This window comes from Caviibacterium pharyngocola (assembly GCF_002795405.1).
In the GTDB taxonomy this organism is placed as follows: domain Bacteria; phylum Pseudomonadota; class Gammaproteobacteria; order Enterobacterales; family Pasteurellaceae; genus Caviibacterium; species Caviibacterium pharyngocola.
Map to the genome: position 1 here is coordinate 1 of NZ_PHGZ01000008.1, position 57671 is coordinate 57671.

Here is a 57671-nt window from a genome sequence, read left to right on the forward strand (position 1 = left end):
GCCTTGCAAGTCTTTTTTGCAAAAAAATTTAAAATTCTATTTTTTTGTCGGTTCTTTATTCAATTTGCGACTTTTATGTTAAGATTTTGCTAATTATTTATAAAAAGAAAGGAAAAATACGATGCAAAAAACTCATTTTATTGGTCTCGGCGTGGCGGGCAATTTCGCCGGACATTTAGAACAAGCTGGTGAAGCGGCTGATTTTGTGAAAATAAAAACGACGGAAGCCATTCAACCGAAAGCTATTTTCCCTTTTTATGTACCGAGCGAAAGCTTGGCACAAGCGGACAAATTTCTCGCTACCTTTCCGCTTTCGCACGATTGCATTCGTTTTCCCAAGGATGCGGACAACTTACAAATCGAACCGGAAGTCGCCTTGATTTGCGACGTCGAATATTCTGACGGAAAAGTGACCGCACTTCGCCCGACCCATTTTGCTGCTTATAACGACTGCTCTATCCGTCGTCCGAACGCGCACAAAATCTGTGAAAAGAAAAATTGGGGCGCCCATTCGAAAGGGATTTCGGCAACTCAAATCGCGCTGGATCATTTTGAGCCGAGCGGAAATCTGGATCAATTCCGTATCGCCTGTTTTCATAAACGCAACGGCAAATTGGCGGAATATGGCATTGACAGCCCGACGCTCGGGTACAGCTATTTCCATCAAAAATTAATCGACTGGATTATTGATCGAATGAACCATCAACCGGATCAAGATCCGATGAATAATATCGCCGAATTACTAAAACAGGCGAACTATCCGAAAAAAGCAATCATCAGTATTGGCGCCACGCGTTACACTGAATTCGGGGAAACGCATTTTCTGCAACCGAATGACACCAGTATTATTGCGGTTTATAACGGAAATCTTTATTCGCACGAACAAATCAGCGCAATGGCGGAGGCGGAAGAATTCGCCCAAGATATTTCCGCATTAATACAAAAAGTTATCTAATCATCTAGACAAAGTGCGGTTAAAAAATTTTTGTTTTTACACCGCACTTCATTCTTAGCTTTTCTTTCTTAAAGAAACTTCTCCGCCGTTAAATCGACAAAGCCCGTTTTCCGTTTGCAGTAATAAATAGCCTTCTTCATCAATGCCTTGCGCAATACCGCTAACCGTTTCTTTTTCGCTAATGATATTCACTTCTTCACCGAAAAAATAATCCGACTCACGCCAACGTTGACAAAACGCAGCGATACCTTGCTCTTCAAAAATCGCTAAATACGCATAGATTTTTTTGACCAACCGAACGGTTAGCTCATTACGATCAAAATTTGGTAACACTTCCGCCAATTCCGCCCAAGGTTGATCTATTTGGTGATTTTGCTTCGGCAGTGCCAGATTCATCCCAACGCCCACCACCAAATTGGTTAATCCGTTCTTATGATTAATAATTTCCACTAAAATTCCGGCTAATTTTCGCCCGAACAATAAAATATCGTTCGGCCATTTCAAGCCCACGACATTCACACCGACATCTTTGAGAAAATCCGCTATCGCAATGCCGATAACCGAACTTAATCCGTTTAAGGATTTTTGCGGTTCCAGCGTCCAATAAAAGCTTAAAATGACTTGTCCGGCGAAGGGCGACTGCCACTGGCGTCCGCGACGCCCGCGCCCGGCGGATTGATATTCGGCAAAACAAAGCGCGCCTTTTTCCAAATGCACAATATTTTCGATAATATATTGATTTGTCGAAGAAATAACCGGCTTAACTTCCACAGAATAAGGCGACAATTTTTCCGACAAATACACATAATTCAATAAGTCGGACTGAGGCTGCAAACAAACCTCGTGCGAATTTTGTTTAATAAAAATTCCTTGCGCACACAACGTGGCGATTTGCCGCTCGATTTCCGCTCGTTCAAGCGGTAAAAGTGCGGTGAGTTTTTCGTAAGAATGTGTTTTACCGTCAGCTAAAATCGTTAATAAATCCGACATTCGCATTTCCTATATTAATTCTAAAAAACTTACCGCACTTTTTATCATAATTCTTTAAAAAGGGAAAATAATTATAAAAACACATTCCCAAATCGCGAGAAAATCTGTATAATCCCGACGCAATATTTTTTACATCCTTTTTAAATTTCAACCTTTCTAAGAGAGAATATTGCAATGCTACGAGTAATCAAAGAAGCGCTAACATTCGACGATGTTTTGCTTGTTCCGGCACATTCCACCGTGCTTCCTAACACAGCCGATCTTTCCACCCAACTAACCCAAACTATCCGCTTAAATATTCCGATGCTTTCCGCTGCAATGGATACCGTTACCGAAACCAAATTGGCGATTTCCCTTGCGCAAGAAGGCGGTATCGGCTTTATTCACAAAAATATGTCCATCGAACGCCAAGCGGATCGCGTGCGTAAAGTAAAAAAATTCGAAAGCGGTATCGTATCGGATCCGGTCACTGTCAGTCCGGATCTCAGTATCGGCGAATTGACCGAAATCGTGCAAAAGAACGGTTTTGCCAGTTTCCCTGTTGTTGATCAAAACGGCACTTTAGTCGGTATTATTACCGGTCGCGATATGCGTTTTGTGAAAGATATGAACAAAACCGTAGCAGATTTAATGACGCCGAAAGATCGCTTAGTGACCGTTAAAGAAGGCGCAGACAGCCAACAAATTTTCAGCTTAATGCATACTCATCGTGTAGAAAAAGTATTAGTGGTCGATGATTCGTTCAAATTAAAAGGAATGATCACCTTAAAAGATTTCCAAAAAACCGAACAAAAACCAAACGCCTGTAAAGACGAATTCGGTCGTTTACGCGTGGGCGCCGCCGTTGGTGCCGGTCCAGGTAACGAAGAACGTATCGACGCTTTAGTAAAAGCCGGCGTGGACGTATTGCTTATCGACTCATCGCACGGTCATTCCGAAGGCGTATTACAACGTGTGCGCGAAACGCGAGCAAAATACCCGAATTTACCGATTATCGCCGGTAACGTCGCAACCGCCGACGGCGCGATTGCCTTAGCAGACGCAGGCGCAAGTGCGGTGAAAATCGGTATCGGACCGGGTTCCATTTGTACGACCCGTATCGTAACCGGCGTTGGCGTGCCGCAAATCACTGCTATTGCTGATGCGGCGGAAGCCTTAAAAGAACGCGGTATTCCGGTAATCGCCGACGGCGGTATCCGTTATTCGGGCGATATTGCCAAAGCCATTGCCGCCGGTGCAAGTTGCGTAATGGTCGGTTCAATGTTTGCCGGAACGGAAGAAGCACCGGGCGAAATCGAGCTTTACCAAGGTCGCGCATTTAAATCTTATCGCGGAATGGGATCTTTAGGCGCAATGGCAAAAGGCTCGTCCGACCGTTATTTCCAATCCGATAACGCCGCAGATAAATTAGTGCCGGAAGGGATCGAAGGACGCATCCCATACAAAGGTTTCCTAAAAGAAATCATCCATCAACAAATGGGCGGTTTACGTTCTTGTATGGGCTTAACCGGCTGCGCCACTATCGAAGAACTGCGCACCAAAGCGCAATTCGTGCGTATCAGCGGCGCCGGCATTAAAGAAAGCCACGTTCACGATGTGACCATTACCAAAGAAGCGCCGAATTATCGTATGGGTTAAAAAAGTGCGGTGGGATTTTGTAATTTTTTTACTAATCTCATCGTTTCAATTTAGAAACCAAGTTGGCTAGATATTGTGGTCAACTCAAACGGTTACATTTTGTAACTATTTTAATCAATGAAACCGTGACAGATTGTCACGGTTTACACTAATACATTAGTAAATGTCCGAAAAAATCGGACGGTTGATTATCAATCAGAGAAACTCAATGAACAACATCCACAACCACAAAATTTTAATTTTAGACTTCGGTTCGCAATATACTCAACTTATCGCACGTCGTGTGCGGGAAATCGGGGTCTATTGCGAGCTTTGGGCTTGGGACGTGACGGAAGAACAAATCCGTGAATTTAGCCCGACGGGGATTATTCTTTCGGGCGGGCCTGAAAGTACCACCGAAGAAAACAGTCCTCGAGCGCCGGAATATGTGTTTAACGCAGGCGTGCCGGTGTTAGGCATTTGTTACGGTATGCAAACAATGGCTATGCAACTTGGCGGATTAACAGAAACTTCCGATCATCGTGAATTCGGTTATGCGCAAGTTTCTCGCCAAAATCAGACCGCACTTTTCGCTGATCTTGAACAAGAATTGGACGTATGGATGAGCCACGGAGATAAAGTAACTCGCTTACCGACCGATTTCCAAGTGACCGGTACGACATCGACTTGCCCGATTGCCGCAATGTCGGACGAAAACCGTCGTTTTTACGGCGTGCAATTCCATCCGGAAGTAACCCACACCAAACAAGGCTTGGAGTTATTGAAAAATTTCGTGGTCGGCATTTGCGGTTGCGAAACCAACTGGACGCCGGAAAACATCATTGAAGACGCCGTTGCGCGCATTAAAGCGCAAGTCGGCGACGACGAAGTGATTTTAGGCTTGTCCGGCGGCGTAGATTCTTCCGTCACCGCACTACTCCTTCACCGCGCAATCGGCAAAAATTTGCACTGTGTATTTGTAGATAACGGCTTGCTTCGCTTAAACGAAGGCGATCAAGTAATGGAAATGTTCGGCGATAAATTCGGCTTAAATATTATCCGCGTCAACGCCGAAGATCGTTTCTTAGACGCCCTTAAAGGTATTGATGAGCCGGAAGCCAAACGTAAAACTATCGGTAAAGTCTTTGTTGACGTTTTCGACGAAGAATCGCATAAACAAGCCAGCGTGAAATGGCTCGCACAAGGCACGATTTATCCCGACGTTATTGAATCCGCCGCCAGCAAAACAGGCAAAGCGCACGTCATCAAATCGCACCATAACGTCGGCGGCTTGCCGGATTATATGAAACTCGGCTTAGTCGAGCCGTTGCGCGAACTTTTCAAAGACGAAGTGCGTAAAATCGGCTTGGCGCTCGGCTTACCTGCCGAAATGCTCAACCGCCACCCGTTTCCGGGTCCCGGCTTAGGCGTGCGCGTGTTAGGCGAAATCAAAAAAGAATATTGTGATTTATTGCGTAAAGCCGATGCGATCTTTATCGAAGAACTTTATAACAGCGGTTGGTACTACAAAGTCAGCCAAGCCTTCACCGTGTTCTTACCGGTGAAATCCGTCGGCGTAATGGGCGACGGACGCAAATACGACTGGGTCGTGTCACTAAGAGCGGTGGAAACTATCGATTTTATGACCGCACATTGGGCGCATTTGCCTTACGATCTACTCGGTAAAATCTCTAATCGAATCATCAATGAAGTGGACGGAATTTCCCGTGTAGTGTATGACGTCAGCGGAAAACCGCCGGCAACAATCGAGTGGGAATAACCCCCTAAACAAAATAGCCGCAGACCTAAGTCGCGGCTATTTTTTAACTGAAGTTAATCATTCTTTGCGGTCGAATGACATTATTCGGATCGATTAAAGCGACGCCGAGAAATAGGTTTTCATCAGAAAACAACCGCACTTGTCCGTAAAGATTTTGTGGATTATCGAATTTCACTCGTTGACCGAAACCGGCGGCTTTGCTTTGTTCGGCGGTGAGCATTAATTTTGGCAAGCGTGAAACCGCGCTGTCCGACGGAAGCAGTAAAGCATCCATTTCATCGAAAGATTGTGCTTGAGCAATTTGTTGTAACTGTTCCAACGTAAGCATTTTATCGGCGGGATAATCCGCCACTGCAAGCCGACGCAGCATTGTAACGTGCGCGCCGCAACCCAATGTTTCGCCCAGATCATCAACCAAGGTGCGAATATAAGTACCTTTCGAACAATGCACTTCCAAATGAAGATAAGGCGCTTGATAATCGATAAATTTTAATTCGAAAATAGTAATCGGGCGCGCTTCCCGCTCAATAGTAATTCCGGCGCGGGCATATTCGTAAAGCGGTTTTCCTTGGTGTTTCAACGCCGAAAACATTGTCGGTACTTGCAAAATTTCGCCGCGAAAGCCTTCAAGTGCGGTCAAAATTTGCGAGGTTTCCACTTCAACCGGTCGGGTTTGCACCACATTTCCGTCGGAATCAGAGGTATCGGTGCGCTCGCCTAATTTTGCCGTGACCAAATAACGCTTATCGGAATCAAGCAAAAATTGCGAAAATTTCGTCGCCTCGCCTAAGCAGATCGGCAACATTCCCGTAGCAAGCGGATCCAACGCGCCCGTATGCCCCGCTTTGTTGGCATTAAACAAGCGTTTCACTTTTTGCATAATATCGTTGGAACTCATCCCTTGAGATTTATCCAACAAAAATATGCCGTGTACATCACGTCCTTTTTTACGCGGTTTACTCATTTTCTTCAGCGACTATTCTTCAACGTGACGTTTTTCATCTTCCTTAACCACATTTGTGACAAGGTTCGACATCCGCATTCCTTCCACCAAAGATTGGTCATAAATAAAGCGTAATTCCGGCACAATACGCAAACGCATCGCTTTGCCGAGCAAGGTGCGAATATAGGGACTCGCTTTTTCCAAGCCTTTCATTCCTTGTTTAATCGCGTCTTCATCGTGATCAAACAAAAACGTCACAAATATTTTTGCATAAGCCAAATCGCTTGATACTTCCACATCGGAAACCGTCACCATTCCGATCCGCGGATCTTTCACTTCACGTTGTAAAATAATTGCGACTTCTTTTTGTAATTCCTGCGCTACGCGATCCGCACGTTTAAATTCTCTACTCATATTTTCTCCATATATAAGGCGAGCCTCGCCTAAAAAGTAGGGCGATTATACCGTAAAATCCGTTGAATTTCCTAATTTTCCGTTGAATGCCCGATACATACCGAAAGAAATACGTAGAAAAACCACCGCACTTTTATATGATATGCCAAGCAATCTCAAACACCTTCTCCTCTGTCATTGTTTGATTCACCTTCGCTTTCAACTCCCTCAACAACGCCATTTCTTGATCGGCAATCTCATCTTGCACATCGTCCAATTCATTGCGTGCTTTACGCAAGGCTTTGCGAAGCTTGGCAATTTCTTCTTGTAATTCAATTTGTTGTTTAATATTATCGGCTAATGCAGCTTCCTTTTCTTTCTCACGAAGTTCATCTTTAATTTCCTTAATGTTATCTTCCGCAGCCTGCATTTGATCTTTTGCCCACGCATTTATCTGACGGCTTTTTTCCATTAGCAATGCACTGTTTTCTTGCTGAATTTGTGATTTCGCTTTTTCCAATTCGGATTGATTTAATTGCTTAAATGCAAGCGGTGCCTTTGGTGTAGAATTTTGCACATTTGCCGAAAGTAAAAAGAGTTTTTGTGCAAATTCGGCATCAAGGGCATTTCCTTGCTCATCACATACCGTAAACACCAAACGTTCTTGGTTTTCAGCATTGGATTGCACATTGATTTTATCCAACCGCAACCAGCCCGATTTGCCTTGATAATGTTCAAGCAAACTGATCTTTTCAGAATAATTCGTATAATCAAATTCCAGCCTGCAATCCGGTGTGAAAGCCTGTAAGCCTTGCTCAATACACCATTCGCCTAACTGATGATTTAAGCGATATTCATAGCCTTGAATTTGCGGATTTCGTTCTTTTCGTGGCAATAAGTATCGTCCTAGCGGTATGCCGACTTGTGGGCAATCTTGCAGTAAAAAATACCAATCCGTCTGGTTAAATTGTGCTTTATTATCTAAAGCAAAACGGCTTAACGACCAAAACCAATATTCCATTTCGTTTAAGCGATTTTGTGTCATCACTTTTAAACGTTCCAACACCGACTGATCAAAACTATCCACTAAGGCATTTTTCGTTTCTTGCAATCGGTCGCTAATTTGGTCAGCGAATTTAGCTTGCAATTCATCAAAAGCTTGCTGAATTTCCTCTTCCGTTCGGCAAGTGGCGTAGATTTTCGCAATCCAATTTTCAATATCAACACCGCTTTCAATTTCGCCCAACACTTCATCGGAAGCACCCAATACGCCTTGGAACAGTTTGAATTTTTCCGTCAATAATTCCAACTCACGTTGATCCGCTTTGTTTCGTTTATTCAAGAAATTAATCACCACCACATCAAATTTCTGCCCGTAACGATGACAACGCCCAATCCGCTGCTCTACTCGCTGTGGATTCCACGGCAGATCGTAGTTAATCAGTAAGGAACAGAATTGTAAGTTTACCCCTTCACTTGCCGCTTCGGTGGCAATCATAATTTGTGCGTTATCACGGAAATGTTCGATCAATGCCGTGCGTTTATCCACATCAACGGATCCCGTGACTTTCGGCGAGCCGGCATTTTTCGCCAACCAACTTTGATAAATCTCAACCGCTTGCGGATCGTTATTGCTTCCGCTGAACATTACCACATTATTTTGATAGCCGTTTTCTTGCAAAAACTGGAACAAATACTGCTGGGTTCGCACCGACTCGGTAAAAATAATCACTTTTTGCGGAGCATTTAACGCCGCCATATTTTCAAAACCGGTCTGTAACGCCGTGAGCAAAGCAATCACTTTGCTATCCACTGTCAAACTTTCCGCCAAGGCAATAAAACTCTCAATTTCTGCAATTTCTTTTGCCAATGCTGTTTTATTCAGCTCTTCAGCAACGCTTTCTTCGCCTTCTTCTTGTTCTAACTCATCAATTTCAATATCTTCATCGGTCAGATCTTCGCCATCGAACAGCTCAAATTCAGGCAACTCTTGAGCTTGTTGAAGGGCAAGCAAACGGCTATGGATAGCTCGTAACGTCCCTAACACCGCAAGGGAGCTGGAAGCCAACAATTTTCGCAAAATAAGTGCGGTCAAATGTTTGTGTGTTTTCGGCAAGGCGTAACTGCTCTCTTTACGCAAAAATTCAGAAATTTGTTGATATAACAAATGCTCGCTATCGGTCGGGGTAAATTCTTGGGTGAAAGTTTTGCGTTCCGTATAGCGGATATATTCCAACACATTTTTACGCAAGGTGCGTTTTACAAAGGTCGCCATTCGGCTTTTCAACTCAGGCAAATTGCCACGGCGGACAAATTCCCGTTGGAAGAATTTGCGATCACCAAAAATATGCTCGTCCAACAGGGTCGATAAGCCATAAAGCTCCATCAAGGAATTTTGTAATGGTGTTGCTGTGAGCAATAATTTTCGCTTGCCGCCAAAGGCTTTTCGCATCGCCTGCCCCATTTTATTGTCGGCTTTATAGGCATTACGCATTTTGTGTGCTTCATCAATCACCACAAAATCCCAATCAAACTGCTTGAAGGTATTCATCTCTTTGGTGGCATATTGGTGCGACACAATCAGCACTTTTCGTCTGATTTGATTTTTGCAAAAATTCAGCAATTTCGCACCGCTTACGCCTTTCATTGCTTGATTTACCACGGTTTTATCCACCACCAAAGTCGGTAAATCAAACTTTTCATACAACTCATTCGCCCATTGTTTACGCAAAATCGCAGGGCAAACAATCAGCAACTTCCGCTTCCGCTCCGCCCACATTTGGCAAAGCACCAAACCTGCTTCAATGGTTTTACCCAAACCTACTTCATCGGCAAGCAAAACACCTTCTTGTAACGGATTTTTCAAGGCAAACAACGCCGCGTCAATTTGGTGCGGATTGAGATCTACCTTAGCATCAAATAATGATTGCGAAAGTCGATTATCGTCCGTGCGGCGACAAATCAATTCATTGGCAAAATAACGTGCGTGATAAGGGGTGATGTTCATTTTTTATTCCATTCTTTCAAATAATTGTTCCAAATAATCTTCCTTATCCATAAACAAAATATGTTTCTCTGCCAGTTCTTCTGTGGTTTGATCGATATTCGTCCAATCGTCATATTTGGTGATGGATAAAATAAAGCTATTTAAAATCAAATTTGGGTCGTTGATTTTTTCTTGTAAGGTTTTTACTTCTTGATATAAACCGAATTTCGCATCGGTTTTATCCATATTGCGAATCCCTTTCGGGTCGATAAAATTCAGCCATTGTTTACCGCTTTGATGATCTACTACCCACAATAAGAAATCCGGATAAAAATTACCTGCTAAGGCAAACCCTAATCCCTTTTCTTTGCGGTCTGCGTTACGCATTAAATAAAGGGAGCGTCCACCTAAACAAGCGGTAAGTTTTCCGCTTTTTTCTGCATTTTCTAAATCTGCAATAAATCGGCGTTCGCTTTCCGCTTTAAGTGGCAATGGCGCAAGTTTAATCGGGAAATCTTCCGTGCTTTTTTCTAAATGCAAAAGCGGCGTAAATAAGTGCGGTTTAAAGCAGATCATTGTTAAACCATTAAACGGTAATTGCTTATGCTGCTCAAAGGCTTCTTCGATTTTATGCTCACGCACAAGCTCAGATAATTCTTTAAGTTTTTTCTCCGCACTTTCTCGGTTATACACTTGCGGATCTTCTCTTAATTCAAATTGATATTTATCCAACAGCGAACCGTTTTCTTCCGTGACATAAACGGTTTCAAAAAATTGATTTTCATAAGCGGCTTTTAAACGGTTATAAAACTGTTCTGTGTAGATTTTTAATAGCTCAATTAAAATTCCTTGCTGCTTTTCAATATCCGCAAAAGATTGCACGGCAACAAAAGATTGTGGTGCAGACAGGCAATACCAATCTTTATTCTTCGTGACAAATTGTTTCAATCCGTTAAGGCTCACCTGCAGATTCGACCAAGTTCTCGTCATTTTGTATTGCTGGATTTCTAAATAGATCTTATCCCAATCAAAAAAGGCGATGGCTTGCGGATTGAGTTTAACTTCTAGGCGTTCATCGTTGATCGATTTGCGGATACCTGTAGTGCTTAAGGCTTCCAATTTCGGATAAAGATCCATTACGGCTAAAATCGGTTTGATTTTGCCCTGATATTTTGCAGGAACCTGATAAAGTTCGGCTCGCTCTTGGCGTTTAAAGCCCATTTTTTGATTGTCTTTATAGCCTTCTTTTAAGCGTAAGGTTTTAAGCTGCACGGTTTTCGGCAAGGTTTTTGCCACGGCAAATTCCACTTGCAAGGTTTCTTCCGTATTCACGCCTTCTTCTTGCAAATATTCACGGAATTTCTGCATATAATCGGCTTTAATCCCGAATACGTTTAAGGTTTCCAACTTGTCCAGTCCTAAGCCTTTCGGCGGTTTAGCGGTGCGTTTCAGGGAAAAATCTTCACCTTTTAACCGCACGCCACGCCCAAACAGCTGAATAATCTGCGAACCTTCGCCTCTGCCCATATTGAGCAAGCCCATTGTAGAAACTCGCCAGCTCGACCAACCTTCAGTAAATTTACGCGAACCGATCAGCAAATTGATACGGCTATCTTTTTTGTTAATCGTGCTAAATAATCCTGTTGAAAATTCATCTTGAGCAAAACGTAGATCGGGATAATTGCTCTCTTCTTTCATCAAGGTTTGGCTATCGCCGATATTAATCACGCCAAAGGCTGGTGAATTGCCCACGCTTAACGCCACTTCACCGCTGGCTTTTTTGATATTGCTTAATTGCAAGGTTTGTGAACTTTCGGCATTAAAAATTTTTTGCAAAATATCCAAATAAAGCCCGTCAATATTGCCTTTCCACTCATTTAAATAATGAAAACGATGTTTAAAAATCGCATTGCCTTTGTTATCTAAAAGTGTTGTGCTGTCTTCGATAAATTCTTCCAACCAAGTATTCACCACCGTGCGATTTTTTGGGTTTAAGAAAAAGGCAAATAGCTGAATAACTTGCAGAATATCGCTATCTTCCGTGTTCACCGTATTGCCGACAAAAATCCATAACGGCTTTTCTAAGTTGTAAGCGGTCAGTTTCGGCTGATTTTTTGCAAACAGATATTGCTGCTGATAAAACGAGAGCAAACACGCAGTAAAATATTTGCACAGATTTTCCCTGTTTTCATAATCTTCCGCTTTCATATTGAGAATTAAGCTCTCTTTGCCGTAGCCGTCTTGATAGAAAAATTTATAGGAATAATCAAACAGCACACATTTGGCATAGCTTTCAAATACCGACATTTGACGAGCTTGACGTAATTCTTCATAACTTAACGGCAAGGCTTTTATCTGTTTAGCGGTTAATTTTTCAGGCAAAAGTTTGGCTTTTTTCTTACGAATTTCCTGCTCCATATCCGCAACAGTTTTACGATCTTTCACCGCTTGCCCAAAGGTTGCAGAATATTCAAAGGCAAAGCCGTCCGTGCCAATCATTTTTTGACGGCGTTCAAACCATTCCTTACCCGATGAACCACGATGCCCTTCGTCCACCAATACCAATTTATTCATTGAGCTAAAACTTTCCACCGCAACTGTGCTCTCGCCATCTTTTTCGGCAAGTTTGCTGATTTCGATAATTTGAATATCGTTAAATAATCCACTGGTTTGAATACCTTTGTTTTTATCAAAAATTACTGCAGAGAAATTAGATTGATGAAACTCGCCTAAATGTTGTTTGGATAACCCTTCATTTGGGGTAATCACAAATACGGTAAGATCTTTTTTATTTTTGGCGTAATGTTGATATTGCAAAATATTGACGTGCATTAACAAGGTTTTACCGCTGCCCGTTGCGTTCCAAAAAGCGATTTTATTTAATTCATCTTTTTGATATGGCTGAAATTCGGGTGCATCTTTATCTAAACTTAAATGTAAACTGAGTTGTTCATTCAGTTCATTTAAGAGTTTTTCAGGTTGGTTAAAATAATAATCCAAATAAATTTCGCTAAATAATAATGAAAGATATTGGAAATATTTTAAATGTAAAATATGCCCTTCGGTTTTATTGCGTTGTTCGGTAATTTGTTGCCAATGTTGCACGATATTTAAATCGTAACGGCGTAAATCGGCAACGGATATTTTATCGCTGTCAAACAGTTGCCATTGTAATGCGTGGAAATATTGAGTTTGTCCGTCTTGGTTAACGCCTTCTTTATCGCCAAGGCGGTGCTTAAATTGGGCAAGATCTTGTTGGTTAAATAAAGATAATGCCCATTGGTTTAGGATTAGGTCTTGATGGAAGGTGCGTGGCATTTTTATATTCTCTTTTTAAAATTGTAGGATGGGCTTTAGCCCATCAAAAATAAACCTGATATAAAATGATGGGCTAAAGCCCATCCTACACTGTCGGTTATTCAAACATTCGTTCTAAAAATTCGTTTTCAATCGACCGCACTTTTAAGGTTTTCACCACGTCATCATTATCGGCAAATACCGTTGGAATATTGTGATCGCCGTTGATATAAATCAGGTCAAATTCGCTGTCACCGGCTTTAATGGAACGGCTGTCTAAATAACGGTTTAATTCGTCATAACCGATTTTTTCCATATCTCGCCATAAAATAAAGGCTTTTTCGCCGTTAGGTAATTTACCGATAACGCTTACGATGCCTTTTTCTCGTTTGTCATCAACCTCTTCTACACACAAGCCGATCAAATAGTTAAAGGTTTCCACTAAATCAATGCGTTGAGCTTGATATGCCCCTGCCGAACTGGTTGCGATATTGAGCTGATAATCAAACGGTTTTTGGAAATCTTGGGTGTTAAGCAAGCTGCCTTGGCTTTCCACATCGAGCATATAGTGCAATAAGTAGTCGTTTTGTACGCTTTCCGATAAACCGAGTTCGGCTAGATCTTGAACGGGTTTTCTTAGTTCAAGGTTGTTGAGCGTATCTTCATAACTTTCCAGTTTTAGCACCTTGACGATTTGGGAAACGCCGTTATAGCCGTTGTCGCCTTTTTCCGGTTTGCCGTCTTTCCATTTTTCGCTGTAAACCACTTTTTGCACCCGTGGTTTTAATACGCTGTCAAAATATTCGCCTTGTTCAACTAGGATATATTTGCGTTTGCCGTTATCTTCGCGGTTTAGGTTAATTACCGCGTGGGCGGTTGTGCCTGAGCCGGCGAAGTAGTCTAAAATAATAGGTGAATTGATTTTTTTAGTCGGTAATCCAACCAAATATTTAATCATTTCTACTGGCTTAGGTCTTCCAAACAATTCCGCATTAAACATATGACGTAATTTTTCTGTTGATTGGGATACTGTTCCAAATTCTGGCAATAAACTTTTAGGTGTAATTTTGCTTCTTAATTTAATACTTTTTAATTTACCTGTAGCTGTGAAAAAGAAGTCAATAACTTCCTGACCTTTTGTATCAAAAACAGGACGTTTTCCATAAAAAAATTGATGCATCTGATTTTTTTGTGTCCAACCTGCTTTAAGTGTAACGGGATATTTCAATTTTCCGTTCTCACAAATAAATCGTCCACTTACCAATTCTAATGTTTCTGTATCTCCCCAAATTCCTGTTAATTCTTGTCCTTCATTTCCATCAAATCTAACTCCCGTAGGAAATGTAAATTCACTTGCAGGATTAGCCGCAGATATTTTCTTCATTGCACCTGCTATAATTTCGCCAGTTCCACCATCAAAATTATCAAATAAATTAGATGGAATATTTGAATAAACTTGTACATATTCATGATATACAGAAAATAAACCACTTTGTTGGCTATGCTGAGTATTCCAGATTAGATCAACTACATGAGATTTTTCATGTGAGAAAATATTTTCAGCTAAAAAACTTAAATTTTTTGTTTCATTTTCGTCAATGCTAATAAAACATAGGCTTTCTTCTTTATGTAATTTTCTAGCTATGTTAATTCTATTTTCCATAAAGCTAATCCAACTTGAATGTTTATAACTATCTTTATATGGAAAACCATCACCATCTGTATTATACGGCGGATCAATATAAATACATTTCACCTGTTCTTTATATCTTTCCTGCAATAAATTTAACGCTTGGAAGTTATCGGAATGAATAAGTAAGCCGTCGGTTTGTTCGTCTAAATTATCAATTTCTCTCAATACTTTTGCTTGAAATTCGGTATCAAAAAGCGAGGTATCCACCACTAAGTGCGGTTGATTTTTGCAAAGTTTTTCGGCGATCTCACCGCTTGCATCTACATTAAATAACGCTTTCCATTGCTCCAGCTGTTTTGGATTTTGTAGGGCTTGTTCAATTAATTCTTCCGATAAATGATCAAGCGTAATTAAATAATGACTGCCTGCCACAAATTTCTTTTTAAGCCATAATTTCTTTTGGAAATCTTCTAATTGTGCAAGAAAAGCGATAATTTCCTGCCCGATGGTTTTTAGGGTTTTGATTAAATTTAGGTTTTGTTCAATGGTTGAAAATGCGGTTTCTTGCTGAATATCATCTAAATTCATCACTTCATTTTTAATATAAAAATCCAGCTCTTGATTTAGGAATTTGCCTAGATTTTTATGAATAAAATAATCCGCGGTATTTTTTGTGGTGTAATCTTGCAGATATTTTTTGACTAATGTGCGAGATTTATCATTATCTGTTGGCATTAAATCGAAAAGCTGTAAGAAATCTTGATTTTGAAATGCAAATTTTTGCAAAGATGCGACCGCTTGATCGGTGTATGTAGGTTGTTTTTCACCTTTTTTGACTGCTTTATATTCAAAGCGGATAATCAATTCATCGCTTAATTCTTCAATAGGCAAAATATCCCTTTGAATTTCATCGCCGTTTTCATCAACTTCGATTTTAATTTGCGGTTCGGCAAGGACAAATAATCGAATTTTGTCGTTATCTTTGCGGTTATCTTTGGCGATATCCGCTTCAATTAAACGGAATTGTACTTTTTTGCCATTCGGCAAATGGAAGGCATAATTACTGAAATTTTCGCCCGATTTGGTGTAATACTGATCTTTATTCGCCCAATACAACATCACTTCTTCGCCGGAATAAGGAATGGCGTAAGTGTCGTTTTTATAGCGGCGTTGGCTGATAAAATCGCCGTTATCATAATAGCGGGAAAAGAAGGTGTATAAATGGTTATAAACGGCGGTTTCTTGGTTGAAATCGCTCATTGCCGTGCGGATTTTGTTAGGTAGCGTTTTTCTAAGAATTGTTGAATTTCAGCAGATCGGGAATTGAGTATGCGGTAGATCCCAAAATCGAGATCGGGTTGATTTATTTGAAAAATTTCCTTGAGTTTAGCGATAAGTTGTGCAAGTGCTGTGCTGTGCTGTGCTGTGCCATAGTTTTGCCCTTTAAAAACGAATGTCAAGTGTTTTTTTGACATTTTTTAATATGTTGAGATAAAACGGGAAAATTATAGCCTAAATCCTTTACGGACGCACGCAGCACGTCCGTTGTAATAGAAAAAACGGATTTTATATAAAATTATACATCGAATGTATAATTATACACGCGATGTATAATTGTGTATAAAAAGAGAAACTAAAGCATTGAAATCGGTAAAGCAACCAGATCTTCCGCTAGCCATAAACGTTGCGGATATTGATTGATGATTACACCTGTGCCGATTTGAATCTCTGCTTCCGGCAAATTATCTTTCAATATTCCGAACGTTTTTGCCATTTTTTTATCGGGGCTTGCAGAGGTTTTAATTTCCACAGGATATAAAGTGCGGTCATATTCTATTAATAAATCTATCTCTTTTTGGTTGGTATCACGATAAAAATAAATCGGCGGTTCAATACCGTTATTATAAAAAGATTTGATAATTTCGCTTACCACAAAAGTTTCAAAAAATTGACCGCTCTTTGCACCTTGCGAAATAGTTTCCGGCGTCAACCATTTAGTCAACCACGCCATTAAACCGGTATCCAACATATAAACTTTCGGCGTTTTAATCGCGCGTTTGAGGTGATTATTATAATAAGGTCGCAACAAATAGATAATGCCGGAAGTTTCCAGAATTGTCGTCCAACGCTTAACCGTATCCACCGACACGCCCACTTCTTGCGCTACATTGCTGTAATTCAATAATTCGCCGCTACGCGCTGCAATCGCTACCATAAAACGGGTGAAATCGCTGATATTACTCACATTAGTTAAAGCGCGTACATCTCGTTCAATATAAGTGGAAACATAAGAAGCATAATAAATATCCCAATTTGTTTCTTGTTCATACAAGCGCGGCATATAGCCTTGATGAATGATTTTCCAAATATTTTCAATGGGTTTTACCGCTTTTTCACGACGAACGATATATTCTGTGGTCGGTACAAAAGGCGAATGGAAATCCGATTGCTGAATTTCTCTTAAGGAAAAGCCCTGCAATTTTAAAATCGCAATCCGCCCCGCTAGGGTTTCGCTGACATTTTGCATTAACTGAAATGCTTGTGAACCGGAAAGTAAATAAAGTCCGTTTTGTTTCTGTTTATCAATAGCAAGTTTTAGACTCGAAAACAATTCGGGTGCATATTGCACCTCGTCCAAAATCAACTTACCGCTGTGGTTAAGCATAAACAGCGTCGGATCATTCTGTGCCTGAGCAAGCAATACGGGATCATCAAAGCTAATATATTGATAATCTTCATTAATATGTTGCAATAAGGTGGATTTACCCACTTGTCTCGGACCTGTGATCAACACGGCAGGAAATTGTTTAATCAATGTTTTTAACAACAATGACATTTGGCGTTTATAAAAACTCATATTGATATTTTCAGTTTAATTTAAGATAGTATCGTAAATTAAACTAAAAATTATAAGATAAGTAAAGAGAAATCTAGTTTAATTTAAGATGGCATCGTAAATTAAACTAAATTTAAAATAAAAGAAAAAGTTAATTCAACATAAGATAATATATTGAACTAACTTTATTTCTTCTCCGATACCTTATCTGTTTTTACTGGATTGAGATAAAACAGAACCAGCTAATGACTTGGTTATATCAGAATAATGTTCAGAATTTAAAGCTTTTGATGCTTTTGTTTCCAATTCACTACTAGTAATTTTATCAGTATTAGTTTGAGCTAACACAGAACCTGCTAATTTTTTTTGAATTTGAGATGAATTAGGATCTCTTAAAACACTTGAAGCTAAAGAACTTAGCTGCGATGAACTCTGTTTAGACATTTAGCTATATCTCCATTTCTCTGTTTACCAATATGAGCAATGATCAAAAATTTGTCATTGCTCTATTAAGATATGAGCTCATCCATCTTTTTCAAGACTCTGTATAAAAATTAAAAGCTGAGCATTATACCCAGCTTTTTAACTTTTAGAACGAATTAAATCGAACGCTTAACCTCGACCACTTCGAATACCTCGATTTGGTCGCCGACTTTCACGTCGTTGTAGTTTTTCACGCCGATACCACATTCCATACCGTTACGCACTTCGGATACGTCGTCTTTGAAGCGGCGGAGAGATTCGAGTTCGCCTTCAAAGATAACCACATTATCACGTAGAACGCGGATTGGGTTGTTACGTTTCACGATACCTTCGGTTACCATACAACCTGCGATTGCACCGAATTTCGGATGGCGGAACACATCGCGCACTTCAGCCAAGCCGATGATTTCTTGCTTGAATTCAGGTTGTAACATACCGCTCATTGCTGCTTTGATTTCGTTTAATAATTCGTAAATAATTGAATAATAACGTAAATCAATGTTTTCCGATTCGATGATACGACGAGCGGAGGCATCGGCACGGACGTTGAAGCCAACGATAATCGCGTTGGATGCCGCAGCAAGCGTTGCGTCGGTTTCAGTAATACCGCCTACGCCGGAGCCGACGACATTCACTTTCACTTCGTCCGTTGACAATTCTTGTAACGCTTGAACAATCGCTTCGACGGAACCTTGTACGTCCGCTTTGACGATAACGTTAAGTTCAGCCACATCGCCTTCCGCCATATTGCTAAACATATTTTCCAGTTTCGCTTTTTGTTGGCGCGCCAATTTCACATCACGGAATTTGCCTTGACGATATAATGCCACTTCGCGCGCTTTTTTCTCGTCACGCACAACCGTCGCTTCGTCACCGGCAGCCGGTACGCCGGACAAGCCTAATACTTCCACCGGAATCGACGGGCCGGCGGCTTCGATATCTTTACCGTCTTCATCACGCATTGCGCGAACACGACCGTATTCAAAACCGCATAGTACGATATCGCCGCGACGTAAAGTACCGGATTGAACCAAAATAGTCGCAACCGGGCCGCGTCCTTTATCAAGATAAGATTCGATCACCACACCGCTTGCCATACCGTCTTTCACGGCGGTCAATTCAAGCACTTCGGATTGCAATAAGATCGCATCTAATAATTCGTCAACACCGGTACCTTTCTTCGCAGAAACATAAACGAATTGCGTGTCACCGCCGAATTTTTCCGCGATCACTTCGTGTTGTAACAATTCTTGCTCTACGCGATCCGGATTGGCTTCCGGTTTATCGATTTTATTCACCGCCACCACAATAGGTACGCCCGCCGCTTTCGCGTGCTGGATCGCCTCGATGGTTTGCGGCATTACTCCGTCATCCGCCGCAACGACAAGTACAACGATATCCGTTGCTTTCGCACCGCGCGCACGCATAGAAGTAAACGCCGCGTGTCCCGGGGTATCTAAGAAGGTGATCATTTTGCCGTCTTCGGTTTCAACGTGGTATGCACCGATATGTTGCGTAATACCGCCCGCTTCGCCTGCGGCGACTTTCGCTTTACGAATATAGTCAAGCAATGAAGTTTTACCGTGGTCAACGTGACCCATAATAGTCACCACCGGCGCACGATTCACTTTTTCCGCATTGACGTCACGATCTTCCAATACGGATTCTTCCAATTCGTTTTCTTTACGCAAGATCACTTTATGACCCATTTCTTCCGCAACCAACTGCGCGGTTTCTTGGTCGATCACTTGGTTAATCGTCACCATTTCGCCCATTTTCATCATTGTTTTGATGATTTCGGTAGCTTTCACCGCCATTTTATTGGCAAGTTCCGCGACGGTAATGGTTTCGCCGATCACCACATCGCGGTTAACCGGTGCGGCAGGTTTGGTAAAGCCTTGTTGAATGGCGCTGCCTTTCTTCGCTTGTTTACCTTTGCCACCTTTACCGTCTTTTTGGTTACGGCGATTCGATTCGCGCTCGTTTTTGGAACTTTCATCCTCACGTCCGCCTTTTTTCGCTTTCGCCACTTTATTTTTACCACGACCGCGATTTTCATTGCGACGTTCTTCTTCGTCTTCCGCTTCAAGAGCATAGCTAGAAGTCAAATGATAATCCGCATAATCGTCCGAACCGTCGTTATTGCCGTGTTCGTTTGCCATTTCCGCATAACGTTTGGCTTCTTCCGCCGCTTTACGCGCTTTTTCTTCGGCTTTTTGGCGGGCTAATTCATCCGCTTTGCGACGTAATTCCGCTTCTTCGGCGCGACGTTTTTCTTTTTCGCTGTCCGTGGCTTTTGCTTCCGCTTTAAGTGCGGTGTTTTTTTCGTTTGTTTTGCTTTCTGCCACTTTTGCCGCTGCTTGCGCTTTGGCTTTTTCTTCCGCCGCAAGACGCGCTTTTTCTTCCGCTTCGCGTTTGGCTTGTTCTTCCGCCGCTTTTTTCTCCGCTTCTTCCTTCGCTTTTAATTTCGCTTGTTCTTCCGCTTTGATCGCCGCTTCAGTCGGCACAGTACGTTTTTTACGCACTTCGACTTGCACTTCTTTGCTCCGACCACCGGTCGTCGTGCCGCTCACGGTCGTTTTAGTACGACGTTGTAAGCTCAGTTTTTTCGGAGCATTCGATTGTTTTACTTCATCCGTCATAATGTTATTACTCCTTATTCTTCACTGAACCAGCAAATATTACGCGCAGCCATAATTAATTCCGCCGCTTGTTCAGCGCTTAATTCTTCAATATCCGCCAAATCGTCCACGCCTTGTTCGGCCAGTTCTTCTAGTCCGGTAATGCCTTTTTCCGCTAATTTTAAGGCGATATGGCGATTCATTCCGTCAAGATTTAACAGACGATCCTCGATTTGCGCTTGTTTTAACGCTTCTTCCTCCGCAAGTGCGGTCGCGGTTAACACATTTTTCGCGCGGGTTTGAAGTTCTTCCACCAAATCTTCGTCTTCCAAACCGTCGATCGCGGTCAATTCGCTCACCGGCACATAAGCTAATTCTTCAAGGGTGGAGAAACCTTCTTCTACCAAGATATGCGCAAATTCTTCATCAATCTCAAGGGCGTTCATAAAGAGTTTCACCACTTTATTGTCTTCCGCTTGATGTTTTTCGTTTAGCTCGTCCGTGGTCATTACGTTCAACGTCCAACCGGTTAATTGCGTAGCCAAACGCACGTTTTGTCCGTTACGACCGATGGCTTGCGCCAAATTCGCAGATTCAACCGCAATATCCATCGAATGACTATCTTCGTCCACCACAATCGAACTTACGTCGGCAGGTGCCATTGCATTAATAACAAATTGCGCCGGATTATCATCCCATAACACGATATCAACGCGTTCGCCGCCCAATTCGTTGGTGATCGCCTGAACGCGCGCACCGCGCATACCGACGCAAGCACCCACCGGATCGATACGTTTATCGTTGCTTTTCACCGCAATTTTTGCACGCGACCCCGGATCACGCGCCGCGCCTTTAATTTCAATTAATTCTTCGCCGATTTCCGGTACTTCGATACGGAATAATTCGATGATCATTTCCGGTTTCGCACGAGTAACGAATAATTGCGCGCCTTTGCTTTCCGGATTCACCTTATAAAGCACACCGCGCACGCGATCGCCCGGACGGAAATTTTCGCGCGGTAACATATCTTCGCGCATAATCACCGCTTCCGCTTGCTGACCTAAATCCAAAATAATGCTTTCGCGGTTCACTTTTTTCACGGTACCGGTGACGATTTCACCTTCTTGCGAACGGAATTGTTCGACGATTTTATTGCGTTCCGCTTCACGAATTTTCGTGCTAATCACTTGGCGCGCGGTTTGCATTGTAATGCGGTCAAAGGCGACGGATTCGATTTGATCTTCCACATAATCGCCGATTTGCGCGTTCGGATCTTCGAATTGCGCCGCTTCCAAGGTAATTTCTTTGGTCGGGTTGTTAACGTGTTCTACGACCAACCAACGACGGAAGGTGTCGAATTCGCCGGTTTTGGTGTTAATCACTACGCGCACGTCGATTTCTTGTTCGTATTTCTTTTTTGTCGAAAGCGCAATGGCACTTTCCAAGGCTTCGAAAATTTTCTCGCGCGGTAATAATTTTTCATTTGATACGGCTTCCGCCGCCAATAAAATTTCTTTGCTCATTATGGTTTCTTCTCCCTTTCTAAATCTAGAATTTCGCAATAACATTCGCTTTTTGAATGTTACCGAACACAAAAATTTGTTCCTGACCGTCAACCGTTAAAGTCAACATATCATTGTCGATTTTTTCCAATTTACCTTGCCATTTACGACGATCCGACACCGGAATACGCAAATGCAATGCAATATCTTCGCCGATAAAACGTTGATATTGCGCCAAAGTGAACAGCGGGCGATCCAAACCCGGTGAAGACACTTCAAGATTGTATTTATCCGCAATCGGATCTTCCACATCCAGCACTGCGCTGACTTGGCGACTGACATCGGCGCAATCATCAACCGTCACGCCGCCTTCTTTGTCAATATATAAGCGAACGGTTAAAAATCGACCGCTGCGCTGACATTCGATACCCCAAAGTTCGCAGCCTAAATCTTCTACCGAACTTTGTAATAAATCTTGTAATTTTTCCTCTAAAGTTGCCAAAACAACCTCCTAAAACTCAAAATTAAGACATAAAAAAAGGGCAATCAGCCCAGTTCTACATCTAAATTGCTCGTACAAAAAAACCCCAAAATTGGGGTTCCTTTACTGAACTTGTTGTAAAGTGGTTGCGGGGGCCGGATTTGAACCGACGGCCTTCGGGTTATGAGCCCGACGAGCTACCAAGCTGCTCCACCCCGCGTCCGAAATATGGTGACATTATAGGGCTTTTAGGTATTAATATCAAGTTTTTATTATAAAAAATCACGCACGACAGCTTATCATTGGTTATTTTGCACAAAAAATCTTAATATTTCCACCGCACTTTCGCGGCGTTCATCGCCGAATCCGCGTTAGAATCGAATGCCACTGCCGACACCGACGCCCAATCCGACACCGTTACTTCCGCCGCCGACACCGAATCCGCCGCCTACCGTACAAGCCGTCAACGCCAGCGCAAAAAATAAAATCATTAATTTCTTCATTGTAATTTCCTCAGGGTTAATCAAAAGGGACGTTTTCAAACATCCGATAAACTGCGACCAAATCGCGTTTCGCCACAGATTTAAATAATAACAAGAAACGATATAACCAATGATAGCGTCGCAAGGTCGCCAGCGTTTTTTGCCACACGTCTTTTTCACAATAAGTGCGGTATTTTTCGATGCAGTTTTTCATTTCATCGTCGGATAACTCTCCGGTTCGCCCTAAACTGTGAATAAAAATCAAACTGTCGCGCACCTTCCGCGAGAGCAAATCCGCCTTGGATTCGCGGGATTCGAAATCGATAAACAGCACTTTTCCGTTATCCCAAAGCATATCGCGCAGCGCCGGTCGCCCGTGAATCAAACCTTGTTGATGCAAATTCGCCAAAGCTTTCGCCGCGTCCTCCACGAATTGCATTTTTTGCGTGGCATCCAAAGTTTCATCGCTCAAGCGAGAACCGATAGACACGCCGCCGTCTTTTAATACGAAAAAATCTTCACCGAACAACATTAATTGCGGCACCGGCGCATTTTTTCGATTTAACTCGCTTAGCGTGCGCAACTCCCGCGCGAACGCCGCTTTCGGCTGCGGTTTTAATATCCGCCAAACACCGGTTAATTTTTCCGGCTGCTTAAGCCAAAATATTTCGCCCGCATAGTCGAAACGAGTTATTCGCTCGCCGCGATAACGCTCAAGCATATGCTGCACATAATCAGTAAAAGATAATTGGTCGGACGCCGACATTATTCGTCTCTCTTTATTTGTTTTTGCTAAAAAGTGCGGTGAAAATCCGCAAAATAATTTGTTTATCCGCAATAAATCGACTACATTGGATTTAAATGCAAAATAATTTGTCTATATTAGCATAAAAATATTTTTCTCGGAAAAAAGAACCCAAGGAGCCGAAATGTTCAACAAATTATTCTCTTATTGCCTGATTTTATTAGGCATATTTTTTGCCGCCAATGCCTCGGCGTTTTCCGTGACGGAAAACGAAATCAACGCTTATTTGGCAAAGAAAAATCAAATTAACGATAAATTCGGTTTACCCGGTTTATTTTATATTGACTATAATTTACACGATCTTTCCACAAAAGTCGGACAAATTGACGAAAAACGAGTGGAAATCAGCGGTACGATCGACGGCAGTTTCAGCCTCAAAAATAAACCTATCGTCGCCACGTTGAATTTAACCTTCGACACCGTTCCCTATTATGATCCGCAAGAAGGTTCGGTTTATTTAAAAGACGTCAGAATTTTGCGTTGGTCGGGCTCGCCGGATAGCGCAATGCAACAACTGCAAGGCATAATGCCCTTTTTAAGCCAGAACATTGCAAGTCTAATTAACCATATCCCGATCTACACGTTGGATGACAGCAAAGCGCGCGATGCGATCATCAAAAAATTCGCCAAAGGCATTCGCGTGGAACAAGGGAAATTGGTGTTGGAATCGGATTTTTTATAAAAAAACGCCCTGAGATTTTCAGGGCGTTGTCGTTTTAGCGGGATAAAAATAACGCCGCCGCGCCGCGCACACCACCGGAATCGCCGTAACGCGCTTTTTTGATTAACGGAATTTTCGCACTGCGCATTAAATGTGCCGGTAAGGCTTTCGGCAAGGCTTCGTATAAATAATCGAAATTCGATAAGCCGCCGCCTAACACGATCACATTCGGATCAAGTGCGGTGATAATATTGCCGATTGAGATCGCGCAAAGTTCGATAAATAATTCGACGAATTCCACCGCACTTTGCTCGCCGGCGTAGAATTTTTCGATAATTTCTTTGGCGGATAACGCCTCGCCTTTTAAATCGCGATAGAGCATTTCAAAGCCGCGACCGGATAAATAGGTATCCAAACAGGCACGGTTGCCGCAGCCGCAATCATAAATCGGCGCTTTATCCCAGCCCAATAATTTCAAGGCGTGATAATTTAATTGCAAATGACCGAGCTCGCCCGCCATTCCCGTTTGTCCGGAATGTACTTTGCCGTCGATGACGATACCGCCGCCGAAACCGGTGCCGAGGATCAAGCCCAATACGCAAGGATATTGTTGATTTTCTTCGTCCCAAGCTTCGGAAAGCGCGAAGCAATTCGCGTCGTTTTCCGCCCGCACTTCGCGATCCAAACGTTCGGATAAATCTTTCAAAATCGGTTTGTTATCGGCAACGCGAATATTGGTGATTTCCGCAATGCCCGTTTCTTTGTTAACGAATCCTGGCAAACCTAACCCGACCGTGCCTTTACAACCGAATTTTTCATCGGCTTTTTTCACCAAATTTACGATGGCATTCAACCATTCTTCATAGTTATCTTGCGGGGTCGGCACGCGTTCGGAATACTGTCTTTCCAACTTTTCATTAAAAACGGCAAGTTCGATTTTCGTGCCGCCGATGTCAAATCCGTAATACATTTTTTCTCTCCAATTTGATTTAAACTAAACATTCATTTCGTTCGCGTCTCACGAGGTAAAACGCGATAAATTGCAACGACAAACGCCATTACGTATAAAAAAACTCGCCAAATTTTAACCGCACTTCGCCCTATTTTTCTATGCGAAAGATCAGTTTTTTCTGCAAAAAAGCAAATAATCCGAGATGTAACAGCCAAGCGATTAAAATGGAAACACCTAAATCTATCGGATAATGCATACCTAAACGTAATCTGCTGATTAAAATTAATAACGCCCAAATCGCGATAACAGGAACGAATTTCTTGATTTTCGGCGCTTGTTTGCCGAAAAGCTCGGAAAATCCCACCGCCAACATTAGCCACGAGGCGGCAAAAATACTGTGACCGGAAGGAAAAGAATAACCGGTTTCTTTCGCGCGATGTTCGATCAACCAAGAAGGAACGGATTGTGGTTCGAGCGACAAATCCGAATAATATCGACGCACCCAATAGGCGCGCGATTTGCGATCTGCATTATAAAAAAATTGTCGATCAACTTCCGAATGTTGTTCCATTGCAACCACAAACGGACGCGGTTCGGCAAACAGTGTTTTTAATCCGCTTTTTATACCTTGGGTCAAACCGATGGAACACAGCATTAACGCGATGATCCATAGCGCCGTTTTTCTATCCTTTATCGCGCGGAAATACAAGAAGATAAAAAATGCGCAAGTCAACAAGGCATAAGGCAAGCTGCCGGTTTCCGTTACCAGATATAAAAAATAATCAACGGCGCCGTTCGTTTCGTTTTCTTGCCATTGCCAATGGCTTAACCACGCAAAAATCGGGACAAAGCAAAGCAATAAGGTATATAATGACAGGCGTTTTAACATTTTAATAACTTAAAAAGATTTGAAGGGCTTATTTTAGCATTATTCAATAAAAAGAGAATAAGGATTCGTTTATGTCAAAAATTCAGCTTGTGACTGAAGCTAATCTGCCGACCGAATTCGGTATTTTTCGGATTGTCGGCTTTGAATTTCCCGATACGAAAAAAGAACATATTGCGCTGGTAATGGGCGATATTGCCGATCAAGCGGAGCCGGTGCTTGCGCGTATTCACTCGGAATGTTTAACCGGCGACGCATTGCACAGTTTAAAATGCGATTGCGGTTTTCAACTGGCAACGGCGTTGCGACAAATCAGCGAAGCCGGACGCGGCGTGTTGATTTATCATCGCGAAGAAGGTCGCGGCATCGGTTTGATCAATAAAATCCGCGCCTATTCTTTACAAGATAAAGGTTTGGACACCATTGAGGCGAATCTCGCCCTCGGTTTTGCCGCGGACGAACGAAATTTTTCCGTATGCGCCGATATGTTCGAGTTGTTAGGCGTGAAACAAGTGCGTTTGCTCACCAATAATCCGGCAAAAATCGATACGATGAAAAAAGCGGGCATTAATGTAGTGGAACGCGTGCCGTTGAATGTCGGCGAAAACCGCTACAATACCGAATATTTGGATACCAAAGCCAAAAAAATGGGACATTTTATCGTGCATAATAATCAAAAACATTTGTTAGACTGTCCGCATTGCCAAGAAGAAATTCCGCGTAAATAAAGAAAAGGTCACGGCGCGTAATCACACGCGCCGCAAATGCTCTTACCAGCAAAATTTCCGCATAAAACGCCTGATTTTTTTGTAAAAAAAGCATACAATGCTCGGCAGATTTGCACCCTGCCGAAAATCTTGTTAAAGTGCGGTGTAATTTTGTGCCGAATCACTGAATGTAGGAAAGACAAATGAGCCAAGAATATTTAGATTTTGAATTGCCGATCGCGGAATTGGAAGCAAAAATCGAATCATTACGTTCCGTCGCCGATCAAGACGATAAAATTAACCTTGACGACGAAATTGCGCGTTTACAAAAGAAAAGCGCCGAATTAACGCAAAAAACCTTTGCCAATTTAGATGCGTGGCAGGTTTCGCGTATGGCGCGTCATCCGAATCGTCCGTACACCTTGGATTATATCGAACATATTTTCACCGAATTTGAAGAGCTCGCCGGCGATCGCGCTTTTGCCGACGATAAAGCCATTATCGGCGGATTGGCGCGCTTAGACGGCAGACCGGTTATGGTTATCGGTCATCAAAAAGGTCGCAGCGTAAAAGAAAAAGTACAACGCAACTTCGGAATGCCGGCACCAGAAGGTTATCGCAAAGCTTTGCGTTTAATGCAAATGGCGGAACGTTTTAATCTGCCGATTATTACCTTTATCGACACACCGGGTGCTTATCCGGGCGTCGGCGCGGAAGAACGCGGTCAATCGGAAGCCATTGCGCGCAATTTACGCGAAATGTCCACCTTAAAAGTGCCGGTGATTTGCACCGTTATCGGCGAAGGCGGCTCCGGCGGTGCTTTGGCAATCGGCGTGGGCGATAAAGTCAATATGTTGCAATATAGCACTTATTCGGTAATTTCACCGGAAGGTTGCGCCTCTATTTTATGGAAAAGCGCCGACAAAGCTTCCACCGCAGCGGAAGTAATGGGCTTAACCGCCAATCGTCTAAAAGAATTAAAATTAATCGATAATATCGTGAAAGAACCGCTCGGCGGCGCGCATCGCAACTATGAAGAAACGGCGAATAATCTCAAACAACGTCTTTTAAGCGATTTAGCCGATCTTGACGTGTTAGATAAAGACACCTTATTGGATCGTCGTTATCATCGTTTAATGAGTTACGGATATTGCTAAAAAATTAAATCGAGCGGTTTTTTAACCGCTCTTTTGTTAGATTTTATTAATTTATCGGGAAGTTATAATGAAACACATCCTTTCAATTCAATCTCACGTCGTTTACGGCTATGCGGGCAATAAATCCGCGACTTTTCCAATGCAATTACTCGGTGTTGACGTTTGGGCGTTGAATACCGTGCAATTTTCCAACCATACCCAATACGGCAAATGGACGGGAATGGTAATTCCGAAAGAACAAATCGGCGAAATTCTGCGCGGTATCGATGAAATCGGCGAATTAAGCAAATGTAACGCCGTGGTTTCCGGCTACATCGGTTCCGCCGAGCAAGTGGAAGAAATCGTCAACGCCGTGCATAAAGTAAAACAACGCAATCCGAACGCGCTATATTTATGCGATCCGGTAATGGGCCATCCGGATAAAGGCTGTATCGTGGCGGACGGTGTAAAAGAAGGCTTAATCAACATCGCAATGGCGCACGCCGATATTATGACGCCAAATTTGGTCGAATTGCGCGAACTGAGCGGATTAACCGTGGAAAACTTCGAGCAAGCCATTGAGGCGGTAAAAGTGATCCGCAGCAAAGGCCCGAAAAAAGTATTGGTGAAACATTTGAGCAAAGTCGGACAAGATCCGAGCAAATTCGAAATGTTATTGGCAACGGAAGAAGGCATTTGGCACATTAGCCGCCCACTGCACGATTTTGCCAAAGAACCTGTGGGCGTCGGCGATTTAACCGCCGGATTATTTATCGCGAATTTGCTAAACGGCAAATCCGATTTAGAAGCGTTCGAACACACGGCTAACGCGGTTAACGACGTAATGGAAACCACACACCGTGCGGGCTCCTATGAATTGCAACTTATCGCCGCGCGCGATTTGATTGTTACGCCGAAAAGCCAATACCGCGCGAATAAAATCGCTTAACCCGAACGCAGGGCGGCAACCGTCGCCCTTAATAAAAATGTCGATTTATCCGCAATTTTTACAGCAAATCAGCCGGTATTATCCGCATCAACAACGTTTTCTTATCGGCTTTAGCGGCGGATTGGATTCTACCGCCTTGCTTGCTCTTTTTGCTAAACTCGCCGAAAATCAACCGCACTTACAGCTGCGCGCTATTCATATTCATCACGGATTCAGCCCGAATGCGGATGACTGGGCGGAACATTGTCACCAAATGTGCCGACAATTCAACATTCCGCTTATTGTCGAACGTGTTACGCCGACGAGCGAAAACGGCATTGAAGCTGGCGCCAGAGAAGCGCGCTATCAAGCGATTCAACGCTATTTGACGGAAAATGAAGTATTGGCAACCGCGCATCATCAGCAAGATCAAACGGAAACCTTCTTTTTAGCGTTAAAACGCGGTAGCGGATTGCAAGGATTAAGCGCAATGCAAGTGAACAGTTGCGCATTTGGCGTGCCGATTTTTCGCCCGCTGCTCCCCTTTTCACGTGCCGAATTGGAAGATTATGTTCGCACGGAAAATCTCAGTTGGATTGAAGACGAAAGCAATGCGGATAATCGCTATGAACGCAATTTTTTGCGCAACACCGCTCTGCCGATTTTGCGCCGCCGTTGGCAGCATTTTGACGACGCGGTACAACGCACCGCGCAACATTGTTTCGAACAACAACAGCTGATTAACGAATTATTGGCGCAAGATTATCAAAAAATCTATCGTCAATCCGACCGCACTTTATCACTGATCGACTTTGCGGAATATTCGCCGGCGAAACAAAAAGCGCTGTTAAGACAATGGCTGGCGGAATTCGGTTTGCAAATGCCCTCGTTAATTCAAACGGAACAAATCATTCGGGACGTGATTTTCGCCCGTTCGGATCGCAATCCGCATTTTCGCTTTGCCGAGCAACAAATTCGTCGCTATCAACAACGTTTATACCTCACGCCCGATTTTGCCGATTTAAGCCGAGTGATTTTGCCCGTTGTACCGAACCAACGGCTTTCGCTGCCTGATGATTTGGGCGAATTTGTGCTGGAACAGAGGGCGAACGGATATATGGCAAAATGGCAAAATCATATTCAACCGCTGCCGCCGACAACTTTGCCGATTCAAATTCGTTTTGCTTACGGCGGCAAAGTGCGCAATCCGCAAGGAATTCGACAAGACATCAAAAAACTGTGGCAAAAACATAATGTACCGGTGTGGTTACGTCAGCGTATTCCGTTAATTTTTTACGGCGAGCATTTTCAAAGTGCGGTCGGTTTTTTTGAAAATTTTGAGCGTGTCGAATAGGCATAAAAAAACTCGGCATTTTCGCGCCGAGTTTTTTAGTGTTTGTTGAACTTTAACCGAAATTTATTTGCCGATCACTTCGATTCCGCCCATATAAGGACGCAAAACTTCCGGCACGGTAATGGAACCGTCTGCGTTTTGGTAGTTTTCCAACACTGCGACTAAGGTGCGTCCGACTGCTAAACCGGAACCGTTTAAGGTGTGCACCAAACGGGTTTTCTTATCGCCTTTAGCGCGGCAACGCGCTTGCATACGACGCGCTTGGAAGTCCCACATATTCGAGCAAGAAGAAATTTCACGATAGGTATTTTGCGCCGGCACCCAAACTTCCAAATCGTAGGTTTTTGCCGAACCGAAACCCATATCACCGCTGCAAAGCAACACTTTACGATACGGCAAATTCAATAATTGCAATACTTTTTCCGCGTGACCGGTTAATTCTTCCAAAGCTTCCATTGATTTTTCCGGCTCGACGATTTGCACCATTTCCACTTTGTCGAATTGGTGCATACGAATCAATCCGCGCGTATCACGACCGTAAGATCCCGCTTCGGAACGGAAACAAGGCGTATGTGCGGTCATTTTTATCGGTAAATCCGCCTCGTCGATAATTTCGTCGCGCACCAAATTGGTCACCGGCACTTCCGCCGTCGGGATTAGCGCATAAGGTTGTTCGCCTTCCAACGGTTTAGTATGGAACAAATCTTCGCCGAATTTCGGTAATTGTCCCGTACCGTATAATGTGGAATGATTAACCAAATACGGCACATAGGTTTCGGTATAACCGTGTTGTTCGGTGTGCAAATCCAACATAAATTGCGCCAATGCACGGTGCATTTTAGCGATTTGACCTTTCATTACCGCAAAACGCGCGCCGCTTAATTTAACGCCGGAGGCAAAATCCAAGCCGTCAAGCTGTTCGCCCAAAGTGACGTGATCTTGAATTTCAAAATCAAAGGTACGCGGCGTGCCCCAGCGGGAAATTTCTTTATTTTCCGTGTCGTCTTTGCCCAGCGGCACTTCATCCGCCGGAATGTTCGGAATGGTTAAGGCGATTTCGTTTAATTCCGCCAACACATCGTCAAGTTTCGCTTTCGCCATACTTAACTCAATGCCCATATGATCCACTTCTTCCAACAACGGCGCAATATCTTCGCCGCGTGCTTTCGCCGCGCCGATTGCTTTGGAACGCGCATTACGCTCCGCTTGTAAAGTTTCCGTCTTTACTTGCAAAGATTTACGTTGTTCTTCCAAGTCGGCGATTTTTTCGACGTTTAATTCGAAACCGCGTCTGATTTTTAATTTTTCCGCGACTTCCGCAAGATTATTACGCAATAAATTTGGATCGATCATATTGTTACCTTAATCTAATTTGATTTTGTACAGTTCTATAATGCGGATTATTTTAGCTCGGTTTGCAAAAATAAACCAGTTATCCGCGTGATTTATAACGAATATTGTTACTTTGTTTATCCGATTCGCGTAAGCGCGCCAATTTTTCGCTGATTTGAATTTCCATTCCTCTGGCAACCGGAAAATAATATTGCGTATCCTGCAAAGGCTCCGGAAAATAATTTTCGCCGGCGGCATAGGCATTCGGCTCGTCGTGGGCATAGCGATATTCCGCACCGTAGCCCAAGCCTTTCATTAATTCGGTCGGCGCGTTGCGTAAATGTTCCGGTACATCATAATCCGGCGTTTCCGTCGCGAGTTTTTTCGCTGCTTTAAACGCGGTATAAACCGCATTGCTTTTCGGCGCTACGGCAAGATACACAATGGCTTGAGCAATGGCTCTTTCGCCTTCCGCCGCGCCGACGCGGGTAAAACAATCCCACGCGGCAATCGCCACTTGCATTGCGCGCGGATCCGCGTTGCCCACATCTTCCGAGGCAATGGCAAGCAAACGGCGCGCCACATATAAGGGATCGCCGCCGGCAGTAATAATGCGCGCATACCAATATAATGCCGCGTCGGGCGCCGAGCCTCGTACGGATTTATGCAAGGCGGAAATCAAATCATAAAAACGATCGCCGCGTTTATCAAAGCGCGCTTGCCGTTCGCCCAATATTTCGCGCAACAAAGTGCGGTCTAATAATTTTCCGTTTTCGCCTTCTTCCGCCATATCCGCGCTTAATTCGAGACAATTCAACGCCAAGCGGGCGTCGCCGTTAACATATTCGGCTAAATCCTGCAGAAAATTCGGCGCTAAAATCAACCGCTCTTTACCTAAGCCGCGCGTTTCATCTTCCACCGCTTGGCGTAAGACTTTTTCGATTTCCTTCGTGGTGAGGGATTTTAAAATATACACGCGCGCACGCGACAGCAAGGCGCTGTTTAATTCGAAAGAAGGATTTTCCGTGGTGGCGCCGATGAAAATAATCGTGCCGTCTTCAATATGCGGTAAAAACGCGTCTTGCTGACTTTTATTAAAACGATGAACTTCATCCACGAACAAAATCGTGCGCCGATCCGCCAGTTTGTTTTGTTTTGCTCGGTCGATCGCTTCGCGGATTTCTTTAATGCCGCCGGTGACCGCCGAAATACGCTCCACTTCGGCGTTAATTCGCGCAGCGATAATTTCCGCCAAAGTAGTTTTGCCCGTGCCGGGCGGGCCCCAGAAAATCATCGAATGAATATGCCCCGCTTCGATAGCTTTACGCAGCGGTTTACCTTCGCCGAGCAAGTGGGATTGACCGCAATACTGCGCCAATGATGTCGGGCGCATTCGCGCGGCAAGCGGGCGAAAATCGTTTTCCGCAAAATCAAAACTAAGATTAGACATTTCAACCTCCCGTGAATCATCGGTTGAATCAAATAATGAGATGCCGACTATTTTAGCCGAAAATAAAAAAATCGGCACGGGTAAATGCCGTGCCGAAATGTAAGTTTATAGAGATTTATTTTTTCTTACGCTGATCGTCTAATTCCGCATTTTTCGGTACGCTGAATTTAAACAAATCGTCCGCGAGAGGTTGATTGGTAATATTGCGCAACACATACAAGTTCGCTTGTCCGTCTTTTTCAATGGTGCTGAAATTTTTCAACACGCCGTCCGCTTCGATACGAATATCAAATTGTTTGATATTACTTTTGGCAGATTTCGGTTTTAAGGTAAATGTATCGGCTTTTTGTTCCACCGTATATTGTTTCCAGTGGCTCGAATCATTACTGGTTAACAGCACGAACGGCGTGTTGTTCACCGCTTCGCTCACCCAATTCGCCGTGACTTGTTCGACGAAAGGATCGTAAAACCACAAGGTTTTGCCGTCGGAAATAATTTGTGTTTCTTGCGGCGATTTATTGTCCATTCGGAACAAATTCGGGCGTTTGATCTGAATTTTACCGCTGCCTTGCTGAATTTCTTTGCCTTTCGGATCGCTGACTTTTTGCGTGTAATCCGCGCTTAATACATCCACTTTGTTCAAGCGGTTTTGCAATTCGCTCGCCGCGTCCGCCCAAGCGAAACCGCTAACGGAAGCCAATAAAAGTGCGGTGAGTTTTAAGGTTGTTTTTTTCATCAAATATCTACCTTATGGTTGAAACCCCGCCATTTATGGCGGATAATTTAATTGGAAGAGGCATAACCTCTTCCAATTCAGGGCAACACATAGGGCCTCGATCTTGTGAGGCTCTGTGTGTTGAAACATTCGGATTTTCCTTTAATACAGAAAATTAATCATACCTTTATGACAATAAAAAGGCGGGTTCGTTCACCCGCCGATTAATTTTTCGCTTAGCGCCGGATTAATAGTCGGGGCGACGGGCTAAAATTTCCCGTTTGCCGTTTTGTTGTGCGGAAACGATGCCCTGTTCTTCCATTTGATCCATTATGCGCGCCGCACGGTTAAAACCTACACGGAAACGGCGTTGAATGGAGGAAACGGAGGTCGTGCCCGTGCTGAGAACAAATTCCATTACCTGATCGAATAAATCGTCCAGCTCGCCGTCATCCGCGCCGCGTTCGCCGTCGGCGGATTCTTCCTCTTCCGCGCCGTCCAAAATGCCGTCGATATAATTCGGTTTGCCGCGCGCGCGCCAATCGTCCGCGATACGCGCTACTTCATCGTCGCTCATAAAGGCGCCGTGCACCCGAATAAGATCCGAGGAGCCTTGTCCGGAATACAACATATCACCGCGTCCGAGCAAGGCTTCCGCACCGCCTTGATCCAAAATAGTGCGCGAGTCGATTTTGCTCGCCACGGTAAAGGCGATTCGGCTCGGAATATTGGCTTTAATCAAACCGGTGATCACATCCACCGACGGGCGCTGCGTCGCCAAAATCAAATGGATACCGATAGCTCGCGCTTTTTGCGCCAAGCGCGCGATTAATTCTTCGATTTGTTTGCCGGCGACCATCATCAAATCGGCAAATTCATCCACGATCACCACAATATAACTGAGTTTTTCCAACGCCGGCGGTAAGGCATCCATTGTGTCGCCCGGTCGCCAAATCGGATTCGGAATCGGCATTCCCATTGCGTTATATTCGTCGATTTTTTCGTTATAACCTTCGATATTACGCACGCGCAACGCGGACAAAAGTTGATAACGGCGTTCCATTTCGTCCACGCACCAACGCAACGCGTTCGCCGCTTTTTTCATATCGGTGACCACTTCCGTCAATAAATGCGGAATATCGTTATAAATGGATAACTCCACGACTTTCGGGTCGATCATAATGAACTTCACTTCTTCCGGTTTGACGCGGAATAATAAGCTGAGAATCATTGTATTCACGCCCACGGATTTACCCGAACCGGTCGAGCCCGCCACCAATAAATGCGGCATTTTCGCCAGATCCACCACCACAGGTTTGCCGCTAATGTCCTTACCGAGCGCCATTGATAACAAGGATTTCGATTGACGAAATTCGTCGCTGTCCAACACATCGCGCAGCGGCACGGTTTGGCGGTGCGTATTCGGCGTTTCAATACCGATATAAGGCTTACCCGGAATCACTTCCGCCACCCGAATGGAACGGAACATTAACGCCCGCGCCAAATCCGTATCGATTCCGGTGACTTTCGAGGCTTTAACACCCGGTTGTAATTCCAACTCGTAACGCGTAACCACCGGCCCGACCAACACGTCTTTCACCGTGGCTTTTACGTTAAAATTGCGCAGTTGTTGTTCAATACGTTGCGAAGTTTCGATAATTTCTTCTTGCGTAATATCTTGCGCCTGCGTCGGGCGATGTTCCAACAAATCCAAGCTCGGCAACGGCGTGGTCGGTTTGGCTTTGCTGACGGCTTTTTGTTGCAATGCGGGGTGAATCAACGAATTGCCGTAAGGTTTGTAATCCGGCGCGGCAGTAATTGTCGGTGAAATTTCCACCGCACTTTCTTCTTTATTTAGAATCACATTCAACGCGTCTTCCGCGTCCATTGCTTTTGCGCGCTGTTCCATTTCGGCGAAACGCTGTTTTTGCTGTTCTTCGAATTGGCGGGCAAGCTCCGTCATTTCCGCGTCGTCCGCTTCTTTCGTTAAACTTTCCGTTTCATTCAAACGAACCGTAATAGACGCCGAGGCATCAAAATCAGGCGCAACACTTTGCACCGGCGGAATGGAAACCGTCGGGATCGGCATTTCGTCACGTTCAAAGGTGTAATCGGATTCTCGGCTAAAATCCACCGCACTTTGTTGCGCTTGCTGTTGCACTTGAGTGTGCGGCAGCGGCGCTGTCGGCGCAAAGTTTTGATTGTGCGCCGTAACATCCATTACCGCGATACTTACATTCGGTAAATCGTCGATTTGATCCACGCCGTATCCGCTAAATGCATCCGCAGTAATATTTTCGTGCAACGGTTCTGAATGAATCGGCGTTTGTTGCAATACGGACTGCGTCACTTGTTCCGTCGGTTTTTCGTTATTCAATCCGCTGATTTGAATAAAGCGATTAACGTCCACCAAATCCACTTCTTCCGCAGAATCGTTTTTTTCTTCCGTTTGGAACACGGCGGATTGCGGAATTTTAATTTCTTCCGGTGGCTCGACGAATTCGTTTTCTTCGGCAAGCGGTTGTTCTTCCGTTTCCGTTGCCGGTTCTTCGTTTTTCATCGTTAGCCAATAATAAAATTTCACCAACAAACGAATCAACGACGCGCCAGAACACACGATAAAGCCGACCACGCTTAAAATAAAGCCGCTTAATAAAATGCCGAATTTACCGATTAGCGGAAAAAACGAAACCACCAAACTACCGCCTAATACACCGCCCGCCAGATAATACAGGCTGTTTGATAATAACAATGCTGCTAAAGCGGTTAATCCGCATAATAGCAAGGAGAAACCGAACAAGCGCAAAAATAAGCGCGTCCACGTTAGGCTGTCGCGACGTTTGGTGCGGATAAAATAAATCGGCGCGATAAATAACACGAAAGGCATAATGTTGCCGATGTGTCCGAATAAAGCGAAAAACAGATCGATAAACCACGCGCCGAGTTTGCCGGCTTTATTAATGGTTTCAGGCTGCGAGGAAGACACCGACCAAGAACTGTCCAACGGACTGTAACCCGACCAAGCGATAATTAAATAAAGACCGAAAAGTGCGGTCAATCCTAACAACATTTCGACGAGATATTGTTTCGGGGTAAAATGCGCGGTAATTCGTTTAATCATTGTTTATTTTAATTGTAAAAAATTGGTTTGTTTGACTTCTTCCATTACGACGTAAGTACGCGTGTCGTTTACGCCCGGCAAGCGCAACAAGGTTGTACCCAGCAGTTTACGATACGCCGCCATATCCGCCACGCGGGTTTTGAGCAAATAGTCAAAATCGCCGGAAACCAGATGACATTCTTGAATTTCGTCTAATTGTTGCACGGCGGCGTTAAATTCCTCGAACACGTCCGGACGCCCGCGCACCAAGGTGATTTCGACGATTACCAATAACGGCGAATCCAATAATTCCGGATTTAATAATGCTCGATAACCCATTATCACGCCTTGTTTTTCCAAGCGTTTCACCCGCTCCAAACAGGGTGTCGGTGACAAACCGACCTTTTTAGACAAATCGATATTGGAAATTTTGCCGTTACGTTGCAATTCGTTCAGAATTTTGATGTCAATCGCATCAAGCGCTTTAGGGAGTTTCTTTTCCATAGTCTTTCCGATAATTAAATAGAGGTAATTTATGCTAAAAAATACAAATCTTTCCTGATTTTACACTATTTCATTAGATTTTTATGCGTTTTTTTTGTAAAAATAAAGAACCAAATCGGCAACATTTCGCCGCCGTTTAACTTTAGATAATGTGAACTTTATGACAAATCCGTTTAATGCGCGCTGGACCTCGCGCGGTAATACGCTCTGTTTGGGGCATTGGGAAATTTTTTATCAAGATCAACACTTGATTTTGCCCGAAAATAAGCGCGAGAAAGATATGGGCACGAAAGGTATTTATAATTTTATCGATCCTGATGACGAGCTTTATTTGGAAGGTTTGGACAAAGAGGATTGGATTGTCGCCAATATCGACTGGCTAAGCGATGTATTTATTGCAGCGGACGTGCCGTTAGAAGAAGCCTATTTTCGTCACTTTTATCAAGCGGTCAATCGGGAAGATTGGCGCTGCGGCAGCTGCGGAGGCTGTATTTAAACGCCTCCGCCCTCGGTTTATAAATTATCCAACACATCCAATGCATCGGATAATTTTTTCACGGTGAAAACTTGCATATTTTGCACCGCACTTTTCGGTTTATTCGCGAAGGGGACGATCGCACGTTTGAAGCCGTGTTTCGCCGCTTCACTGATACGTTCTTGTCCGCTCGGCACAGGGCGAATTTCGCCCGCCAATCCCACTTCGCCGAATACAACCAGATCTTGCGGCAGCGGGCGATTGCGGAAACTGGAAATCAACGCCAATAATAACGCGAGATCCGCGCCGGTTTCCGTCACCTTTACACCGCCGACCACATTAACGAAAATATCCTGATCCGACATTTGTAATCCGCCGTGACGATGTAGCACCGCCAATAATAACGCCAAGCGATTTTGTTCCAAGCCCACTGCCACGCGGCGCGGGTTCGCCAACATCGAATGATCCGCCAGCGCTTGAATTTCTACCAACAACGGACGTGTCCCTTCCCATAACACCATCACCGAACTGCCCGCCGTTTGTTCTTCGCCGCGACTTAAAAAAATCGCCGACGGATTTTTTACTTCGCGCAAGCCTTGTTCGGTCATCGCAAAAACGCCCAATTCGTTCACCGCGCCGAAGCGATTTTTATGGCTGCGCAAAGTGCGATAGCGGGAATCCTTTTCGCCTTCCAGCAGTAAAGAACAGTCGATAACGTGTTCCAACACTTTCGGGCCGGCGAGCGTGCCGTCTTTGGTGACGTGCCCGACCATCACAATCGCCACTTGGCGAGTTTTCGCGTAACGGGTTAAAAACGACGCGCATTCGCGCACTTGCGCCACGCTGCCTGGTGAGGATTGAATGTCGGCTAAATGCATTACTTGAATGGAGTCGATCACAATCACTTGCGGTTTGAGTTGATCCGCCAGCTGACAAATTTGTTCTACCGAAGTTTCCGACAGCACATTCAAGCGATCCGGCGGCAAACCCAATCGACTGGCGCGCATTGCCACTTGTTGCAAGGATTCTTCACCGGTGACATAAAGTGCGGTCATTTTTTGCGACAAACCGCACATTACTTGTAATAATAAGGTACTTTTCCCCGCGCCCGGATGTCCGCCGATCAAAATGGCGCTGCCCGGCACGATTCCGCCGCCCAAAACGCGATCCAACTCGTTAAATCCGCTGCTAAAACGCGGCAGTTCTTGCAAACTGATGTCCGCCAGCGTTTGAATTTTCGCCCGCGTTTCGCCGGCATAACCGCTGAAACGGTCGTTTTTGCTCGCCGAGGCGCTGACTAATCGCACTTCGCTAATGGTATTCCACGCTTTACAGGCGGAACACTGCCCTTGCCAGCGCGAAAATTCCGCGCCGCAATCATTACATACATAAGCCGTTTTCGGTGCTTTTGCCATTTTTTAATCGTTCTCGTTTAACGTTAATAAAATCAAATCCAACATTCTGTGCACATATTGCGCCGAATGTAATAATTCCAATAATTTCGCCATCGCTTTGGCGTTATCTTTGGTTTCGCTATGGAAACGAATAATCTCTTTCATTGCCGCCAATAAACGCGAATGGCTATCTAACAAGCGCAACATCAGATCATCTTCGCGGTGTAATCGTCCGCTTTCAATCTGTTCGTTCACCGCACTTTCAAGCAATTTGCCGTTTTCACTATAAAAATGATACAAATTAAAAAATGCACCGACCCGCTCCACCGTGCGCAAGAAATTTTGCGCAAAGAAATCCGCGCCCAAATTGACGGTTTCTTCGATTAAATCCTGTTCGAACTGAAAAAGTGCGGTCAATTTTTGCAACGGTTTCGGCATATTTTGCGAACTTTGTAAAAAATCTTTCCAACGTTCCAGCCAATCTTGAGCGGAAGGCATTTTTCCGGCAACCAATCGATAGCCGCGCTGTGCTTTGCTTGCCGAACTAAGGCGAACGCCGTTTTCTAGGGTTAAAGAAGCGACAAAACGCAATAAATCCGTAATTTTGCCTTGTTTTAATTCGAATTCCACTTCACAGATCGGCTCGCGTTTTTCGCCGGCGACGATTTCGCCTTGATCCAACGCCACTTCAATAACCGTACCGCCCTGTTCCACCAACCATAGGCGACGCTGAAAATCCGTTGAAAAAATAGCTTGTAGCGACAACTGCAACCAGCTTTTATCCAAATCGTAGCGCGTGACTAATTCGGTTAAATCCGCTTTGTTTTCCGCTAACGGGACATTATATTCCGGGCGAATATGCAAGCCGCCGGCGACTTTTCCGTCGGTTTTTAACGTTAAGGTGAAATCATCGTTTTCGCGACGAATGCGCAAGCCCATTTTATGCGCGGCGAAAAAGCCGTCGGTGCTGTCATAATAGCTGTTTCCTAAGAAAATCGTTTGTTGCGATATTACGTTCAGTCCGCTGAGCGCTTGGCTTAAAAATTCGGCAAAATCAGGCGACACCGCCAATTTGAGTTCCACTTCATTACTCATCATTAATTCCTTTAATATCAAAACATTAGCTATTTTAAAACAAGCGGATTACAACCCGTTTATCCGCATTATCCGATAAATCGCAATTTTTTTCGATTAAAATCGTGAATTTTTCACCGACATAGAGTAATATGCGCGCAGAATTGTTATCAACCCCATTAAGGAGTTTTCTATGGCAGTAAATAATATCCTCGGATTATTTGCTCACTCACCGTTAAAACCATTGCAGCAACATTCCAATAAAGTGACGGAATGCTGCAGCTTTTTAGTGCAATTTTTTGAATATACTTTTACAAACGATTGGGAAAATGCGGAAAAAGTGCGTCAACAAATTTCGGAAGCGGAACGTCAAGCGGATTCATTAAAACGCGAAATTCGTTTGAAACTGCCGCGCGGTTTGTTTATGCCGATTGATCGCACGGATTTATTGGAATTGGTTACGCAGCAAGACAAACTTGCCAACTACGCCAAAGACATTGCCGGACGAATGATCGGACGTCAATTTTCCTTCCCGCAAGAAATGCAAGAAGAATTTATGAAATATGTCTGCCGCAGTTTGGACGCCACCGTGCAGGCGCATCGCGTGATCGACGAAATGGACGGTTTATTGGAAACCGGTTTTAAAGGTCGTGAATTGAATTTCGTCAATAATATGATTCAGGCGTTAGACGATATTGAAGACGATACGGATCAAATGCAAATTAAATTACGTTTAATGTTACGTTCCGTAGAAGGACGTTATAACCCTATCGACGTAATGTTCTTATATAAAATCCTTGAATGGATCGGTGTGTTGGCGGATCAAGCCCAACGCGTAGGTTCGCGCATTGAATTAATGTTGGCTCGTTCTTAATCACAACTCGATAACATAGGGGAAACACTATGGAACTTATTCAACACTACGGCACGATACTCGTTATTATTACCGCCGCATTCGGCTTTTTTATGGCATTCGGCGTGGGTGCCAACGATGTTTCTAACGCGATGGGTACTTCCGTCGGTTCGGGAACGATTACCGCCAAACAAGCGATTATTATTGCGATGATCTTTGAATCCGCCGGGGCATATCTTGCCGGCGGCGAAGTGACCGAAACCATTAAAAGCGGTGTGATTAATACCATTGAATACGCTGCAACGCCCGAAGTGCTCGCGTTAGGGATGATGGCTGCGCTATTTTCTTCCGGCTTATGGCTCTTGCTCGCCTCAAAAATGGGTTGGCCGGTATCCACCACGCATACGATTATCGGTGCGATCATCGGTTTCGCCTGCGTCACCGTCGGACCGCATTCCGTCGATTGGGGCTCAATCCGCAATATCGTCGGCAGCTGGTTTATTACGCCGGTTATCGCCGGTATTCTGGCTTATGTGATTTTCTTCAGCACGCAAAAATTAATCTTCGATACGGAAAAACCTTTACGTAACGCACAAAAATACGGGCCTTATTATATGGGTGTGACTATCTTTATTTTATGTGTCGTTACCCTTACCAAAGGATTGAAGCACGTCGGTTTACACTTAAGCGGAACGGAAACCACCGTGATTTCTGTGGGAATCAGTGCCATTTCGATCGTTACCAGCTATTTCTATTTCCGCAGTAAAAAATTCCGCCAAACCGTGCGTTCCGGCACATTCGGCGCAGTGGAAAAAGTGTTCAGCATTTTGATGTTGCTCACCGCTTGCGCAATGGCGTTCGCGCACGGCTCGAACGATGTTGCCAATGCGATCGGCCCGGTTTCCGCCGTAGTATCGATTGTGGATAATCAAGGGCAAATCGTGGCGAATAGTCCGCTGGCTTGGTGGATTCTGCCGTTAGGCGCGTTGGGCATTGCATTAGGTTTGATTATTATGGGTTACAAAGTAATGGCGACAATCGGTACCGGTATTACGGATTTAACGCCGAGCCGTGGTTTTGCCGCGCAATTTGCCACTGCGACCACTGTAGTTTTAGCGTCCGGTACGGGTTTACCGATTTCCACCACACAAACTTTAGTCGGCGCAATTTTAGGTATCGGCTTTGCGCGCGGTATCGCGGCGTTAAACTTAACGGTTATCCGCAATATCGTCGCCTCTTGGGTGGTTACCTTACCGGCGGGCGCATTATTTTCCATTATCATTTATTATATTTTACACGCGATTTTCATTTAGTCGAAAATTCAGCGTCAAAGGGAGCGGCATTCTGTGCTTTGTCTCTCTCGCAAAGTGCGGTACAATTTACCGCACTTTTTTTATTGTTCACCCATTGGAATCGGTTCGTATGCAAAAAATTACTAAAATTTTTATATTTTCTCTACTTTTCGGCACATTTTTTCAAACAGCACAAGCGGAAACCAAATATGTGACGGAAAATTTATCTACCTTTTTGCGTAAAGGTGCGGGAGAACAATTCAAAATCGCCGGTTCGATTCAATCGGGTGAAGCTGTTACCGTGTTGGATCGCAAAGATAAATATACCTTAGTGCGCGACAGTAAAAATCGCGAAGCGTGGATTTTAACCAGCGAACTGACTTCAACGCCGAGCAGTAAAGAAGAAAATCCGAAACTCAAAGCACAAATTCAAGAATTAACCTTAAAACTCAATCGCTTAGACAGTGATTGGCAACAACGCACGGCGGAAATTCAACGCCGTGGCAAACAAGCGGAAGAACAAAGCAGCAAATTGTTAGAGCAAAATTCGCAACTGAATCGTGAATTGGAAATCACCAAAAATAAAAATCGCGACTTAGAAGCAATGTTAGATGCCGGTAAACGCGAAATCGCCATTCAATGGTTTATCTACGGCGGCGCGGTGTTGGGCGTGGGATTATTATTCGGTTTATTGATTCCGTTTATCATCCCGAAACGCCGTCGCAATAACGGCTGGTCTTAATTTTTTTAGGGCAACGGGAATGCAAATTTATCTGGTCGGCGGTGCGGTGCGCGACAAACTGCTCGGTTTGGCGGTAAAAGATCGCGATTGGTTGGTGGTCGGCGCCACGCCGCAAGAATTGCTTGCGCAAGGCTATCAACAAGTGGGCAAAGATTTTCCGGTTTTTCTACATCCCGACAGTAAAGAAGAATACGCCCTCGCCCGCACCGAACGCAAAAACGGCGCCGGTTATACCGGATTTATTTGCGATTTTTCCCCGCATATTAGCTTAGAAGAAGATCTATTACGCCGTGATTTAACAATTAACGCTATCGCACAAGACGCTCAAGGCGAATTACACGATCCTTATCACGGCATTTCCGATCTCAATCAACGCATTTTGCGTCACGTTTCTCCCGCTTTCGCCGAAGATCCCTTGCGCGTATTACGCGTCGCACGTTTTGCTGCGCGTTATCACCATTTAGGTTTTCGCATCGCCGAAGAAACCTTTGCGTTGATGAAACAAATCACCCGAAGCGGCGAACTACGCCACCTCACGCCGGAACGCGTATGGCAAGAAACGGAAAAAGCGTTAAACGAACGCCATCCCGAAATCTATTTTGAAACCTTGCGGCAAATCGGTGCATTAGCCGTATTATTCCCCGAAATCGACGCTCTTTACGGCGTGCCGAATCCGGTGACATATCATCCGGAAGTGGATAGTTTCGTACATTCGATGTTAGTTTTGCAACAAGCGGTGCGTTTAACCGAGGCGGAAGATTGCCACAAAAGTGCGGTGCGTTTTGCCGCAGTTTGTCACGATTTAGGCAAAGCCTTAACGCCGAAAGATATTCTGCCGCACCATTACGGTCACGAAAAAGCAGGTGTCGAACCGGTTCGCCGCTTAAGTCGTCGCCTGACCGTGCCGAGTTATATCAAAGAACTTGCCGAATTGACTTGCGAATATCACAGCCATATTCACAAAGCTTTTGCTTTGCGCCCTGATACGATCGTCGAATTATTCAATAAATTGGATATTTGGCGCAAACCGCAGCGCACGCGCGAATTAATGTTAGTTTGTCTCGCCGATACGCGCGGACGCACCGGTTTCGAACAAGCCGCCTATCCGCAGCCGGATTTTCTTTGGGCGCTTTATCAAGCGGCGTTAGCCGTCAATGTGAAAGATATTATTGCCGAAGGATTTGAAAAACAGGCGATTCGCACCGAATTAAATCGTCGGCGAATCAATGTGATAAAAGCAAAACGCGCGGAAATTCTACCGCACTTTACGGAAAATACGACAAACTGACGAGGCTTTACTAAGCCGGGTGAAAAACGTAAAATAAGCACACTTTTTTTGATACTCTTTTTTTATGAAAAACTTAACATTTCTTTTCGTATCGCTCGCGGCGTTATTGCTCGCCGGCTGTCAAAGCTTAGACATTAGCGACGAACGTCCGAATAACGTTCAATACATCGAGAAAACCGATGCCGCGTGGCAAACGCATTTACAAAAAATCAAAGCGATCAAAGCTTATTCCGCCTCCGGACAGTTGGGCTATATTAGCGCCAAAGAACGTTTTTCCAGCCGTTTCGATTGGCAATATAACAATCCGCGCGCCTATACGTTATTTCTTTCCTCAACGATTAGCAGCTCTACATTAAAATTTCAAATGCACGCAAACGGAATGACAATTTCCGATAACAAAGGCAATCAACGTTCCGAAGCCGATGCCAAAATGTTGCTACGCGAAATCGTCGGAATGGACATTCCGCTTGAACAATTCGCGACTTGGTTGAAAGGCGAACCGAACGAGCGTGCAGATTACAAAGTCGGCGCCAATCATTTGCTCGCCGGTTTCGGTTATCCCATTGACGGAACGCTTTGGACGGCGGATTATTTAAATTATCATACGGATCAAAGCGTTGCCTTGCCGAAAGACATTTTATTAAAAAATGCCGAACAAACTTTAAAAATTCGTGTGGATAGCTGGAAATATTAATGAAACCTTATCGATTTTCCACCGCACTTTTGCCGAAAAAACAAGGCGATATGTTGTTTTTTCCTTGTCCGGCGAAACTGAATTTGTTCCTTTATATCAATGCCAAGCGTGCCGACGGCTATCACGAGCTGCAAACCTTATTTCAATTTTTAGATTTCGGTGATTGGCTGGGAATCGCGTTGCGCGACGATCAAAAAATTACGCTAAAACCTGATATTCCCGATTTAAAAACCGAAGATAACTTAATTTATCGCGCCGCCCGCCTGCTACAAGAAAAAACCGGTACGACGCTCGGTGCAGATCTAGTTTTGGATAAAATTTTGCCGATGGGCGGCGGTGTCGGTGGTGGTTCTTCCGACGCGGCAACCACGCTGGTAGCGTTAAATCATTTATGGCAAACCGGTTTATCTTTAAACGAACTTGCCGAATTAGGCTTAACATTGGGCGCTGATGTGCCGATTTTCGTTCACGGCAAAGCGGCGTTTGCCGAAGGCGTCGGCGAAAAACTCACTTTTTGTTCGCCGCCGGAAAAATGGTACGCGGTCATCAAACCGAACGTTTCTATTTCCACCGCCGTCGTTTTTAAAGATCCCAATTTACCGCGCGATACGCCGAAGCGTCCGTTGGCGCAGTTATTGAATGAGAAATATACCAATGATTGCGAAAAAGTTGTCCGAAATCATTATTCAGAGGTTGAAGAAACACTTCTGCGATTGTTAAAATATGCACCGGCAAGATTAACGGGAACTGGAGCTTGCGTGTTTGCGGAATGTAACGACGAACAATCCGCGCAAGCCGTACTTCGCGCTAAACCTGAAAAATTCTTTGGTTTTGTGGCAAAAGGACTGAATTATTCTCCGCTACATCAAATGTTAGAGAAATTGCCCTAATGAAACCAATCGATAGTTTTAATACAAACTTTCTTACCATCTAAAATCCTGAGGTTAAATTTACAATGCCCGACATTAAACTTTTCGCTGGTAATGCAACGCCAGAGCTAGCAAAACGAATTTCCGAACGTTTATATATTTCATTAGGCGATGCGACCGTCGGTCGTTTCAGCGACGGTGAGATTCAAGTTCAGATCAACGAAAACGTCCGCGGAAGCGATGTCTTTATCATCCAATCGACTTGCGCCCCGACAAATGACAACCTAATGGAATTAATTGTGATGGTTGACGCGTTACGTCGCGCTTCCGCGGGTCGTATTACCGCCGTGATTCCTTATTTCGGCTATGCTCGCCAAGATCGCCGCGTGCGTTCCGCGCGTGTGCCGATTACTGCGAAAGTGGTGGCGGATTTCCTATCCAGCGTCGGTGTGGATCGCGTGTTAACTTGCGATTTGCACGCAGAACAAATTCAAGGTTTCTTCGATGTGCCGGTGGATAACGTCTTCGGTTCGCCGGTATTGATTCACGATATTTTGAAGAAAACCGATTTAGATAAACCGATGGTGGTTTCACCGGATATCGGCGGTGTGGTGCGTGCCCGTGCGGTTGCGAAATTATTGAACGATACCGATATGGCAATTATCGATAAACGTCGTCCGAAAGCCAATGTGGCGCAAGTAATGCACATTATCGGTGATGTCGCGGGTCGCGATTGTATTTTGGTTGACGATATGATCGACACCGGCGGTACGTTATGCAAAGCGGCGGAAGCCTTGAAAGAACGCGGCGCGAAACGCGTTTTCGCTTATGCGACGCACGCGGTGTTCTCCGGTGCGGCGGCGAAAAATATCGCCAGCGATGCGTTAGACGAAATCGTTGTTACCGACACGATCCCGCTTACGCCGGAAATCAAAGCCTTAGGCAAAGTACGCGTATTGACCCTTTCCGGTATGCTTGCGGAAGCGATTCGTCGCATCAGTAACGAAGAATCCATTTCTGCAATGTTCAACTAATCATATCTTGATAAAAAGCGACCTTCGGGTCGCTTTAGTTTATATCCCCCTCATCCGCCCTACGGGCACCTTCTCCCACAAGGAGAGAAGGAAAAATGATACAACCTGATATATAGTTTACATCGTAACCCAAAGGCATCGTTTACACTCATTTGTAAACTCTCACCAAAAAAAACACCGCACTTTGTAAAAAGAAACGAATCAATCGGATCAAAAAAAGAATATTGTGACATCAAAGGCATATTTTAATTGTGCCTATTTACAGCATAAAACCATTTATGTTATAGATTAACTTATCTCATTTTTATATTTTTAATATATTTTTTCAATTTTTTTAAAACACAACAATCCATAATGAAAAAACAAGGAGTGATGACTTATGGCGAAGTATTTTCTCACGCCGTCAAATAATTACGATACGAAAATAGGGACATTGATTGATAAATTCGTTAATAAAGTCAAAAGTTTCCCTCCGGGAACTTGCCCTTTAGTCGTGCAATATACATCGTTGCGTTCTTCCGTCGGGCAAACCTGCGGAAAATGCGTCCCCTGCCGCGACGGGCTGCCGCAGCTCGCCATTTTAATTAGAAAAGTGCTGGACGGTGAAGCGGATCAATCCGTAATGGATCAAATCCGCGAATTAGCCTTGATGATTCGCGACGGCTCCGACTGCGCGATTGGCTATCAACCGGCATTCGAAGTGTTGGAAAGTATCGAGGAATTTAAAAGCGAATACGACAGCCATATTCGGCATAAGTCTTGTTTAGACAACGTCGGACAAAAAATTCCGTGCATTAATATGTGTCCGGCGCACGTGGATATTCCCGGTTATATCGCCCATATCGGTGACGGCAATTACGCCGACGCTATCCAATTAATTCGTAAAGATAATCCATTGCCGACCGCGTGCGGGCTGATTTGCGAACATCCTTGCGAGGAACGCTGTCGCCGTCGTTTAATTGATGACGCCATTAATATCCGTGCATTGAAAAAATACGCCGTCGATCAAGTGGCGGCGGATACGGTCGCCGTGCCGAAACCTTTACCGGATACGGGGAAAAAAGTGGCGGTGATCGGCGGCGGGCCAGCCGGATTAAGTTGCGCCTACTTCTTAGCCCAAATGGGACACCGCGTCACCCTTTACGAACGTCAACAAGCCTTAGGCGGAATGTTGCGCTACGGCATTCCGAACTATCGTTTTCCAAAAGTGCGGTTGGATCAAGATTTAAATGCGATTCTTTCCGCCGGTAATATTGAAGTGAAATACGGCGTGAACGTCGGCGAAGACATTTCGCCGCAAGAGATTCGCGCGCAACACGATGCAATGTTCGTCGCTATCGGCGCACAAAAAGGCAAAATTTTAAGAGTAGAAGGTGCTGACGCCAATAACGTGTTCTCCGCAGTCAAAATGCTGGACGACATCGGTAACGGAAAAATTCCCGATTATTCGGGCAAAATCGTCGTTGTGGTCGGCGGCGGCAATGTGGCAATGGATGCCGCGCGCTCGGCAGTGCGTTGTAATGCCAAAGACGTGCGTATCGTTTATCGCAGAAGACAAGACGATATGACCGCACTTCACAGCGAAATCGAAGCGGCGATAATGGAAGGTATCGAGTTGATTACCCTCGCCGCGCCGCTTGCTATCGAAAAAAACGAACTGGACGATTGCGTCGGTCTGGTGGTGCAGCCGCAGATGACCGGTCCTTATGATCACGAAGGCAGACCTAGCCCTGTCGCGGCGAAAAAACCGCCGTTTTCTATTGCTTGCGATGTAATTTTAATTGCTGTCGGACAAGATATTATCAGCCTACCTTTCGAACAATTCGGAATGCGCGCCAAACGCGGCATCTTCGCCTCCGATTTAACTACTGCCGTACCCGATATGGACGGTGTGTTTGTCGGCGGTGACTGCGCAACCGGTCCGGCAACGGCAATTAAAGCCATTGCCGCAGGAAAAGTAGCGGCGCACAATATCGACGAATACCTCGGTTATCATCACGAATTTCCTTGTGATACCAAAGCGCCGCCGGCAAAAGATAATTTACGCATTCAAGTCGGACGGGCAAACACCACCGAGCGACCGGCTTATTTACGGAAATGCGATTTCGAACACGTTGAAAATCCATACACTTATGAAGAAGCGATGCAAGAGGCGGAACGTTGTTTACGTTGCGACCATTTCGGCTGCGGCGTATTACAGGGAGGGCGCAATTTATGATTCATTTAACTATTGATGGCGTGAGCGTTCAAGCGGAAGAAGGAATGACCATTCTGGAAGCGGCGAAAGCTGCCAACATTCGGATTCCAACTCTATGCTATTTAAAAGAAGTCAGCAACATCGGATCTTGTCGGGTTTGTGTGGTCGAAGTGGACGAAATGGAAAAACTCACGGCGTCGTGCAACACTCTTGTACGCGACGGAATGAGCGTGCGCACCAAAACAGACAAAGTGGTTCGTTCGCGTCGTATGGCGTTGGATTTGATTCTGTCTCATCATAATTTAGTGTGCTTTTCTTGCCCGTCGAACGGCGTGTGCGAATTACAAGAAGTATGCCACGAATGTGGCATTACGGAATCCAGCTATCAAAGCGTGCGTAGTCCGGGAATTGAAGTGCCGGCGGTGGAAGATAATCCGTTTTTAGGCTATCGTCCGGATTTATGTATCCACTGCCAACGTTGTATTAATACTTGTGCCAACGTTAGCGGTTGCAATGCGATTAAATTAACTTCGCGCGGCATTTTCCGCACCATTGAAACGCCGTTCGGCAAAAATTGGAAACAAACCGAATGCGAATCTTGCGGTAACTGCGCAGAAGCCTGCCCGACCGGTGCGATTTACAAAAAAGAAGCAAAAACCTACCGCAGTTGGGAAATTCAACGCGTGCGCACCACTTGCCCGCATTGCGCCGTGGGTTGCCAATATGATCTTTTAGTGAAAAACAATAAATTAGTCGGTGCGCAAGGCGTTGACGGTCCGTCGAACGGCGGCAGATTATGCGTTAAAGGACGTTTCGGATCCTATAAATTCGTAATGTCGGACGATCGTTTAACCGATCCGTTAATTAAAGATCGCGCCACGGGTAAATTCCGCAAAGCGAGTTGGGATGAAGCCTTAGATTTGGTCGCGTCGAAATTTATGGCACTAAAACGGCAATACGGCGCCGATTCCCTCGCCGGTTTTGCTTGTTCGCGTTCCACCAATGAAGATATTTATATGGTGCAAAAAATGGTGCGCACCTGTTTCGGCACCAATAATACGGATAACTGCGCGCGCGTTTGCCATTCCGCTTCCGTGGAAGGCTTGGCGAAAACGCTCGGTTCCGGCGCAATGACCAATCCGATTTACGATATTACTCACGATGTTGAGGCGATTTTATTAATCGGTTCCAATCCGGAAGAAGCGCATCCCGTGGTCGGGATGCAAATTCGCGAAGCCGTGCGTAAAGGTGCGAAGCTTATTGTAGTGGATCCGCGCGATATCGGATTAACCCGCCAAGCGGACATTCATTTGAAATTACGTCCCGGCACGAATATCGCCTTTGCCAACGGAATGTGCCATATTTTTATCAAAGAAGGTTTAATCGACGAAAAATTTATCGCCGAACGCACGGAAGGTTTTCAGGCGTTGAAGAAAATCGTCAAAGATTACACGCCGGAACGCGTGGCGAAAATCTGCAATATTGATCCCGATGATCTGCGCGCCGCCGCCCGTATTTACGCTACGGCAAAAACCGCGCCGATTATTTATTGCTTGGGCGTTACCGAACATTCCACCGGTACGGAAGGCGTAATGTCGATGTCGAATATGGCGATGATGGTCGGTAAATTAGGGCGCAAAGGTTGCGGCGTAAATCCGTTACGCGGACAAAACAACGTGCAAGGCGCTTGCGATATGGGCGCTAGTCCGACCCAATATCCGGGTTATCAACCGGTGACCAATCCGGAAATTCGGGCGAAATTCGAAAAAGCTTGGGGCGTGCCTTTGCCGTCGGAAGTCGGTTTACACGCTACGGATGTCTTCCCTGCCGCAATTCGCGGCGAGATAAAAGGCTTGTATATTTGCGGCGAAGATCCGGTCGTGACCGATCCTGATACCCATCACGTTATCAAAGCCTTGTCCGCCTTAGATTTTCTTGTGGTGCAAGAATTATTTATGACGGAAACTGCACTGCTTGCCGATGTTGTTTTGCCGGGGCGTTCTTATGCGGAAAAAGACGGCACATTCACCAACACGGAACGCCGCGTGCAACGAGTGCGCAAAGCCGTAACCTTGCCGGGGAACAGCCGTTTGGATACGGATATTTTGTGTGATCTAATGCGCCGAATGGGCTATAACCAACCGAATTTGTCGGCAGCGGAAATTTTCAACGAAATGGCGTCGCTCACACCGTCTTTCTACGGCATTAGTTATGAACGCTTGGAAAACGAACCGACGAAATCCTTGCAATGGCCTTGTACGGATAAATATCATTCCGGTACATCCATTATGCATACGGGTAAATTTACCCGCGGATTAGGTTTGTTCTATCCGACGGTTTATACACCGGCGCAAGAGCTGCCGGATAAAGAGTACCCGCTAATGCTTACCACCGGACGGATTTTGTATCATTACAATACGCGGGCGATGACGGGAAAAACCGAAGGATTAATGGAAATCGCCGGTCATTCCTTTATTGAAATCAATACCAAGGATGCGGAACATTTGGGCATTCGCCAAGGCGAACGGATTACGGTCAGTTCACGCCGCGGATCCATTACTTCCGAAGCGCGCATTTCCGACAAGACCAATCCGGGCGAATGTTGGATGCCGTTCCACTTCCCTGACGGCGATTGCAACTGGCTGACCAACGCAGCTTTAGATCAGTTCGCGCGTATTCCGGAATATAAAGTTTGCGCCTGCCGCATTGAAAAATTACCGGAAGAACAGGCTTATGATAAAAAAGGAAAATACGTCACGCAGAAAATGATCGCCGATCAATGGCATAAGAAAATGAATAAATCGGTGCAAAAAATGATGCGTAGATAGGATTGTTGATTGATAGGCTAAAGTGCGGTCGATTTTGATCTGCACTTCAGGCTATTGATAAACCTATGATGCGAAAGGGGCGTATGCCATACGCCCCTACGAAAAATTAGAAATCCATTGTAAATCAAAACGTTATGATATTTATGTAGGGGCGTATGGCATACGCCCCATAATAAAAAACTTTGTCAACAAACTGAATTCGGTCAAAATCGACCGCACTTTTTATGCTCTACTTATTGACTCACCGCGTTTTGCACTTCATCGACCATTGTATTCATACTTTCCAATCCGCCGAAAGTTAAATACCAATTAGCCGCATTTAAATAAACGATATGATTGGCTTTATAAGCGTCGGTTTGTTGAATAATGGCGTTATCCAGCACGTTTTTCGCATTATCCGCTTTGTCCGTAATGGCGGCGGTGCGATCCACCACCAATAAATAATCCGGATTTTTTTCTAAAATATATTCGAATCCGATGCTCATTCCGTGGGTGGAGGATTTAATATTTTTATCAATCGGCGTGAAACCGAAACCGCTGTAAACGATACCGTAACGCGAACTTTCGCCGAAAGCGCTCATTTTGCTTTCGTTAACCAACGTCATTAATGCGGTTTTGTCTTTCACCAATGCCGCAAGTTTTGTCATTCGTTGATCTAATTGCGCTAATTGCTCTTGGGCAAGGTTTTCTTTCGCAAAGATCTGTCCCATTGCAAGAATATTTTGTTGGAAGCTCGGATAGAAATTATCGTAATCGATTTTGATGAAAAACACCGGTGCGATTTCTTTTAAACGATCCAACACTTTTTCTTGGCGTCCGGTGGCGATGATTAAATCCGGATGTAATTCGTTGATTTTCTCAAATGCCGGTTCCGGCGGCGTGCCCACATTGGCATAAGGTTCGGCGGCAAATTCGCTTAAATATTGCGGTACGCGAATGCTGTTCGGCACACCGACGATTTTCTCTTTCTCGCCTAATGCGCGCAGTGTATCCACCGCGGAGAAATCCAAAACGACGACGCGTTGCGGATTTTGCGGCACCACTTGTTTACCCGCGGCGTTTTCCACGGTAATGTCTGCGGCATTCGCGCTTGCCACGCAAAATCCGCCGATTAATGCAAGACCTAACATTGATAAGGCTTTTTTCATAATAGCTCCTTTTTATTGATTAATGTCTAAAATAGACCGCGATTTTATGTCGATTAATTTCCTGAATCGGAATTTGCATATCATAAATTTGTTCTAGCACCGCACTTTGCATAATGTCGTCCACTTCGCCCTGACAAACCAATTTGCCGTTCTTCATCGCGATAATATAATCCGAATAGCAAGAGGCAAAATTGATGTCGTGAATGACGATCACAACGGTTTTATGCAATTCCGTAGTTAATTTGCGCAGCACTTGCATAATTTGTACCGAATGTTTCATATCCAAATTATTCAGCGGTTCATCTAACAAAATATAATCCGTATCTTGCGCCAACGTCATTGCGATATAAGCGCGCTGGCGCTGTCCGCCACTGAGATTGTCGATATATTGATGACGAAATTCGCCCAAATCCATATAATCGATAGCGTTGTCGATAAAAGTGCGGTCGTTTTCGGTTAAATTTCCTTTGGAATACGGAAAACGTCCGAAGGCAACCAATTCTTCCACGGTTAAACGTAAATTAATGTGATTGGATTGCTTTAAAATGGATAATTGTTTAGCGATATCCGCACTTTTTTGATTATGCAGCGACTGCCCGTTCAAAAACACTTCACCGCCGTCGGCGGACAATAAACGGCTGATTATGGCTAATAACGTGCTTTTGCCCGCGCCGTTCGGTCCGATAAAAGAGGTGATTTTGCCTTGCGGAATCGTCACCGAAACATCATCCACCACTTTTTTACTTCCGTAACTTTTATGAATACGCTTAATTTCTATTGCCATTTTTTATTTGCTCGTAATAACAGATAAATAAAGTACACGCCGCCGACAAAGTTGACGATGATACTTAATGTGGTATTAAAGGTGAACACTTGGGACACTAATAATTGCCCGAAAACCAAGGTGATCACCGAAATCAACATCGCCGCCGGAATTAACACGAAATGGCGATAGGTGCGGATAAATTCAAAGGTTAAATTCATCACCAGCAAACCTAAAAAGGTCAACGGCCCCACAAGTGCGGTCGAGACTGAGATTAAAATTGCGACGATAATCAATAATTGCTTAGTCAGGCGAGGATAATCCAAGCCTAAATTAATCGCTTGATCGCGCCCTAATGCCATTACGTCGAAATAGCGCCAATAGCGCATTGAATAGGCAATCACGCCGACTAAGATCGCCAACGCCACCCATAAAATTTTGACATTAATGCGGTTAAAACTGGCGAACCCGATGTCTTGCGTGATTTGAAATTCGTTCGGATCGATCAAAACTTCCATAAAGGTGGTTAAACTTTGGAAAAAAGTGCCGAAAACAATGCCGACCAACAATAAAAAGAAAATGTTTTGCTGTTCTCGTTTAAACAGAAAATGATATAAACCCAAGGAGAAAAGGATCATTGCCGCCGTGCAAATGACAAACAGCAAAATCGGATCCATTGAGGTCAAGGATCCGGAGCCAAATAAAAACACAATGGCGGTTTGAATTAATAAATAAAGGCTGTCTAGCCCTAAAATGCTCGGCGTTAAAATACGATTGTTTACAATGGTTTGAAAAATCATCGTTGCCAAGGCAATGGAAATGCCGGTGACAACAATGGCGCACAGAGCCAAAATGCGGCTGTTTAGCGCGTATTCCCAACGATTGGGTAAATTATAGGTTAAATATAACACCGCCGAGAGTATCGCTAAGACGAATAAGATCACCAGCTGACGAGAAAAAGTCGTATTCTTACGCATTTTGATACCGTTTTAATAATAAATACAAGAAAATGGCACTGCCGAATACGCCGACAACCGCATTAATCGAAATTTCATACGGATAAATAATCGAGCGCCCCAAAATGTCGCAGAACAGAACGAATACCGCGCCTAAAAGTGCGGTGTGAGATAATATTTTTTTCAGATTATCGCCCAAATAAAGGGTCACGATATTCGGAATAATCAAGCCTAAAAACGGAATCACGCCGATAGAAACAATGATCACCGAGGAAACGGTTGCGACGATAATCAAGCCTAAATACAGCACTTGTTGATAATTCAAGCCGAGATTGGTGGCGAAATCCTGCCCCATTCCCACAATGGAAAAACGTTGGGCGAATAAATAGGCGATGATCAACATCGGAATACTGAAATACAAAATTTCGTAACGTCCCGCCATTACCAACGAAAAATCCCCTTGCAACCAACCGGACAAATTCTGCAAAAGATCTTGTTGATAGGCGATAAATGCGGTGATCGAGCTAATAATATTGCCGAACATTATGCCGACCAGCGGCACGAAAATAGTATCTTTAAATTTCAGGCGGGATAAGATCGTCATAAATAGCAAAGTGCCGAGAAAAGACACCAAAATCGCAATCGCTGTTTTTAGCAACATTGACGCCGCCGGAAACAGCAGCATAGCAATTAAAATGCCCAAACGGGCGCTATCCATCGTGCCGGCGGTGGTCGGCGAAACAAAACGGTTGCGGCTGAGTTGTTGCATTACCAAGCCGCAAATCCCCAACGCCGAGCCGGCGATTAAAATACTGATTAAACGCGGAATACGGCTGATGATAAAAATATGCCATTGCGCCGGATCCAGATTCAGCAATCCCTGCAAATTCACCGTGCTAACGCCTAAAAACAGCGACACGACGGACAGCAGCACAAGCGCAAGACACAAATAACGACGTTTAATCATAACAAAAGTTACAAATGATAATAATTCCTATAAATAATTCACGCATATTATCACGCTTTGTTTTAAGTTCAAGAAAAAGAATAAAAAAACCGATGCAATTCGTACACTGCATCGGTTTTTGCGGAAATTTCCACCGCACTTATAACTTAAGTTGACGTTCGGCTTCTTTCGCGCGCAACAAGAATTGCTTACGTTCGGCGGTCGCCATTTCGCTGCTGGTGCCCGGTAGTTTCACCGTAAGCGGATTCACCGGTCGCCCGTTAATGTGGAATTCATAATGCAAATGCGCGCCGGTGGAACGTCCGGTATTGCCGGATAAGGCGATACGTTCGCCGCGTTTTACGCTTTGCCCCGCTTTCACCAACGGTTTGCTTAAATGCATATACACCGTTTGATATTCACGCCCGTGACGAATCATAATATAACGTCCCGCGCCGTTGGCTTGATACGCTACTTTTTCCACCGTACCGTCCGCCGGTGCAATGATCGGCGTGCCCACCGGCATCGCGAAATCCACCCCTTTATGCGGTCTTACTTTTCCGGTGACCGGATGGCGACGTGCCGGATTAAACGGCGAGGAAACACGCGCTTGGCGCTGCATCGGATAACGCGCAAATCCTTTGCCTAAGGTTTCGCCTTGGCGGTTGTAATAGCGTCCGTTGCCGGCTTGCACTGCGTAATAACTTTTCCCTTCGGAAATAATATGAATGGCTTCCGCATTCCCTTGTCCGGTCAGTTTGTTATCCAAATATTCGCGCGACACCAACACGGCGAATTTATCGCCTTTTTTCAACTTATTCATACTCACTTGCCATTGAAGTGCGGTGGTTAATTGAATAATTTGTTTACCGTCCAAACCGAGCGCACGCAAGCTGTTGGCAAAGCTGCCGTTAATTTGTCCGCGTAATACTTCTTTTTTCCAAACACTTTTTTTCTCTAAAATTTGGCGTTTGAATTTACCGCTTTCCGTCCGCTCGTAAATACGTTCTTCTTTTTCCGAAACCAGCCAGTTTAAATATTCCAACTCGCCTTCTCGACTCAAAATCCAATAGAATTGCTGTCCGGCTTTTAAGTTTTTCAATTCGGGATAACTTGCGATCAAATCTTTCGCCGTGCCGTCTTCCAAACCGGATTGTTCCAATACGTCTTTTAATTTATCACCGCGCGCCACGGTATAACTGAACTGATCTTTAATTCGAATGGCTTGATCGGCGACATCCAATAAATCGTTTAGCGCGCTTTGTGCATCTTCCGGCAACTGCGACATTTCGTCATCGTCTAAATTCACTTCATCGACTTCATCATCTTGCGCTTGTAGTTCGTCGTCATAGGAAGTGGCATCCTCCTCTTTTCCCGAAAGAGAATGTTCCGCCCGTTCGGCGATTGGTGTCGGAGAATTCGGTTCTTGCGCCATCGTTTCGCTATCGTCCGCATTAGATTTGCCGGATTCTGCGGATACCGTCGTTTCATCCGCCGGCGAGTCGTTTTCATTGGTTGCCACTGTGGCGACATTGCCTTGCGGTGCACCGTCTTTCACATCGGTGAAGGTATCCAATACGTCCGGCGCT

The 57671-nt window shown here is 44.5% G+C and carries 44 protein-coding genes, 1 tRNA gene and 1 pseudogene (1 of these 46 running past the window's edge); 18 read left to right on the forward strand and 28 right to left on the reverse strand.

Features of this window, described 5'->3' with window-relative positions:
• Positions 1-121: 121 nt before the first annotated feature.
• A complete protein-coding gene (locus CVP04_RS03960) occupies positions 122-955 on the forward strand; it encodes a DUF5718 family protein (protein ID WP_100296225.1) in 834 nt (277 codons plus the stop codon).
• A gap of 54 nt (positions 956-1009) precedes the next feature.
• On the opposite strand, the gene birA is transcribed toward CVP04_RS03960, so the two are convergent.
• A complete protein-coding gene (gene birA / locus CVP04_RS03965; RefSeq protein WP_100296226.1) occupies positions 1010-1945 on the reverse strand; it encodes a bifunctional biotin--[acetyl-CoA-carboxylase] ligase/biotin operon repressor BirA in 936 nt (311 codons plus the stop codon).
• Between the two features lie 174 nt (positions 1946-2119).
• Here birA and guaB point away from each other — a divergent pair, with 174 nt between their 5' ends.
• Entirely contained in the window at positions 2120-3583 is a 1464-nt protein-coding gene (gene guaB, locus CVP04_RS03970) for an IMP dehydrogenase (RefSeq protein ID WP_100296227.1), read from the forward strand.
• Between the two features lie 208 nt (positions 3584-3791).
• Positions 3792-5342: a glutamine-hydrolyzing GMP synthase gene (gene guaA / locus CVP04_RS03975; protein WP_100296228.1), complete on the forward strand. Its 1551-nt coding sequence runs from the start codon at positions 3792-3794 to the stop codon at positions 5340-5342.
• A 43-nt stretch (positions 5343-5385) separates the two neighbouring features.
• Here the strand turns inward: guaA and truB are convergent, their stop codons facing one another.
• From truB to CVP04_RS04040, 13 genes and pseudogenes are all read right to left on the reverse strand, one after another.
• Entirely contained in the window at positions 5386-6306 is a 921-nt protein-coding gene (truB, locus tag CVP04_RS03980) for a tRNA pseudouridine(55) synthase TruB (RefSeq protein WP_100296229.1), read from the reverse strand.
• A gap of 12 nt (positions 6307-6318) precedes the next feature.
• Complete coding sequence (rbfA, locus tag CVP04_RS03985; protein WP_100296230.1) at positions 6319-6699, reverse strand: 30S ribosome-binding factor RbfA; 381 nt, start codon at positions 6697-6699, stop codon at positions 6319-6321.
• Positions 6700-6832: 133 nt separating this feature from the next.
• Positions 6833-9685 carry an SNF2-related protein gene (locus tag CVP04_RS03990; protein ID WP_100296231.1) on the reverse strand — a complete coding sequence of 951 codons (2853 nt, stop codon included), beginning with the start codon at positions 9683-9685 and terminating at the stop codon, positions 6833-6835.
• 3 nt (positions 9686-9688) lie between these two features.
• The gene (locus CVP04_RS03995) at positions 9689-12982 is read right to left on the reverse strand and encodes a DEAD/DEAH box helicase family protein (protein WP_100296232.1); all 3294 of its coding nucleotides are present in this window, start codon (positions 12980-12982) and stop codon (positions 9689-9691) included.
• Between the two features lie 97 nt (positions 12983-13079).
• Positions 13080-16069 (reverse strand): annotated as a pseudogene (locus CVP04_RS04000) (site-specific DNA-methyltransferase).
• A 158-nt stretch (positions 16070-16227) separates the two neighbouring features.
• Positions 16228-17451, reverse strand: coding sequence for an ATP-binding protein (locus tag CVP04_RS04010; RefSeq protein ID WP_100296234.1), 1224 nt, complete (start codon positions 17449-17451; stop codon positions 16228-16230).
• A gap of 183 nt (positions 17452-17634) precedes the next feature.
• Positions 17635-17874, reverse strand: a complete 240-nt coding sequence (locus CVP04_RS04015) for a hypothetical protein (protein WP_100296235.1) — start codon at positions 17872-17874, stop codon at positions 17635-17637.
• 155 nt (positions 17875-18029) lie between these two features.
• Entirely contained in the window at positions 18030-20555 is a 2526-nt protein-coding gene (infB, locus tag CVP04_RS04020; protein ID WP_100296236.1) for a translation initiation factor IF-2, read from the reverse strand.
• A 14-nt stretch (positions 20556-20569) separates the two neighbouring features.
• Positions 20570-22057, reverse strand: coding sequence for a transcription termination factor NusA (gene nusA, locus CVP04_RS04025; RefSeq protein WP_100296237.1), 1488 nt, complete (start codon positions 22055-22057; stop codon positions 20570-20572).
• 25 nt (positions 22058-22082) lie between these two features.
• The gene (gene rimP, locus CVP04_RS04030; protein WP_100296238.1) at positions 22083-22538 is read right to left on the reverse strand and encodes a ribosome maturation factor RimP; all 456 of its coding nucleotides are present in this window, start codon (positions 22536-22538) and stop codon (positions 22083-22085) included.
• A 122-nt stretch (positions 22539-22660) separates the two neighbouring features.
• A tRNA-Met gene (locus CVP04_RS04035) sits at positions 22661-22737 on the reverse strand.
• 151 nt (positions 22738-22888) lie between these two features.
• Positions 22889-23020, reverse strand: coding sequence for a hypothetical protein (locus tag CVP04_RS12425; protein ID WP_279324762.1), 132 nt, complete (start codon positions 23018-23020; stop codon positions 22889-22891).
• Positions 23021-23036: 16 nt separating this feature from the next.
• The gene (locus tag CVP04_RS04040; protein WP_100296239.1) at positions 23037-23765 is read right to left on the reverse strand and encodes a BUD32 family EKC/KEOPS complex subunit; all 729 of its coding nucleotides are present in this window, start codon (positions 23763-23765) and stop codon (positions 23037-23039) included.
• Between the two features lie 163 nt (positions 23766-23928).
• Here CVP04_RS04040 and CVP04_RS04045 point away from each other — a divergent pair, with 163 nt between their 5' ends.
• Positions 23929-24486, forward strand: a complete 558-nt coding sequence (locus CVP04_RS04045; protein ID WP_100296240.1) for a YceB family lipoprotein — start codon at positions 23929-23931, stop codon at positions 24484-24486.
• A gap of 34 nt (positions 24487-24520) precedes the next feature.
• Here the strand turns inward: CVP04_RS04045 and nagK are convergent, their stop codons facing one another.
• Both nagK and CVP04_RS04055 read right to left on the reverse strand, forming a co-directional pair.
• Positions 24521-25435, reverse strand: coding sequence for an N-acetylglucosamine kinase (gene nagK / locus CVP04_RS04050; RefSeq protein WP_100296241.1), 915 nt, complete (start codon positions 25433-25435; stop codon positions 24521-24523).
• A gap of 130 nt (positions 25436-25565) precedes the next feature.
• On the reverse strand, positions 25566-26306 hold the full coding sequence (locus tag CVP04_RS04055; protein ID WP_100296242.1) for a phosphatase PAP2 family protein: 741 nt from the start codon (positions 26304-26306) through the stop codon (positions 25566-25568).
• A 71-nt stretch (positions 26307-26377) separates the two neighbouring features.
• On the opposite strand from CVP04_RS04055, the gene ribA reads away from it, so the two are divergent.
• The 4 genes from ribA to tilS all read left to right on the forward strand — a co-directional run bounded on the left by ribA (position 26378) and on the right by tilS (position 30428).
• The gene (gene ribA / locus CVP04_RS04060) at positions 26378-27031 is read left to right on the forward strand and encodes a GTP cyclohydrolase II (protein WP_100296243.1); all 654 of its coding nucleotides are present in this window, start codon (positions 26378-26380) and stop codon (positions 27029-27031) included.
• A gap of 182 nt (positions 27032-27213) precedes the next feature.
• On the forward strand, positions 27214-28167 hold the full coding sequence (accA, locus tag CVP04_RS04065) for an acetyl-CoA carboxylase carboxyl transferase subunit alpha (RefSeq protein WP_100296244.1): 954 nt from the start codon (positions 27214-27216) through the stop codon (positions 28165-28167).
• A 67-nt stretch (positions 28168-28234) separates the two neighbouring features.
• Positions 28235-29095: a pyridoxal kinase PdxY gene (gene pdxY / locus CVP04_RS04070; protein WP_100296245.1), complete on the forward strand. Its 861-nt coding sequence runs from the start codon at positions 28235-28237 to the stop codon at positions 29093-29095.
• 37 nt (positions 29096-29132) lie between these two features.
• Positions 29133-30428 (forward strand): tRNA lysidine(34) synthetase TilS, encoded by a 1296-nt coding sequence (gene tilS / locus CVP04_RS04075; protein ID WP_100296246.1) that lies wholly within the window; start codon positions 29133-29135, stop codon positions 30426-30428.
• 63 nt (positions 30429-30491) lie between these two features.
• Here the strand turns inward: tilS and serS are convergent, their stop codons facing one another.
• The 5 genes from serS to lrp all read right to left on the reverse strand — a co-directional run bounded on the left by serS (position 30492) and on the right by lrp (position 37529).
• Positions 30492-31781 carry a serine--tRNA ligase gene (gene serS, locus CVP04_RS04080; RefSeq protein WP_100296247.1) on the reverse strand — a complete coding sequence of 430 codons (1290 nt, stop codon included), beginning with the start codon at positions 31779-31781 and terminating at the stop codon, positions 30492-30494.
• Positions 31782-31860: 79 nt separating this feature from the next.
• Entirely contained in the window at positions 31861-33210 is a 1350-nt protein-coding gene (locus CVP04_RS04085; RefSeq protein WP_100296383.1) for a replication-associated recombination protein A, read from the reverse strand.
• Between the two features lie 115 nt (positions 33211-33325).
• Positions 33326-33946, reverse strand: a complete 621-nt coding sequence (gene lolA / locus CVP04_RS04090) for an outer membrane lipoprotein periplasmic chaperone LolA (RefSeq protein WP_100296248.1) — start codon at positions 33944-33946, stop codon at positions 33326-33328.
• Positions 33947-34172: 226 nt separating this feature from the next.
• The gene (locus CVP04_RS04095) at positions 34173-37046 is read right to left on the reverse strand and encodes an FtsK/SpoIIIE family DNA translocase (protein ID WP_100296249.1); all 2874 of its coding nucleotides are present in this window, start codon (positions 37044-37046) and stop codon (positions 34173-34175) included.
• 3 nt (positions 37047-37049) lie between these two features.
• Positions 37050-37529 (reverse strand): leucine-responsive transcriptional regulator Lrp, encoded by a 480-nt coding sequence (gene lrp / locus CVP04_RS04100; RefSeq protein ID WP_100296250.1) that lies wholly within the window; start codon positions 37527-37529, stop codon positions 37050-37052.
• A gap of 160 nt (positions 37530-37689) precedes the next feature.
• Here lrp and CVP04_RS04105 point away from each other — a divergent pair, with 160 nt between their 5' ends.
• Positions 37690-38025: a hypothetical protein gene (locus CVP04_RS04105; RefSeq protein WP_100296251.1), complete on the forward strand. Its 336-nt coding sequence runs from the start codon at positions 37690-37692 to the stop codon at positions 38023-38025.
• Positions 38026-38042: 17 nt separating this feature from the next.
• On the opposite strand, the gene radA is transcribed toward CVP04_RS04105, so the two are convergent.
• Both radA and CVP04_RS04115 read right to left on the reverse strand, forming a co-directional pair.
• Entirely contained in the window at positions 38043-39419 is a 1377-nt protein-coding gene (radA, locus tag CVP04_RS04110; protein WP_100296252.1) for a DNA repair protein RadA, read from the reverse strand.
• Between the two features lie 3 nt (positions 39420-39422).
• Positions 39423-40493: a CYTH domain-containing protein gene (locus tag CVP04_RS04115; RefSeq protein WP_100296253.1), complete on the reverse strand. Its 1071-nt coding sequence runs from the start codon at positions 40491-40493 to the stop codon at positions 39423-39425.
• 172 nt (positions 40494-40665) lie between these two features.
• Between CVP04_RS04115 and CVP04_RS04120 the strand changes: the two genes are divergently transcribed.
• The 9 genes from CVP04_RS04120 to fdhF all read left to right on the forward strand — a co-directional run bounded on the left by CVP04_RS04120 (position 40666) and on the right by fdhF (position 52269).
• Positions 40666-41346, forward strand: a complete 681-nt coding sequence (locus CVP04_RS04120) for a TIGR00153 family protein (RefSeq protein WP_100296254.1) — start codon at positions 40666-40668, stop codon at positions 41344-41346.
• Positions 41347-41375: 29 nt separating this feature from the next.
• Positions 41376-42638 (forward strand): inorganic phosphate transporter, encoded by a 1263-nt coding sequence (locus CVP04_RS04125; RefSeq protein ID WP_100296255.1) that lies wholly within the window; start codon positions 41376-41378, stop codon positions 42636-42638.
• 109 nt (positions 42639-42747) lie between these two features.
• The gene (locus tag CVP04_RS04130; protein ID WP_100296256.1) at positions 42748-43359 is read left to right on the forward strand and encodes a TIGR04211 family SH3 domain-containing protein; all 612 of its coding nucleotides are present in this window, start codon (positions 42748-42750) and stop codon (positions 43357-43359) included.
• Positions 43360-43378: 19 nt separating this feature from the next.
• Complete coding sequence (locus CVP04_RS04135; protein ID WP_100296257.1) at positions 43379-44647, forward strand: multifunctional CCA addition/repair protein; 1269 nt, start codon at positions 43379-43381, stop codon at positions 44645-44647.
• Positions 44648-44711: 64 nt separating this feature from the next.
• Positions 44712-45341, forward strand: a complete 630-nt coding sequence (lolB, locus tag CVP04_RS04140; protein WP_100296258.1) for a lipoprotein insertase outer membrane protein LolB — start codon at positions 44712-44714, stop codon at positions 45339-45341.
• Positions 45341-46231, forward strand: coding sequence for a 4-(cytidine 5'-diphospho)-2-C-methyl-D-erythritol kinase (gene ispE, locus CVP04_RS04145; RefSeq protein ID WP_100296259.1), 891 nt, complete (start codon positions 45341-45343; stop codon positions 46229-46231). Before lolB ends, ispE begins: the two co-directional genes overlap by 1 nt.
• 65 nt (positions 46232-46296) lie before the next feature.
• Positions 46297-47244 carry a ribose-phosphate pyrophosphokinase gene (locus CVP04_RS04150; protein WP_100296260.1) on the forward strand — a complete coding sequence of 316 codons (948 nt, stop codon included), beginning with the start codon at positions 46297-46299 and terminating at the stop codon, positions 47242-47244.
• Between the two features lie 379 nt (positions 47245-47623).
• On the forward strand, positions 47624-49462 hold the full coding sequence (locus tag CVP04_RS04155; RefSeq protein ID WP_100296261.1) for an NAD(P)-binding protein: 1839 nt from the start codon (positions 47624-47626) through the stop codon (positions 49460-49462).
• Entirely contained in the window at positions 49459-52269 is a 2811-nt protein-coding gene (fdhF, locus tag CVP04_RS04160; protein ID WP_100296262.1) for a formate dehydrogenase subunit alpha, read from the forward strand. The genes CVP04_RS04155 and fdhF overlap by 4 nt, the downstream gene beginning before the upstream one ends.
• Before the next feature lie 233 nt (positions 52270-52502).
• Here the strand turns inward: fdhF and CVP04_RS04165 are convergent, their stop codons facing one another.
• The 5 genes from CVP04_RS04165 to mepM all read right to left on the reverse strand — a co-directional run.
• Positions 52503-53417 carry a siderophore ABC transporter substrate-binding protein gene (locus tag CVP04_RS04165; RefSeq protein WP_100296263.1) on the reverse strand — a complete coding sequence of 305 codons (915 nt, stop codon included), beginning with the start codon at positions 53415-53417 and terminating at the stop codon, positions 52503-52505.
• A gap of 19 nt (positions 53418-53436) precedes the next feature.
• Entirely contained in the window at positions 53437-54201 is a 765-nt protein-coding gene (locus tag CVP04_RS04170; RefSeq protein WP_100296264.1) for an iron ABC transporter ATP-binding protein, read from the reverse strand.
• Positions 54192-55157: an iron chelate uptake ABC transporter family permease subunit gene (locus CVP04_RS04175; protein WP_100296265.1), complete on the reverse strand. Its 966-nt coding sequence runs from the start codon at positions 55155-55157 to the stop codon at positions 54192-54194. Before CVP04_RS04175 ends, CVP04_RS04170 begins: the two co-directional genes overlap by 10 nt.
• Positions 55150-56103, reverse strand: coding sequence for an ABC transporter permease (locus CVP04_RS04180; protein WP_100296266.1), 954 nt, complete (start codon positions 56101-56103; stop codon positions 55150-55152). The genes CVP04_RS04175 and CVP04_RS04180 overlap by 8 nt, the downstream gene beginning before the upstream one ends.
• A gap of 139 nt (positions 56104-56242) precedes the next feature.
• Positions 56243-57671, reverse strand: partial view of a murein DD-endopeptidase MepM gene (gene mepM / locus CVP04_RS04185; protein ID WP_100296267.1) — the 3' portion only. Its footprint extends 194 nt past the window's final position; only the last 1429 of its 1623 coding nucleotides appear in the window; its start codon lies off the right edge, out of view — the gene reads right to left on this strand; its stop codon occupies positions 56243-56245.

What these genes read in the sequence shown, in the direction of transcription:
- CVP04_RS03960 (WP_100296225.1), top strand. Translation starts at nt 122, where the DNA reads ATGCAAAAAACTCATTTTATTGGTCTCGGCGTGGCGGGCAATTTCGCC.
- birA (WP_100296226.1), bottom strand. Translation starts at nt 1,945, where the DNA reads ATGTCGGATTTATTAACGATTTTAGCTGACGGTAAAACACATTCTTAC.
- guaB (WP_100296227.1), top strand. Translation starts at nt 2,120, where the DNA reads ATGCTACGAGTAATCAAAGAAGCGCTAACATTCGACGATGTTTTGCTT.
- guaA (WP_100296228.1), top strand. Translation starts at nt 3,792, where the DNA reads ATGAACAACATCCACAACCACAAAATTTTAATTTTAGACTTCGGTTCG.
- truB (WP_100296229.1), bottom strand. Translation starts at nt 6,306, where the DNA reads ATGAGTAAACCGCGTAAAAAAGGACGTGATGTACACGGCATATTTTTG.
- rbfA (WP_100296230.1), bottom strand. Translation starts at nt 6,699, where the DNA reads ATGAGTAGAGAATTTAAACGTGCGGATCGCGTAGCGCAGGAATTACAA.
- CVP04_RS03990 (WP_100296231.1), bottom strand. Translation starts at nt 9,685, where the DNA reads ATGAACATCACCCCTTATCACGCACGTTATTTTGCCAATGAATTGATT.
- CVP04_RS03995 (WP_100296232.1), bottom strand. Translation starts at nt 12,982, where the DNA reads ATGCCACGCACCTTCCATCAAGACCTAATCCTAAACCAATGGGCATTA.
- CVP04_RS04010 (WP_100296234.1), bottom strand. Translation starts at nt 17,451, where the DNA reads ATGAGTTTTTATAAACGCCAAATGTCATTGTTGTTAAAAACATTGATT.
- CVP04_RS04015 (WP_100296235.1), bottom strand. Translation starts at nt 17,874, where the DNA reads ATGTCTAAACAGAGTTCATCGCAGCTAAGTTCTTTAGCTTCAAGTGTT.
- infB (WP_100296236.1), bottom strand. Translation starts at nt 20,555, where the DNA reads ATGACGGATGAAGTAAAACAATCGAATGCTCCGAAAAAACTGAGCTTA.
- nusA (WP_100296237.1), bottom strand. Translation starts at nt 22,057, where the DNA reads ATGAGCAAAGAAATTTTATTGGCGGCGGAAGCCGTATCAAATGAAAAA.
- CVP04_RS12425 (WP_279324762.1), bottom strand. Translation starts at nt 23,020, where the DNA reads ATGAAGAAATTAATGATTTTATTTTTTGCGCTGGCGTTGACGGCTTGT.
- CVP04_RS04040 (WP_100296239.1), bottom strand. Translation starts at nt 23,765, where the DNA reads ATGTCGGCGTCCGACCAATTATCTTTTACTGATTATGTGCAGCATATG.
- CVP04_RS04045 (WP_100296240.1), top strand. Translation starts at nt 23,929, where the DNA reads ATGTTCAACAAATTATTCTCTTATTGCCTGATTTTATTAGGCATATTT.
- nagK (WP_100296241.1), bottom strand. Translation starts at nt 25,435, where the DNA reads ATGTATTACGGATTTGACATCGGCGGCACGAAAATCGAACTTGCCGTT.
- CVP04_RS04055 (WP_100296242.1), bottom strand. Translation starts at nt 26,306, where the DNA reads ATGTTAAAACGCCTGTCATTATATACCTTATTGCTTTGCTTTGTCCCG.
- ribA (WP_100296243.1), top strand. Translation starts at nt 26,378, where the DNA reads ATGTCAAAAATTCAGCTTGTGACTGAAGCTAATCTGCCGACCGAATTC.
- accA (WP_100296244.1), top strand. Translation starts at nt 27,214, where the DNA reads ATGAGCCAAGAATATTTAGATTTTGAATTGCCGATCGCGGAATTGGAA.
- pdxY (WP_100296245.1), top strand. Translation starts at nt 28,235, where the DNA reads ATGAAACACATCCTTTCAATTCAATCTCACGTCGTTTACGGCTATGCG.
- tilS (WP_100296246.1), top strand. Translation starts at nt 29,133, where the DNA reads ATGTCGATTTATCCGCAATTTTTACAGCAAATCAGCCGGTATTATCCG.
- serS (WP_100296247.1), bottom strand. Translation starts at nt 31,781, where the DNA reads ATGATCGATCCAAATTTATTGCGTAATAATCTTGCGGAAGTCGCGGAA.
- CVP04_RS04085 (WP_100296383.1), bottom strand. Translation starts at nt 33,210, where the DNA reads ATGTCTAATCTTAGTTTTGATTTTGCGGAAAACGATTTTCGCCCGCTT.
- lolA (WP_100296248.1), bottom strand. Translation starts at nt 33,946, where the DNA reads ATGAAAAAAACAACCTTAAAACTCACCGCACTTTTATTGGCTTCCGTT.
- CVP04_RS04095 (WP_100296249.1), bottom strand. Translation starts at nt 37,046, where the DNA reads ATGATTAAACGAATTACCGCGCATTTTACCCCGAAACAATATCTCGTC.
- lrp (WP_100296250.1), bottom strand. Translation starts at nt 37,529, where the DNA reads ATGGAAAAGAAACTCCCTAAAGCGCTTGATGCGATTGACATCAAAATT.
- CVP04_RS04105 (WP_100296251.1), top strand. Translation starts at nt 37,690, where the DNA reads ATGACAAATCCGTTTAATGCGCGCTGGACCTCGCGCGGTAATACGCTC.
- radA (WP_100296252.1), bottom strand. Translation starts at nt 39,419, where the DNA reads ATGGCAAAAGCACCGAAAACGGCTTATGTATGTAATGATTGCGGCGCG.
- CVP04_RS04115 (WP_100296253.1), bottom strand. Translation starts at nt 40,493, where the DNA reads ATGAGTAATGAAGTGGAACTCAAATTGGCGGTGTCGCCTGATTTTGCC.
- CVP04_RS04120 (WP_100296254.1), top strand. Translation starts at nt 40,666, where the DNA reads ATGGCAGTAAATAATATCCTCGGATTATTTGCTCACTCACCGTTAAAA.
- CVP04_RS04125 (WP_100296255.1), top strand. Translation starts at nt 41,376, where the DNA reads ATGGAACTTATTCAACACTACGGCACGATACTCGTTATTATTACCGCC.
- CVP04_RS04130 (WP_100296256.1), top strand. Translation starts at nt 42,748, where the DNA reads ATGCAAAAAATTACTAAAATTTTTATATTTTCTCTACTTTTCGGCACA.
- CVP04_RS04135 (WP_100296257.1), top strand. Translation starts at nt 43,379, where the DNA reads ATGCAAATTTATCTGGTCGGCGGTGCGGTGCGCGACAAACTGCTCGGT.
- lolB (WP_100296258.1), top strand. Translation starts at nt 44,712, where the DNA reads ATGAAAAACTTAACATTTCTTTTCGTATCGCTCGCGGCGTTATTGCTC.
- ispE (WP_100296259.1), top strand. Translation starts at nt 45,341, where the DNA reads ATGAAACCTTATCGATTTTCCACCGCACTTTTGCCGAAAAAACAAGGC.
- CVP04_RS04150 (WP_100296260.1), top strand. Translation starts at nt 46,297, where the DNA reads ATGCCCGACATTAAACTTTTCGCTGGTAATGCAACGCCAGAGCTAGCA.
- CVP04_RS04155 (WP_100296261.1), top strand. Translation starts at nt 47,624, where the DNA reads ATGGCGAAGTATTTTCTCACGCCGTCAAATAATTACGATACGAAAATA.
- fdhF (WP_100296262.1), top strand. Translation starts at nt 49,459, where the DNA reads ATGATTCATTTAACTATTGATGGCGTGAGCGTTCAAGCGGAAGAAGGA.
- CVP04_RS04165 (WP_100296263.1), bottom strand. Translation starts at nt 53,417, where the DNA reads ATGAAAAAAGCCTTATCAATGTTAGGTCTTGCATTAATCGGCGGATTT.
- CVP04_RS04170 (WP_100296264.1), bottom strand. Translation starts at nt 54,201, where the DNA reads ATGGCAATAGAAATTAAGCGTATTCATAAAAGTTACGGAAGTAAAAAA.
- CVP04_RS04175 (WP_100296265.1), bottom strand. Translation starts at nt 55,157, where the DNA reads ATGCGTAAGAATACGACTTTTTCTCGTCAGCTGGTGATCTTATTCGTC.
- CVP04_RS04180 (WP_100296266.1), bottom strand. Translation starts at nt 56,103, where the DNA reads ATGATTAAACGTCGTTATTTGTGTCTTGCGCTTGTGCTGCTGTCCGTC.